We start from the raw sequence: 57,671 nt of genomic DNA, 5'->3' as shown, positions 1-57,671 counted from the left end.
ATCAGCCGATGTTTCTATTTTGACGCTCTCGGCCAAAACAGGCACTGCAGAGGACGTGGCAACAGGTGGTGCGCGCATGCTTTTCGGGGTGCCTGATGCCGGAACAGGTGCCGCGACCTGCTTGCCGCCACGGTAGCTTTCGACTGCCTCGCGCGCGACCTTCTGCATTGCGGCGGCCATGGCGGCATCCGGCCCGCCAAACGCCTTTCCATACCGGTCTTTGACACGGTACGGCAGGCCTTCTGGGCTCGTGTCAGTCAAAGCCGCATATTGAACCATCGAGACAAAGTAGTGACCCAATGGATTCAAGTGGATATCGTCGTCAAAAACGCCATTGATCGCACTCAGGCCCGGCACATTTCCAGCCGCGATGGCATCATCCAGCCGCGCCAATGCCTGCCCGGCCGGAATAAGCTGCACCCGCGCTTCGCCATTCTCAACTCCGGAGCGCAGAAGGGTCACGATACCCTCCCAATCCGCGAGATCTTCTTGCAGCCGAACGCGCCAAGGGGTCGCGGCCTTTTCGTCATGCTCAATCTGCACGCCCGTTCCACTGTTCAGGCTGTGCCACGTTTCTTGAACAAACACCCGCGCATCCGGATTGGCGCTGAGTGCCAGCCCACCGAACGCCTGAGCGTAAACGTCGGTTTCACTCCATTTCAGATGGTTGGAGAGCGGGATCGCTTCGGTGAGGATCAGATCGGTTGTCTCACCCTTTGGCAAAACACTACGCGCGTCGATGCCCTGTGCATCACGCGCATGCTCCCAGTTGTATTTCAACGGCGCACCGTTGATGATCTGGGCCTGCACTGTGACATCACTGCTTGTGGCCGCCAATGCGTCCTCAAGCATGTCGGGTCCCGTGGCGCCGAACAGACTATGGCCTACCATAACAATAGAAAAAACCGCGCTGGCAAGATCGCTCATACTGTTACTCCGCTATACCGAAAGGTAGTTACAACATCCCAGACCACATGTTGCATCAGGCTGCCAGCCTCACTGTCAGGCGCTTTTGCAACTGTGCCATCTGCACGCCGCAAGGACAGCGGCAGCCCAACCGGACTGCGGTGATACAAGACCGCGTAATGCGTTAGTGCAATGAGGTAGGCCCCCATATCCCCCAGATGAATGGTGTCTACACCGTCCTCGGGCGTGCGGGCAAAAAGTGCATCGCGCGATGGCACATTGCCGACCCCGCCTCGCGCCTCAACCTCACGCACGAACGCGGCCAGCACTTGCCCCCCGGGGATGACATAAATCGGCCCGCCCGCTTTGAGCGCCGCTGGCAATGTAAGCTTATCCAGCCATAGCGCTTCTAGGTCTACGTCGATCCGATTCAGCCAGCCAGCGGGATCATCGGTATTGTGCCATGTCTCATAGAGATAAAGCCGCACCTCAGGCCGCACGTCCCTTGCAAATTGCGCCCATCTGGCCAGATATTCCGGGCTGTCGTGATATGTGATCGCATCGGAAAGCTCGACCATCTCGGTCATCACCACAGCGTTGAAACCTCCACCTTCAATGGCCGCGCGTGCTGGCAAAAACTTGTCATGCGCGTTCTCGGTCTCAAACCCATTTATTTCTACATCCGGATCCCAATGCGCCCGCAAAGGCGTGCCCCAGCCCAGCTGGCTGGCATAGCCGTGGCCCTCCGGTGCAAACTGCGCCAGCATCGCAGGCATGTCGCGTCCTACAAGTGAGTGGCCCAAATGGAACACCTGCAACGGATTGTCCGGAGAATTCAGGCCGCTGGCATAAAGGTTTCGCGCCTTATCCAGTTGCAGCATGTTCCAGCCCACGCGCGCCGAAATGGCAGCGCCCAAGCCGGTTAATCCTGCTGCGCCCCATCGCAATATATTCCTCCGAGACACCATCCCCACTGCCCCCTATCTGCCAGTCAATTGCGCAACTTCAGTTTGCCGCACAGCCACGCCAGTGACAAGCAATCCAGCCGCATGAACATACATACCGCTCATAACTGCCCCTGCGATGATTGGCCCCTGATCTTCTTGAAAACAGGCCTCAAACCGGCTTGTATTGCGATCGATAGAAAGCTCCAGCGCATCAAATCCAAAGAGCGCACCACTGAGCGGATACTGCACCTTATAGGTGGCCTCTTTGGCCGAAAATATCAATTTGGCCAAAAGGCCACGATCAGCTGCTGGTTGCAGGCCAAGCCAGCGCTGTTCCGCCTTTGTGCAAATCTCGCCTATCAACAGCGGATCCAGCGCTGTAGCGTCTTCAAGATCAATGCCGACACCTGCCCAAACCTTGCGCACACCAACAGCAGCAACACATGTTGTGGCCGTGTGTGAAATACTGCCGGTCACGCCTTGGGGCCAAAGCGGTGCGCGGTCGGGGCCCATCGGTACAGGGCGCGGCGGCAAACCAAGCGTGACCATCGCGGCGCGCGCAGCAGCGCGACCAGCATGAAATTCGGCCAAACGACGCGGCACAGCATTGTGCAGGCCCTCTGCCTCAGTTGGGTCAGCGGCCGAGGGCATAAGACGCGGATCCCGCACAGCTATTGCCAAATCCGAAGGTAAAACAGATTCAGACAGCGCCTTAACGAGTACCGGATCCGGGTTCACGTGTCCGCCTTGGCCCGGCCCGCCCGCATTGCGCGGCGTTTTGACATGGTTTCGGCTTTAGCCGGAACATCCGACGCCTGCACTTCAGCTACGGGTGCGGTGTTTGTTTTACCCTTGTCCAGATGCGCCGCCAGCCCTTCAAGCGTGGGGAAACGGAAGATATCGGTTATGCCCAGCTTGTCAGCGCCCAGCGCCGCCTTGATATCGCGGTGCGCCTGAACGGCCAAAAGAGAATGCCCGCCCAATGCAAAGAAGTTGTCAGATGGTCTGATATTGGCCACGCCCAAGATGCCGCTCCAGACTTTGGCAATCGCGGCTTGCGTGCCACCTTCAGGCGCTGCATCTGCATTGGTATGTCCGCCTGTCGCCTTAGGGGTAGGTTCGGGCAAGGCTTTGCGGTCAATCTTTTTGTTTGGGGTCAACGGCATTTTCGCCACTTCGACAATCCGCGCAGGCACCATGATATCGGGTAAACGCGCCGATAGCGCGCGGCGCAGGGCATCTTCGTCAAAGGCAGTGGCTGTTACATATCCCACCAGCTGCGCGCCCCCTTTGGCTTCGCGCGCGACCACGACAGCCTGCGTGACACCCGCCTGCGCGGCCAAGGCGCTCTCGATCTCACCCAGCTCGATCCTGTGACCGCGGATTTTCACCTGATCATCGGCACGCCCCATAAAGCCAAGTGTGCCATCCGCCCGCCAAGCAGCCAGATCGCCTGTACGGTACATTTTGCCCCTGCCAAAGGGATTATTGACAAAGCGCTCTGCGGTCATTTCCGCGCGGTTGTGGTAACCTTTGGTCACACCGTCGCCCGCGATATAAAGCTCACCTGCAACACCGATCAGGCGTGGCGATAGCGCGTCGTCCAGCACATAGACCTGCGTGTTGGCGATGGGCGTGCCGATCGCGGCAGTCATCTCCGGTTTTTCAACCATCTGGGTCGTGGACCAGATCGTAGTTTCGGTCGGGCCATACATATTTTGCACGCGCCCACCGCAGGCCTTGATCAATTCTTCTGCCAAAGCACCCGGCAATGCTTCTCCGCCCACCATTAGTTCGCGCAGGCCAGAGAGGGCGTGACGCGTCTCATCGTTCATCACCAACATCTGTGCCATTGAAGGTGTGCATTGCAAATGGCTGACTTTGTGGCGCATCAATTGCGCAGCAAGCGAGAAGTCATCATCCGCCAGCGCCGCGCCTTCATTCGCGCGTGCCAAAACCTCTGCCAGCGGGGTCAGCCCCTGCATCACAGTGTCCACCGCGATGCCATAATCAATCAGGCAGGCAATCTCATCCACGCCGATCCGTTTAAGCTGCTCTGCCCGCGCGATACCGTCCGCGACCGTGCCGAACAAACCACTGTCGTTGAAATAGCGCTGGAAAGCGAACTCGAGGATCGCTTCCATTTCTTCTTCATCCAGTCCTTCAAGATCAACCTGAAACGGGCTGGTCGCCCCTTCGGGCTTTTTGAAAGCAGGAAACGCCCATGCGTATTGCTTGATCAGACCGGCGGCGGAACGCAGGTAGTCCTTCATCGGACCACGCGCGATTTCTTCGGCATCTGTGCGGGTGTCGGCCAGATAGGTATGCAGCATCACGGTCACGGTAAAATCTGCCGGATCATATCCTGCCTCGCGCAGGGCAGCGTGGTAGATTTTGATCTTGTCAGCGACTTCATCAACCGACTGTCCCAGCAGGTGCGTCAAAACATTCGCCCCGATCTGCCCGGCCTCTTTCCATGTCTCCGGATTGCCTGCCGTGGTCACCCAGATGGGCAGCTCTTTGGATACGGGCCGCGGCTGTGTCACAACTGCAAAGGGCGTGCCATCCTTTGTCGGAAACTCAACCGCGTCGCCCCGCCACAAAGCGCGCAACTGGTCGATGGCATCATACATTGCCGGCTTGTTGTCTGGCGGCGTATTTTCGGGGCGGAGGACGAAATCATCGGGCTGCCAGCCGCTCGCAATCGCCAGTCCGACACGCCCGTTCGTAAGATTATCGATAACCGCCCATTCCTCAGCGATACGGGCGGGATGGTGCAAAGGTGCCACGCACGAACCGGCACGCACGTCAAGGTTTTGCGTCACCGCAGCCACCGCAGCGCCGGTCACCGAAGGGTTGGGATAAGGCCCGCCAAAGGCGTGAAAGTGCCGCTCCGGCGTCCAGACCGCGTTAAAGCCATTGGCATCTGCAAACTTCGCACCCTCCAGCAGCAGGCGATATTTCTCTGGGCCGACACCATCATCATTGCCCCAGTAGAACAGATTGAATGCGATCTTACGGTCGGACACAGCAATCGGTCCTTTGGATAATTCTGTTCGGCTGTCATCGCCTGCCAACACCAGCTTGAACCCGCGCGACAGCGTCCAGAAAAGCTCTAACACCGAAATATCAAACGACAGGCTTGTCACGGCAAGCCAGGCGTCACCGTCCTGTCGCGTGATCCGCGCATCCATGCCAGCAAAGAAATTCGCAACATTTCCGTGACTGACCATTACCCCCTTGGGCGTTCCGGTAGAACCGGATGTATAGATAAGATAGGCAAGCGTGTCGGCACCCGCCCCCACATCAGGATTGGCATCTGACATGTCTTTTAGCTGCGGATCACCATCGAGCAGCAGCAAGTCGGAATCGCCCCTTGGCAAGCTGTCTGCCAGGGCCGATTGCGTGACAATCACCGGCGCCCCACTGTCCGCAATATAGTGTTTTATGCGGTCACCAGGATACGCAGGATCAAGCGGCACATAAGCGCCTCCCGCCTTCAGGATACCCAATGCCCCAACCAGCAAATCCGGTCCGCGCGACAAAGCAAGCCCGACCGGCGTGCCACTGTGCACCCCCATCGCGATCAAACGATGCGCCAGCTTGTTTGCTGCTGAATTAAGAGCGGCATAGCTGAGTAAATTATCTTCGAACACCAGCGCAGGCGCATCGGGGGTCCGCGCGACCTGTCGCTCAAAGGCCGTGTGCACGGGATCGGACGAATAGTCGGCCTGCGTCGCGTTCCATGTCTCCAGAAGGGTCTTGCGCTCTGCCTCGGACAATCCTTGCCCGCCCTCAAGGCTGTGGCCCAACCGTGCAGCCAACAGATCCATTGCCTCTGCCGAAAGCAGACCGCTATCGCCTTGCAAATCAATCTCACTCTCCGACACGGTTATTGTGAGTATGCTTCCCGCGACAGGATCATCGGCTAGCATGATAGAGGGCTGTGCCGTTGGAAGCTGGGTGTCGCGCAGTGCCAGATCAGTGGCAAAGCCACCCGTCTGCGCGATACGGTCCAGTTGCGCGACCAGCGGTGCGTCACTGCGCAGCGGCACCCATGCAGAAGCGTATCCTGCTGCAGCTGGTGTGATAGCCTGGCCGATATCCCCGGCCGTCTGTCCCGCGCTTTGCACTGATGTCTCAAGGACCGCCGCGATTGCAGCCTCTGGTGAGGTACCCTGCGGCATCGCCACTGTACGTTTGATCCACACGCCTGTGGCCTCACCCTGAGCTAAAGGTACAGGCAACATCTGCGCAGCCGTCAGTTTGGCGCGCCAGTATGTCTCATCCGCCAGCAGTGTTTCTTGCGCGGTCTCATGCGTCTTGCCGGTTACCTCCAGCACGGCACCCGTGGATGGCAGCGCCGCAGCATTGCCCAAAGCTGACACGCCAGTCAGTTTCACCGCACTGTCTGCCGTTGCGACCACCAGCGCATCACCGATAGTTTCAAGCACCGTGCCAGCGGCCCCTTCGCCAGTTGCAACAGGCTGTGCTCCGGCTACCGTGAAAACAGCGCCGTCATGCGCGATCTTTGTAACGCCAAGCGGGTTCCAATAACCCCCGAAATCCAGACCCCGCAACAGCGCACAAATCTGGTCTGTCGTCTGCGTGAAATCAATAATGCCAAGCGTTGTTGGACGTTGGTTGCGCGCGAAATAGCTACGCTGGCTGAGATCTTGTTTCCTCCGCTCAAGAGAGCCGCTCTCAAGCTGGGCCAGAACACGGCTGAAGCTTTCCATGCCCGCTGCGTAGCATTTTGAGTTGAGGCTAAAGGCCGTCTCGTCGGGGGCGATGTCGACCAGCTCTTGGGCAAGAATATCGCCTTCGTCCACGCCCCCTTCGATCATGTGCCAGCTCACGCCGTGCTGCGTTTCGCCGTTGATGACCGCCCAAGCCGGGGTATTCAGCCCCGCATACCGTGGCAGCGGACCGTCGTGAAAGTTCACTGCGCCTTTTGCAGCCCGTTTAAGAGCGGCGTCTGGAATTATACGCAGATTTGCGATGCTCAGCAGCCAGTCAAACGACGGTAGCTTCGTAGCAGCCACATCGGCAGGTTTGTCCAGAACTGGAATATCTTTCGCCTTCGCCCAGTCACGCACATCCGCATCCGTGCTGACAACCGCAGCTACCGTGTGACCCGCAGCAACAATCATGTCGGCGCAAGCGATGGTCAGCGATTGGTCCCCCAGAATCACACAGGAAAACGCAGCTGAATTAAAGGGAACAGTCATGGGCGGTCCTCCGGGGACGGTCGGTATGGTGTGAACGCGTGGGCAGCCATGTCACGCAGGAACCAGCGTGGGTCCTGCGGTTGGCGGCCGAAAAGCCCAACCCGTAAGCGGTGCAGAATACCGCCGAACAGATGTGCAGACAATGCGGCTGCCGCGTAGGCACGCCCGTGGTTCTTGATAAAATAATGGCGACGCGAGTCGTACCAGTAACCCGGCATCCGGCGCTTGGTCTTCATCCCTGTCGAAACCGAGCCGATATGCACCACACGGCTGTCAGGAATGTACCAGCAGGACCATCCCGCGCGAGCTGCGCGCAGACACAGATCCGTTTCTTCAAAATACAGGAAGAATGCCTCATCGAAGAGACCGATTTTCTCCAGCATGGTCCGGCGCAGCATCATGCTGGCACCAGCGCTCCAATCAACCTGAACAGTGGTGTCGGGTTGAGGCATGGGAACAAGGGCCTCGGGCAGAAGCCGGTCAATGAAACCAAGGCGCGCAGCACCGGCAAATTCCCCAGCAATGGAAGGAAACCGGAAGGCCGTGGTGTGCACCACATTGTCTTCGCCACGGATGTGCGAACAGGCGATACCTGCTTGCGGATGTGTTTCGAGATGATCCACCAAGGCGGCGGTGGCGCCAGTGTCAGGAAAGGCGTCGGAATTCAGGATATAGAAATAGTCCGGCGTGCGCCCGTCACTCAGCTTCTTCCTCAGGCCAATGTTATTGCCTGCACCAAAGCCGCCATTTTTCGATGATGCCACAACCCGCACCAATCCGCCCTCACCCCAGCCACGCGCGGCGACCTGTTCCATAAGCATTTCATACGAACCATCCCCGGAGGCATTGTCCACAATCACAAGCTCTCCGCCCAGACTGTGCAGATCAGCAATCGCAGCCTCGGCTGCGCGTAGGGTCATCGCAGACGTGCGGAAGTTCAGTAAAATGCATAGGATCGCAGGTCGGGACATCAGGTTACTCTGCCGCCGTTGCTTGACGTTGGGGGTCATCGGCCAGCGCATCACGGATGACTTCGCGCAATTCCGATGCCATAACCACCACGTTAGGTGACAGAACCATGCTGTCATGGTTGCCCGGCACTTCGATCACCTGAACCTGCGGTGCGTATTGCGTCCAGTCATTGTCCGCAAAGACATATTCCCGCTCACCGCTGACCCAGTTGCCCGCACTGACCTTGAACTTACGATCCAGAACTGGGCGCAAAAGTGTCATCGGCCCGTCCCACTGTGGCGTCTGATAGCGCGCCACAGCACCCAAGAAGGCTGCTTCGATCTTGGTGTTGTTGAACTGAGCTGCCTGCGCATGCTCTGGCTTGCCCGCGCGCTTGGTCTTTTCCCACGCGATGCGGTTTTGCGCCCACTCCAGCAAATAGCGTGGTCCCTTGCTGCGCAATTCAGCCAGCTTGATCAACGCCTTGTCGGGCTTGCTCAGGCTTGGGCGTACCGGCAAGGGCGTATCAAGCAGCGCAAGCACGGCCACTTCTTCGCCCGCCGCTTGCAGTTGATGCGCTATCTCATAGGCAGTGATACCACCGCCAGAGAAACCGGAAAGAAGATATGGTCCCTGCGCCTGAACCTGCCGGATTTCAGCGATGTAATCCGCAGCTGCGCTTTCTATGGTTTCATGCGGAGCACTGTCCCCGATCAGCCCGCGTGCTTGCAAGCCATAGACAGCCCGCTCATCCGCGAATTGCAGCGCCAGATGCCGCAGGTTCAGCACGTTGCCAAACATCCCTGCCACAACGAACAGCGGGGCTGCCTTGGTCGGTGCCACGCTGTTTAGCGGGACCAGATGAACAAATCCCGGTTTGGCCGCTTCTGCTTGGGGCGCATCTGCGCTGGCTATCTCTCCGGTTTGGTCGCTGATGCGCGCGGCGATCTGGGCGATGGTCGGTGCCTCGAACAGCACCGAAATCGGAAATTCCACCCCGAACTCGCGTTTGACGCTGGCGAACAGACGCACCGCAATCAACGAATGCCCTCCAAGATCGAAAAAACTGTCTTCGACCCCAACTGGTGAAACACCCAACAACGTGGACCACATCTGCGCCAGCGCAGTTTCGACACGTCCCTGCGGCGCAACAAAGCCTTCTAGATCGCTACGCTCGAAACTTTGACCTTTGGGAAGGTCGCGTGGCGGCACATCCGCCTGCGCGATGAGCGCCTGTAGTGGCAGCGAAGAGACATAGACCTGCGGCACATTCAGCGCCAAGGCTCGCGCCAAAGCTTGCGGCCCCTCAGAGGCAGTGATGCCTTGGGACACAAGATAGGCAAGCCGCTCTTCGGCCTCTGTCTGCGGGCGCGCATCGTTTCCGGACACATCGTCAAAGCTCACCTCCGGGGCGGACAAAGGCACGCTATGGGCAGCAAACCCACCTTTCAGTTGTGTCATGGCAAAATCACGTACTTCGACCAGAATAGCGCCGTCGGCGTTACAGATCGTCACATCGAAACGGACATCCTCTGCACTGGCAGAGGTTAACCGGACCCAGCTGTAAACCTCGCTTGGCAAGGCGCTGTAAATCAGGATTTCACCGTAGGACATCGGCACCCAAAGATCCGTGCCATCATAGCCCGGTGCCAGCGCAATCGCCCAGCCGGTCGCGATATCCAGCAAGCCAGGGTGCAGCAGCTGGTCTGCTGCCAAAGGCGTATCAAGCGTTAGCCGCGCAAGGCCCTCTTCGCCGCCCAGCTGGCGTGCCCGCAGGACCTGCCAGGCAGGACCAAAGCGCAAATGCTGTTCCTGCAAGGATGGCATATGCGCGCCTTCGGCCTCTTCCACAGCGCCTAATCGCGCTGAAACAGCTTCCAGATCGACGGGAGGAGGCACTAACTTCTCAAGCGCAACCAACTGGGATTCTGCGTGCATTTGCCAGCCTGCGCGCCCGTCCAGAACACAATCGCTGCGCAGAGCTGTAGCGTATCCCTGCGCTTGCGGCGCAACTGTCACGCGCATGTCCCGCGGCGTTCCCTCTGGTGCCTCGAACGGGCGCAGGAAATAGAGATCGCGCAGCGCAAAGGGCAGATCAAGCTCGGCACCCAGCGCGGCTTGCGCCATCGCCTCTACCATGCCCGTTCCGGGCATAACCGAGGTGCCATCCGCCATGCGGTGCTGGTCCAGCACCCAATCAGTGTCTGCGCTGAGCGTGCCGTTAAATCTGGTCTCGCCTTCCAGCGCCTCAACCGTTTCCAGCATCGGTGCATCAATGGCACGGGGCGGCATCACTGCAACAGTCGACTGCCCCACAGCTTCGGCAGCCATCCCGACATCAGCCCAAACGCCCCAGTTCACCGCAACCACACGGGTCTTAGCCCCTCTACGTGACTTCGCAAAGGCGTTGAGGTAATCATTGGCAGCCACGTAATCCACCTGCCCCGCCGCACGTGTGGCGGTTGAGGTGGAGGCAAACAGCACCATCAGATCGACACTGCCATCTGGTAACAGCTGGTCCAGCACCCGCAGGCCCAGCACTTTGGGCGCGAGTACCGCGTCAACCTGTGCCTGCGATTTGCCCAACAACGGTGCATCATCAAGAGCACCTGCCGCGTGGATTACGCCATCAATCGGGCCGCGTGCACGCAGCGCGTCAATCACCTTGCGCATTTGTGCCACGTTAACCACATCCGCTGCGGCCACTTCAACACGTCCGCTACCCGATGCCTCAAGCCGTTCAACCGCGCGTATGCGCCGGACAGTTGCGTCACCTGCCGGAGAGGTTTGCAGTAGCTTCGGCCAAGCTGCGCGTGCAGGCAGTGCAGTGCGGCTTAGCAAAACAACATGAGCGTCGTAGTTGGCCAGCAAATCGGCAGCAACAGTTAAGCCGATGCCGCCAAAACCGCCCGTAATCAGATAGGTACCGCCCTTTTTGAAAGCAGGTGCATCCGGCAGTGCCAGTCGCTGCACCCGCACGCCCTGAACAAATCGACGCGCGCCGCGCAACGCAACAACCGCGTTCACCGGTGTCGACAATAGCTCTTCTAGCAGACTGTCACTTACATCCTGCGTTGCAGTCTGAGCGCGGACAAACCATCCCTGCGCGGCCGGAGCATCAGGCAGTTCCACATCCACGGTCGAAACCGTCACCGCAGCGATTTCATGCGGTATCACACCAGCGGGACCACTGATCATCGCCTTTTCGGGATAGGGCATTTCCTCGCCCGCGACCTGCGCTGCGCCGTTTGTGAAGATACTTAAGTGTGTTTGCGGTGCGTCCTCGCGTTCGGCCAAAGCCTGTCCAAGCCACAACAGGCTATAGAAACCCTGCTCCATCATCAGGTCATAAAAGCTGCTGCCGGGGCGATGGTTTTCGTTGCGGGTCAGGCCCCAGAAATGGGCGATGCGCGTCGGTGTCTGGCCGTCAGCGGACAGCGCCGCCATCAACGCGTCATACCCTTCCCGCCCTTGCTCGGGCGCAAGGGTATAGCGCTGCTCACCCGGTTCGGCAAAGCTGTCGCCAGCTTCCACCACGCTCACTTTTGCGCCGGAACTACGCAGCTGCTCGATGACCGGCGCGGCAATGCCATCCTGATCCGCGAAAACCAACCATGTCTGATCTACCGCGGCGGCAAGCGCTGCCTGTAGGTCGGCATCCACATCGGCATATTGTGCCCGCCAACTTGGGACAGCGCCCCAATCGGCTATGTCATCAACGCGCGTCATGGCGGGCGAAGCAATCGCCGCTGTCTGCTTACCCGGTTCGATGAAATAGGGGCTGCGCTGGAACTGGTAGGTCGGCAGCGGCACACGGTTGCGCCGCGCTTCCCCCCAAATCTGGTCCCAATCCGCCTCAACGCCGCACGCCCAAAGCCTGCCGATGATGCCCATGAAGTACATATCATCGGCGATATCCTGATCGGGATGGCGCAGAGAGCTTAGCACTTGGGCCGGTTTCACCGCCGCGCACATCTGCGCGAGCGAAGACAGCGCCTTGCCCGGCCCTACCTCCAGGAAAACTCGGCCCTCTTGCGCGCTAAGCGTTTCGATACAATCCGCGAAATGCACTGTGCGGCGCAATTGCTCCACCCAATAGTCCGGGTCGGTGGCTTGTACTGCGGTGATTTCGATGCCCGTCCGGTTGGACATAAAGGGCAGTGTCGGCGCTTGCAGATCAAGACCTGCCAAAAAGGCGCGGTAATCTGCAAGAATAGGTTCCAACATGCGGCTGTGCGCCGCGATATCGATGGCAATGCGCTGGCTCTCCACCTCATCAGTCGCGAGCCGCTGTGCCAGCGACTTGAGTGCCAGATCGGGGCCTGAGATCGCCGTCAATTCAGGGCCGTTGACCGACGCGATATCCAGTTCTTCATCCAGATAGGGTTTGATCGCTTCTAGCGATAGGGGCACGCTGAGCATGCCGCCCGCAGGCACGGTATCAAACAACCGCCCCCGCAGCAGTACCAGATCAATCAGGTTCTCGAAGCTCATCACGCCCGCAAGACAGGCCGCAACATTCTCTCCCATAGAGTGCCCGACCATCGCCGCAGGCTTCACGCCCCAGCTTATCCACAGTTGGGCCAATGCGTATTCGACAATAGCGATCAACGGCAACTGGACGGACGGTTTTTTCAACATCTCGGCGGCGGTGGCGCTGTTCCCTTCAGGCAGCCAAAGCGCGCGAATATCGTAGTCAAGTTGCGGACCAAGGTGATCCAGCCCCCGATCCATCGCTTCGGCAAAGACCGGCTCTGTCTCATAAAGGTCGCGTGCCATGTCTGGGTATTGCGCCCCGCCGCCGGGGAACATGAACACCACTTCCGGGGACGTACCCAGCACCTCATGCGTGAACACGCGGCGCGTATCGCCCGCCTCTAGTAGCTCTGCCGCCTCTGCTTGGGTTTCGGCGACTACAACACGGCGCCGCTCAAACCCGCGGCGACCGTTCTTCAGCGTATAGGCGACATCGGCAAGCTCCTGGTCGGGATGCGCGCGCAGATGTTTAGCCAAAGCAGCAGCATTGGCGTCCAGCGCCGCCTTGGAGCGCGCCGAGATGCAAAGAACATGGAACGGAAAATCGCTTTCTTCCGAGGGCGCGCGCACAGGGGCCTCTGCAAGGATCGCATGGGCGTTTGTCCCGCCAACACCAAGCGCGTTGATCGCGGCATGGCGCGCAGTTTCGCGGCGCGGCCACGGTGTCAACGCCGCGTTTACAGAAAACGGGCTGCCTTCAAAGCCGATGGCAGGGTTCGGCGCTTCATACCCTAGGGAGGGCGGCATCTCTTCATGATGAAGCGCCAATGTGGCCTTCACCAAACCCGCCACACCCGCCGCAGTATCCAGATGGCCGATGTTCGTCTTGACCGACCCGATGCGCGCGAAATCCACCTTGTCGGTTTGGGCGCGATAAGCTTCTGTCAGCGCGGCCACCTCAATCGGGTCGCCAAGGTAGGTACCGGTGCCGTGACATTCGATCAGCTCAATCTGATCTGCAGGCACACCGGACGCGTCCAGCGCCAACCCGATTGCCGCCGCCTGACCGTCCACTGACGGCGCGAGATAGCCGGCTTTGGCTGCGCCATCGTTGTTAATGGCAGAGCCTTTGATAACAGCCCATACGTGATCGCCATCCGCCTGCGCATCACTGAGCCTTTTTAGCGCAACACAGCCCGCGCCCGAACCGAACACCGTGCCCTGGGCACGATGGTCAAAGGCATGACATTCCCCATCCGGTGAGAGGATCTCGTTTTCCTTGAACACATAGCCACGTCCCTGTGGCAGCTCGATTGTGACGCCACCGGCCAGTGCCATATCCACTTCGCCGGCGCGCAGTGCTGCGGCGGCATAATGGATCGCAACCAGCGATGTGGAGCAAGCAGTTTGCAGATTAACTGAAGGGCCCTTCAGGTCGAACACATGGCTTACACGGGTAGACAGGAAATCCTTGTCGTTGCCTGTGTGGCGCAGCAGGAACATGCCCACGTCCTCTACCAGATCGGGATTCGAGCAAATGTTGAAATAGAAGTAGCTGCCCATGCCGCAGCCTGCATAGACGCCAATCGGACCCGCCACATTTTCAGGTACATGTCCGGCTTGCTCCATCGCCTCCCAAGCGACCTCAAGGAATTTACGATGCTGAGGATCAAGGATCGCGGCGTCTTTCGGGGAAAACCCGAAAAAATCAGCGTCAAATGTCTCAAAACCTTTAAGGTCAGCGGCTGCGCGCACATAGTTCTTGCGGGCGATGTTTTCAGGGGTCTCACCCGCTGCCAGCAATTCTTCTTCGCTCAGCTTGCGTATTGAGGAAATGCCCCCGCGTAGATTATCCCAGAATGACGATACCGTATCGGCGCCCGGAACGTTCACTGCCATGCCCACAATAGCGATATCTTCGCCGGCCGGTGTAATTTTGCGGCTATGCTTAGTCATACAGTCTCACCTTTTGGGCCGCACGTTACACAGAGAGACTCTGAGTAATTTTATTAAAAACCGGACCACTCTTACGGACAGTTTCATCTGCCCAAATGTGCTACTACAATTCGATGTTGTTAATTTCATGGCATTTAGTCGATTTTCAAGCCGTCCTCAAAGGGGAGAGTAGCATAGGAACTCCCCACCGAAAAATGCTGATTAGTTCTAATTTGGAAACAATCGAAACCTATTGCGCGACATTCTTGGAAACGGCTCATGCAAAAAACCGGGCTAAAGCAGGCTGCGCCGTGAACGGATTGGGTTGCGCGACATCACGGGCGTTCTGCGCAGCGCATGGCGCGGCTTTGTGACCTGCCTTGGATTAAGACGTTCAACATACCCCAAGACCGCCCCCGCCGTAAGCCATGTGAAAGACGTCAGCGTTGCGTTCAGCAACATGTCCATCAAGGTGATCCCCAACACCAGCGCGACCGCGCCGATATAGGGTGAAAGCACCGCCTGCCGGTGGCGTAAAGCGTAAGCTCCAAGCAACAGCAAAGGCAAGGCAAGCAGCCCGAATTCTGCGATATAGCCCAACCAGCCAAAGCTTCCGAAGACAATAATCCAGCGACCGTCAGGGATGGTCAGAATCTCACCATTTTCACTATCGCGCACAAGGCTACGGCCCCAGCCGCTCCAGCCGAATGCCGGTTTTTCAGCGGCCCGGGCAAGCAATTGGGTCTCATTGTTGAAACGGTAGCCAAGCGATTGCGCACGATCCGGATTGAATTCTGCCACTTTGGCGACAATCGCGTCGGTGGGAATGGCGCCAATATTGCGTAGCATCGGATAGGTCACTGCCACCAAAGCAAAGACGACGGACAGCCAGATAAGCCAGCGACGCGGTGCAAAATAGATAAATGGCACCAGAAGCAAACCATATGCGATCGAGGCCGCACTTTTACAGGCCAACAGGAACAGGACCAGATAGACAGTCCACAGCACCGCTTTCCATCGCTCTATCTTTGGCTTGGTGCGCGCCAGAGCAGCCGCTGCCATCGCGCCCGTGCAGACAAAAACAGCAAGCCACAAGCCGTGCGGCAGAAACACGATTGGCCGGTAGCCCCCTGCACGTATGGTCTGTTCAAAACTGTGCTGGAAAAACCCGTAAACCCAAACGTTCATCTGCGGAGAGAACCGGATTTCAATCATCGACGGCACCGAATAGGCAATAGCCCCGAGCATAAGCGCCAGCAGAATTTCCCTTAAACCGGTATCAGAGCTGAGAAACTGCCGTGCCACCACAAACGGCACAATCGTCAGCACCTGCCCGATCAGGACAGAGCCGATGTCGCGGATCGACTGGCCTGGCAAGGCATCCACCAGAAACAGGATCGGGTCGGCGTCACTTAGTACTTCGAACAGGATCGGCTCGCGGTTTGTCAGCACTGTCGGGATCGCGCCAAAGATAAAAAGCGCCATTAAAACCCGCGGCAACCGGCCTTCGGGTAAAAGACGCATTTTATGTTCGGTTGCCAGAACCAGAATGGCCAGCACGCTCAGGTTCGGTATCGAGATTTTGTCCATGGCCGGAACAAGCGGCAGATTGAATTCCGCCAGCGGAGGCAAGAGCAAATAGCCGCCAAGGATCGACCAGATAATTGCCCGCTCGACCTTTTGCGTCCGGAACAGCATAAGGCAGACGACTGGCCAGACTAGCAGCATCAGATATGCGATTACGTTTGGCATCATGTTCCTTGGCAGGGCGTTTGGATATGGGCGTTGCAAATACACTCTAGGCAGCCCCGTGTCATCAAGCTAGTTTATGGTCTGATAAGTTCAGCCATCCCGGTCGAAACCAGTAAACCACTCAGACGGAAAGATATTTTGGGACTACCTGTTAACCAATACCCCGACGGATTGCGGCAACCCTACACAGGTGCCCCTTGAAGTTTGGCGCAGGTCGTTCTGCTGTTGAGGTTAATGTCCCTACCCGAGCCGCATTGTTTCAGGCCGTTCGCGGAAAATTGGCAGCGGGAAACGGATTCGCACTGGCCACGCTCAACCTTGATCACCTGACCAAACTGCCCGTCGATTCAGCCTTCGCCGAAGCTTACAACGCGCAGGATTTCGTTGTTGCGGACGGGCGTCCTGTGGTCTGGCTGTCACAGTTGGCCAAACAGCCTTTGGAGCTGATGCCGGGCTCTGATCTGGTGGTACCGCTCAGCAGCCTTGCTGCCGAAATGAATGTGCCCGTGGCGCTGGTTGGCAGTTCCGACGCGGCACTCTGCGGCGCAAAAGCAGCGCTGCAAGCACGCATTCCCGGGCTGAACATCGTTTTGACCCATGCACCAGCCTACGGGTTTGACCCAAAGGGTACCGAAGCCGCCGAAATTTGCGAGATGCTCAATACCTCTGGTGCAAAGTTGTGCTTCATCGCGCTTGGCGCCCCCAAACAAGAGCTTTTCGCGGCCTTCGCGCGCGGTTGCGCGCCTTCGGTGGGGTTTGCTTCCATCGGCGCAGGGCTCGACTTCTTGTCGGGCCATCAGGTGCGTGCGCCAAAAATGATGCGCGCGCTTGCGCTGGAATGGCTTTGGCGCGCCCTGCAAAGCCCGCGCCGGATGGTCCCGCGCTATGCCAAATGTTTTGCCATTCTGCCCGAATTGGCGCTGAATGCCGTTCGGCAACGATAGCTATTTGTATTCAATCAGCCGCTTTTGACCACTGGTCAGGCGGCGCCAGTAATACCCCAGCGCCCCCTGCGCTTCGGCGAACTTACCCAGAACGCTGAAAAACGCAGGCACCAGCCCATCACGCCGCGAGAGACGCAATACTTGCGCGGGATAAGCAAGGGCCGCCAACAAACCCAAGGGGCCCACAGCGGCCGTGAGAACCGCAATGGCAACTGGTCCAACGGCCCCCCAAAGAAGCGCGCGGCGCGTTTCTTTTACCCAGTGTCGTTCAGGTGCCGCACCATGCAAGCGCGCCCCTTCGGCAAATGCGTGACCTGCCCGTTTGCTTCGGTTCCACCACTGACCCAGCTTCGTGATCTGCGCATCATGCGCTGTCATCTCTTCGTCCAGTCGCCATATCTGCCAGCCAGCCTGACGCAGACGCAGGCAAAGCTCCGGCTCTTCCCCTGCGATCAGGTCTTCGCGGTAGCCGCCTATGGCCCGCAACGGCTTCACGCGCATCAACGCATCCCCGCCGCATGCCTTGGCTTGCCCTACAGGCGTGTTCCATTCCGTATCAATCAAGCTGTTATAAACCGATGCCTCAGGGTGCATTTCCCGCCGCCGACCGCAGACCACTGCCACATCCGTGTGTTTGGACAAAAACTTCTGTGCTGTAGAAATCCAGCCGTCCTGCATTACACAGTCCCCGTCCAGAAACTGTACAAGTTCTGTTCCTTCGGGCAAAGCCGCGAGCCCCGAATTGCGCGCACGCGCTGCTGTAAACGGGCGGGACATATCAAGGCTTACCACCTGCGTACCGCGCGCTTGCGCAGCAGCCACCGATCCGTCTGTTGAGCCACTATCGACGTAGATTACGTGAGCCACGCCTTGCAGCGCATCAAGACAGGCGATCAGCCGTGCGCCCTCGTTCCGGCCGATGACAATGGCGGCGATGCTCATAGGGGTGGCTCCGTTACTCAATCCGGAGGATTCCCGACACGGCCGGGGATCATCGTCGAAGGATGCTTGTTCATTTACCCGTCTTTACGCCAGCACCGCCGTCTGGTCCACTACTCGGCACGCGCGCGATGCTCTTTCCAGCGCAGATAGGCATTCGCACCCCATGTGGAAAAAGGCTTTGGCGGCAGTTTGCGCGGCGCAGCCTCTGCGTTGAAATAGGCCGTAATGTCAGAGCTCTGGCCCAGCGCCATTTCAGCAGCCGCGATACCCGTTAGCGTGCCACGGGCTGTTCCCAATCCGTTTTGCACAGTCGCCGCAAAAACGTTTGGAGCGATTTCACCGGTAACCGCGACACCATTAAGGCTGAGGCACAAGTGTCCGGCCCATTCATACTGCATCGCGGCACCCGAAAGCTGCGGAAAGCGCGCATCGAACTTTGCGCGCTGCACCGAAGTCGCACGCGCGATGTCGCGGGCTGACGCCTCCATTTCAGGTCGAAGGGTCGCACAGGTACGGGTGATGATCCGGTGACCGCCCTGTGCCGTATCAATCCGACGCACCGTCGTCCCCATCGGATCCGAAGGCGTAATCCCCCAACGCGGTTCACCCCCAAGGGCGCGCAGTTGTGTGGCATCCAGTTCGGGCGTCATTGACGCGTATAAGAACAGTTGCATCAGGCGCCCTTTAGCGAAGCCAAAGCTTTCGAGATGACCGTTCGTGGCAAGGATGATGCGCGGCGCTGAAATCTGCCCTTTGGCTGTGCGCACGCGCCAAATGCTCCCCTCTTGTTCAAAGTCCGTGACCGCGCTGCGGGCGAAAATCTTTACATCATCCCGCGCCAGCCCTGCTGCCAGCCCCCGAATATAACCCGCTGGCTGCAACATCAGAGTTCCTGGCGTGTACAGTCCGGACAGGTAATGCCTGCTTCCCGTTAAGGCATGCATGGCTTGGGCATCCAAGTGCTCTGACGCCTCTCCCAGTTGCGCAAGATGCGCCGCGTAGCTGCGGTTGTGCGCGTCAGCGGTAGGGGATGCGGCGCCGTTTACCTTACCCGCTGGATCTACAAACGCGGGGTCAATCCCGTAGGCCTGCGCCGCCCCTAAAGCAAAATCGATGGCCTTTCGGTTCAGCGCGATCAAAGCAGACTCATCCCCGCCGCCAGCGTAATTATCCGAAGACAGATCATGCGGTAGATCAATCATGAACCCCGAATTGCGTCCGGCAGACCCTTCGGCAATCTCGAGCGCGTCCAAAACAGCGACATTGAGCGCCGGGTCAAGCTGGAGCAACCGGCGCGCGGCAGACAGGCCCGCAAAGCCAGCCCCGACGATGACGACATCGGCGGTACGCTCCTCCTCCAAAGAAGGGTAGCGCACACCCTGCCCCAGAATTTCAGACCACGCAGCAGGTGAAGCAAAGCGAGGCGTGCGCGCGGCGGTGTAGCGCATAGTCTTAGCCAACTGCCTCATCCGCATCATCGCTCAGGTCCAGCCAGATCGTTTTAAGCTGGGTATACTGGTCGTGGGCATGTACCCCGTTATCGCGCCCGCCAAATCCGGATTGCTTGTAGCCCCCGAACGGCGTGCTGATATCGCCTTCGCCGTAGGCGTTCACGGTGACCGTCCCTGCGCGCAACATCCGTGCCCCGCGCACTGCGCGTTTGGCGTTGGCGGTGAACAGGCTGGCGCAGAGGCCATAATCGGTATCGTTTGCGATTGTGATAGCTTCATCAAACGACGCCACATCGATCACAACCAGCACGGGGCCAAAAATTTCCTCTCTGGCCATGCGGTGTGTGTTTGACGGCACCTCTACCACCGTCGCCTCGACAAAAACGCCGTCTTTTGTGCCACCGCCCACGCGCGCGGACGGCGCATCAGCCAGATAGCCGGCCACCTTCTCAAAATGCGCCTTTGAAACCATCGCCCCCAATCGCACCTCAGGGTCCAGCGGATCGCCCAAGGGCCATTCGCGCATATGTGCCTCGATGCGCTCCAACAGGTCAGCCTTCACATCGCGGTGCACAATCAAACGAGAGATCGCCGAACAGTTCTCACCCATATTCCAAAGCGCGCCTGCAACGATATGCGCCGCAACACGGTCAAGGTTTTCTGCATCATCCATAACGATGCAAGGGTTCTTGCCGCCCATCTCCAATACGATCTCTTTGGCGTTGCTTTCACCAGCATAACCCAGAAAGCGTTTACCGGTCGCGGTTGAGCCCGTGAAGCTTACCATATCGACGTCCATATGGCGCCCCAACGGCTCCCCCACATCCGGTCCGGAACCCGGAACCACATTCAGCACACCACGCGGCACCCCCGCCTCATGGGCAAGCTCTGCCACACGCAACGCTGTCAGCGACGTTTCTTCTGCCGGCTTCACAACCACTGAACAGCCAGCCGCCAAAGCAGGCCCGATTTTCCATGCAAGCATCAACAACGGGAAGTTCCACGGCAATACCAGCCCCACAACACCAATCGGTTCACGCACCACCATTGCAAGATGGTCATCAGACGCCGGAGCGACCTGATCATACATCTTATCAATCGCTTCAGCATGCCACTTGATGCAGTCAATCATTTCTGGAATGTCGACAGTCTCGCAATCATAGATTGTCTTTCCACTGTCGAGGCTCTCCATCACAGCCAGTTCGCGCGCATTGCGCGTCAGCAGCTTGGCAAAGCGAATGAGAATATCCTTGCGCGCAGAAGGATGTATGCGCGACCAGCGCCCATCCTCAAACGCTTCACGCGCTTTGGAGACAGCAAAATCCACATCATCCGAACCGCACGCAGCAACTTGCGCAAGCTCGGCACCCGTCGCAGGGTTCAGCGTGGCAAAGGTTTGACCCGACGCCGCAGGCCGATATCCACCGTCTATGAATGCCTGTGTGGCAAATGTCATTTCAGCCGCCAAGGCGCCGTATTCTTCCCGAGTGAGCAGTCCCATTATGCTGTCTCCTTCACAATTGCCGCCACGGTCGCTTTGAGCACACGCACGACTTGCCTCAATTCGCGTTTGTCATCTTTGTTGAGGGGCTTGAGCGGGGGCATCATGCCACCCGTATCAATGCCTGCCATGGTGACACCGTGTTTGACACAGGCGACAAACTTACCGCCCTGCTCCAGCACGCGCATCAGCGGCATCATCGCAGACATGATGCGGCGCCCCTTGTCGAAATTGCCTTCTACCGCGCAGGCTTGATACAGCGCGACGTGCTCTTCCGGCAGGAAGTTACTGCCCGCACAGACCCATGACCGCGCGCCCCAAGCGAAAAACTCAAGCGCCTGATCGTCCATACCGCAGGACATCTGGATGTGGGGATAATCCCGCGCCAGAAGATGCACGCGGTTGATATCACCCGAACTTTCCTTAATCGCACAGACATTGCGCGAGCGACCAACGCGGTCCAGGAATTCCTCGCCCATATTCACGCCCATCCGGCCCGGATAGTTGTACAACATGATCGGCAGGTTCGCGGCGCGATCAATGGCCAACGCATTCAAGGCATTTTCACGCTCTGTCGGGACGGCATAGGGCGGCGTCCCCAACAGGATTGCGTCTGCCCCCATTTCGCGCGCACCTGTAGCTAACGCGATACTATCATCCGTGCGCATGGTGCCCGTGCCGACGATCAACGGCAAACGCCCCTTGAGACGCTGCTTGGTGAATTCAGCCAGCTCCAAACGCTGCTCTACCGTTTGGGCATAGTTCTCTCCGGTTGAACCACCAGAAATCAGGCCATGCACGCCTGCCGTAACCAGATGTTCGATCTGGTCGGCCAAGGCATCCATGTTAAAGCCACCATCAGGCAAAAGGGGCGTAACAAGCGGGGTATAAATCCCCTCGAATTTGAAGATCGGTGTCATAAGCTCCTCACAGACGGGATGGAATCGCCAAGGCGGTTGGAAAGAGGGCTTGGCATTACGAATTGGGCGATCCTGTCACGCGAAAGCGCCCAGTGATCCTCGGCCAGCTGCGCCGCCGCGTCGGCGTCATGCGCCTCGATCGCCGCGATCATGGCGTCATGCTGATCAGCGGCTTGCCCCGGCTCATCGCGCTGGTCATCACCATAGAAGGTCATCGAAATACGGGCGTGGTCAATCAGCAACCTGTTGAAGCTGGGGCGCAGATAGATGTTGGCCGCCATATCACCCGTAATCGCGTGAAAGCGGTTGTTGGCGAGCGCCCGTTCAGCCACATCGCCGCGCGCCAAGGCTGCGCGAAACGCCTCTTGAGCCTGCTTCAGCTCAGATATCTGGAAAGGTTGCGCATGGGCCGCGGCAAGGCGCAGCACCGCACCATAAATCATCGGGGCCGCGAGAAAGAAATCACGCAGCGTGGTATGCCCCAACTCGGATACGCGCGCACCGCGGTTTTGCGTCAGCTCAACATAACCTTCACCAGCAAGTTCTCTCAGCGCTTCGCGCAGCGGCGTGCGCGAGATGCCAAATTCATCCGACAGCAGAACTTCATCCAGATCGGACCCCGGCGGAACGGCCTGCGTCAGAACCCGCACACGAAGCGCGTCGAGCAAAGCCGCTTTGCGGCTACGAGGCGTGTCTGCCATGTGAGAGTTCTCCTGATAGCTTTGAGCTACGGGTAGAGAACATCATATAATACAATTTGTACACAAAATAATTACGCTTGGCTTTTTATCCCGCCCCGGCCTTTAATCGGCGCAGCGCTATTGCCAGTTTTACGAAGCTCTGGCGAATAGAACGTCTGACGTGCGCGGCCCTCGTTTTTAGAAGCGTACAGCGCGATATCCGCATCCTCCATCACGGTCTCTCGGGTTGCGCTTTTGCTGTTCTGTATCCAGACGGTACCAATACTGGCAGATATTTCGCACTGATGCCCATTGAACGGAATAGGCACTTCGATCCGGTCGATGATCCTGCGACCTATCCGCTCCAACACGTCGATTTCACCGACTTCGGGCAGAATCACGGTAAATTCATCCCCCCCCACACGTGCAACAGTATCTGTAGCACGTGTTTCTTCGATCATTGCTTTTGCCACGACCCGCAGCACATGATCCCCAGCAGCGTGGCCCAAGCTGTCATTCACCGCCTTGAAGTAGTCGAGATCAATGTGCATCACGGCAAACCGCACATTTGCGGCGAGCAGCCGCTCCAATACCTGATCGAGCTCACGTCGGTTTTTCAAGCCAGTCAACGTATCAGTAAAGGCCTGCTCCTCTGCTGCAATTTTTGCACCTTGAAGTCGCAAGTTCAGCTTTCGGGAAGCTTCCATGGCTGCCGATTTTGCCTCAACAAGATAAAGCATTTCAATGGCCAGATCAGTGGCCGCAAAGTCAGCATTGGTGAGAGCATAGTCACGCACCCCATCTAGAATGGAGATACCGAAGGACAGGTTCACAATCGCAGTCCCTGTACTATTGGTAACAAGGATGCCTTTTAGACGCGCAGGCGGATTCCCCTTCATCTCTAGATGCAACTTGATGTGCCGCGTCTCCCATAGCTGGTCCAGTGTCATGATGCCTCTTGGCCGCATCACCTGAAAAGTCTCCAGAAACTCGCGCCCTACCAACGTTAGGTCGGGGCGGAGCTTTTGGGTCGTTGGGCCGACATGGGTAATGACCCCGCCAGCGTCCAGCGTTAGGTGCATCGGGCAAAGCACGTCCAGAACTGTAGGGCTAAACGCATATGTCACGACGCCCGAGCCCCAAGATCAAAGACCCGTCCGTTAGAGTAATCAGTCTCGATGAGCTGAATCTGCACTGTTTCGCGGCCCGTTTCGCTTTGTTCAAGGTCGAGCACGGCAAGTGTCCCATAGTCATCGGCCATTACGCGCAGAACGCCCATCATCAAGTGCCCGAAACCGGCAATAGGGCTTTCGCAGATCAGGCTGTAACGACCAGCTTCGTGGCTGTGCAATTCAATCGCCGGTAATCGGAGATCCGACACCGCCATACGGGCGCGATCGGGCAGATCATCCAGTGAATAGAGAAAATCCTCGAAGTTCATACCGCCAAAGCGCAACAGCCGACGCACAGCTTCTGTGTTTGGATGTGTAACCAGATATGTACCTATATCCTCCATCACTTCGTCGCTAGAACGGCGCAAGACCAGCGCCATCGCGTTCAACACAGCAGGTGTTATTGCGTCATCATAGCTTAGCATCGCCTCGAATGAGGGCGGTGTAATGCCCGCACGCGCGGCCACCTCCAACCACGCACGTTCCCCGTAACTGTCGCGCATGAAACTCTGGAAGCTGTGGTTGATAAGCCCGTGCATATTGGCCTCTTGTTGCTACATCCCCGGATGATGACCTGAGAGTGTTAACAAGCGGCTAATCGGACTCTGATTTTGTCCCGTTGGTTAAAAGTCGGTTGGCGCCCCGCCTTCGGATTTGCGCCGTTCAACAAAGGCGGCAAGTTCTTCGCGGATGGCCACGTCCATTGGTGGCTCTTCGAACGATCCGACGATCTCTTTGAACATGTGATGCGCGCGCTCTTGCGTCCAGATGCCACCCGCTACTTCCCAACCTTCGTAGTTGGTCCAGTCGCTCAGGAACGGCTGGTAAAAGGCCGTGGTGTAGCGATCTTGCGTGTGCTGAATACCAAAGAAATGTCCCTGATTGCCGACGGATTTGATCGCATCCAGCGCAATTTCATCCGGACCTGTCGCACAAATAGACGGGTCCATATAGCGTTGGATTTGCTGAAGAATCTCACAGTCCATAATGAACTTTTCGGGGCTCGCGATAAGCCCTCCTTCCAGCCAACCCGCCGCGTGATACACCATATTGGTGCCGGACTGCACCGCAGCCCAAAGACTGTTAGAGGTCTCCCACATGGCCTGCCCGTCAGGGACGTTGGCCCCACAGACACCGGATGAGCGCATGGGCAACCCGTAAAATCGGCACAACTGGCCGGTCATCTGGGTGGCCCGCATGTATTCCGGTGTGCCAAAGGCAGGCGCGCCAGTCTTCATATCAACATTCGAAGTGAAGGTGCCGATTGCCACACTTGCGCCTGGACGGATGATCTGCGCCAGCACGACAGCAATCAGCGCTTCGGCCAATGACTGAGCGACCGCACCCGACATCGTCACCGGTGCCATTGCCCCTGCCAGCGTGAACGGCGTCACGACCAGACCCTGATTGCGCCGCGCAATGCGCATCCAGCCGTCAAGCATCGGAATGTCATGTTTCAGCGGCGAGGTAGAGTTGATGTTGGTGTACATCTTCGGGCTCGCCTCGAACTCTTCATCCGTCCACCCCCCCGAGATGCGTACCATCTCCATCACGTCCTCGACCCGTTCCTTGCCAAGGCTGTAGGCGTGCATCGCTTTGTCAGTCAGTGTCAGCTTGTCATAAAGGACGTCCAGATGCCGAACCGAGGCGTGAATATCCACCGGCTCCACCGGATAGCCGCCTGCAAAATGTATACAGTTGAAATACTGGGTGAGCTTCAACAGATCACGGCACTGTTCGCGCGTGCCCGGCACCTTCCGGCCCAGCGACATATCCCAATAATTCGGAGGAGAGGAAACATTGCCGAAAACAAGGTTCTTGCCGCCAATCGTGATGGTGCGGTCCGGGTTGCGGGGGGTCAGCTTGAACTCGGACGGAGCCATGGCAACATATTCCATCACCATCTCACGCCCCAAGCGCACGTTTTCTCCGTCAACAGTGCAGCCTGCCTTGCGTAGAATTTCGAGCGCCTCGTGGTTCAGGATTTCAATCCCGATCTCTTCAAGGATTCGCATCGCGCCGTCATGGATGGCCGCAACCCCTTCGGGGCTTAGCGGCTCTGTCGGGCGATCAATGTTGACGGGCGGATTCCACGGCATCTGCTCAATCACCGACGTCCCGCGGCGCGTTTTTGCACCAGCCCGTCCACCTCCACGAGTTCTGCGTTTAGGCTCTTCGGTCATGGCAGTCTCCTGTGCTGTTTAACACCAGAAAGCCCCAACTCAGACCGCACGGCCTATCCGTTCACGACGATTACTGTCGTTTTTGACACCTCACTTGCCGGTCTGCCCAACCAGCCAAGCGGGAATTTCACCAATATCGCGCAAGACAACATGAGCGTGAGGCGCCAGGTCCTGCTCTGTTGCGGCGCCAGTCAGAACGGCGATCGTGCGCATGCCTGCAGCGCGCCCTGCCTCAAGATCATGCGTGCTGTCGCCCACCATCACAATCTGCTCGGGCGGCAGGTTCACAGCCTGCGCAAACCCAAGCAGTTGGCCCGGCGCAGGTTTCCCGCCATAGCCACTGTCATACCCCGCAATGAAGTCGAACAAGTCAGTGACGCCAACCGACGCCAGATGCGCGCGTGCAGGTCCTTCACTGTCATTCGTAGCCAAACCCAACGCGATACCTTGGGCGCGGAACCCTTCTAGCAAGGGGCGCAGTGGAACCGCAGGTTGTTGTGGCGCAATCGAGGCCTCTTCATTGATCATATCCAAAATACTTTGCGGCGACATATCCGTGAAATGTGGCATCAGGGCCTGTGTCACCTCATCCGGTGTTCCCGCAATCACCAGACTATCGCGGGCGAACGTACCACTTGGTAAATCAAATCCGATTGCTGTTCCGATAGCCACAGCACGGGTTTCGTCGCCCTTTGCGGCACGCCGGAGAAACGCCTTCGCCCATGCCTCCCATGTCGCGGCAAAGTCGAACAGCGTACCGTCTTTGTCAAAGCACAACCCTCTCACAGGGTTCGAATTTTCACTCATGTCCAATGTATCTGCTCCCCGCCTGGTAAGCTTTGACGCGCTTGGGCCAGCTGCTCATAAGCCAAGGTCTGCGCATCGCAACATTCGATGACCCAAGCGTCATCCATCAAGATGAAGTCCAGCACCGAACCCAAGAACTCCGGATCTTGGGCAGCCGCACGCATATCCCCTTCCGACACGCCGGAAGCCCCTAAGAACACAGGTAAAAGTTCTTCGTTTGCAACCAACCATGCAAGCGATTGGAGCGCGATCGTTTCGGCGGAATTCCGCGTAAAGCTCATAGGAGTGGGTCCACTTGAATCAAAATCTCAACGCTTTGTTAACCTATTCCTCACAAGACTAAAGGCCAACTAGGCGCGTGTTTTGGAGGTATCGAAAGTGCAGGGTAAAATCCTTATCATCGACGGCATTTCCACCAACCGTATCGTGCTCAAGGTCAAACTGACAGCCGCATTTTACGATGTTGTGCAGGCCGGAACGATGGCGGAAGCAATTGAATTAATCCACACGGAAAAGCCTGACATTGTGGTGACTGCGCTTGATCTTCCCGATGGATCGGCAGCCCAGCTTTGTGCAGCCTTACGCAGTTCCGGCCTCTCGGAAGCAGTACCAGTACTGGTCATTGCCTGCTCCGCGGAAAAGGATCAACGGCTACAAATTCTGCGCGCCGGTGCTTTTGACGTCATGAGCAAGCCGATCAACGAAACACTGTTGTTGGGTCGCGTGCGCAATATGATCCGCGCGCACAACAAACTCGCAGAATGGCAGATGCGTGAGGATACCAGCTGTGCGCTGGGCCTGGCAGAGGCTCCGTCGGATTTTGTGGTTCCGGGCAACGTGTTCATGGTCGGGCCGGATGCAGCCCCGCTGCAAGGTTGGACCCGCCAACTTTTGCCGCAACTAAGGGCCCACTATACAGTGACGCTTTTGCGTGATGCGATGGCGCGGCTACATACAGGCGCCCCCCCAGATGCTGTGATCCTTGCCCTTCCAGAGGTCGGCGATGAGATCGAGGAAAGCTTCCGGTTGATTTCAGCGATGCGTGCCAGCGCCCATTCACGCGACATTGCACTGATGATCGTACAGTCCTCGACCGACCCGCTGCGCGCGACTTCGGCATTGGACATGGGCGCGGATGACGTCATGACAAAGGGTTTCGAACCCGAGGAACTTGCTCAGCGTATGAAGTTATTGCTCAGCCGGAAACGTCGTGTAGCCCAGATGTTGCAAAGCGTGCGCACCGGACTGCGCGAGGTGGTCAATGACCCGCTTACCGGCCTCTATAACCGCCGCTATGCCATGCCCTATCTTACCCGTCTGATTGAGCGTAGCGCGGGCAATCGGACGCCTTTCGCGGTGATCATTGCCGATCTTGACCATTTCAAACAGATCAATGACCAGTACGGCCACATATCCGGCGACGCTGTGCTGGTGGAGACGGCCAAACGCTTGCGCCTTGCGGTCCGTGGTACGGACGTCGTCGCCCGTATAGGCGGTGAAGAATTCATGATTGCAATGCCGGCTACCGACCTGACTGCCGCACGCAATATTGCGAGCCGTATCTGCAAAGCAATAAGCGGCAGGCCGTTTGCAATTCCGGGTGCGGCGAAGCCCGTATCGGTAACAATCAGCCTCGGGTTGGCGTTGGGAAAAGACACCGCTCTGACCGATGCCCACGCCCCTGAAAAAGTAGATGCACTGCTGGATCGAGCGGACAAAGCCCTTTATGGCGCGAAGGTTCAGGGCCGTAACCGCGTCAGCCTTAGCAGGCCAGAATCACGCCCAGCAGCCTGATAGCATTTAGGTGCAGGCCCACCTGCAAATAAGACTACCGTTATTCAGGTCGTTTTCTAGACGGGCGCCTATCAAGCAGATCTTGCAACCGGTCGGCATAGACATTGCGCTCTGAAGCCGTCATCGACGTCACATAATCCAACCACAAAGCTGTTGCCGCATCCTGACGCGCAAGACCCGCATCACGTTCGGCGGCCAGAACGCGCGTTGCGGCGGACGGATCGAACGGCTCTTGCCGGAGTGCCGCGATCATGTTCCCGGTCTCCATCTGTCTGGGCTGCGCTGCGCGCAGCTCTTTGAACAGCGCGTGACGCGCCTCTCTCGGGAGAGCTTGCATATAGATGGCACCGCCCCGCGCCACCCGCGCTTCTCGGTGATCGCCGCCCTTGTGGCGCCATGAGGCCCCCACCACGGCAGCTGCAACGGCAAGGTTCACCGCCAGAGACAGCCCCAGTACCAAAGGCATCCAGCGGCGTTTTCTTTTCACTTCAGCCATTTGTTCAACCCTCTTCACTGTACCAGCCGAACCCTGACAAGTCCGCAATATCATCGTCTGACGTCTGCTCGGCCGCGCCCATAAGCACCAGAGGATCAAGCGTATCCACCGGGGGGGCCACGCCCAGCCAGAACCCCGCAACAGTCGCTGTCACCAACCCGCCAAGACCCGCAGGGCCGCCAATGGCTCCAAGAAGCCTACGCCAAATAGGAGCGGGCTGCTGCAGCGCCTGCGCGTCCGCCTCAATACGCGCAAGCAAGGCCGCAGGCATCTGCGGGGGCGCTGCGCGGGCGGCGTCGAACACCGCCTCCAGGTCAAAGCTGTCAGACTGTTTCATCATCATATCCCAATGCATCGCGCATGGAGGCCAAGTCAGCCGTAAGCGCCTTTTTACCACGGGCGGTCAGGCTTTCTACTGCCTCAACACCCACGTCTAATATCTCGGCGATTTGCGGGTTCGCCAACCCTTCAATGTGGCGCAAAACCACCGCCTGACGCTGCCTCTCAGGCAAACGCAACAAAGCTGCCTGAAGCGCGTCATGGCGCGCGCCTTCCTGCATACGCGCCTCTGCACCGGGGGACGGATCAGCGGGAGCGTCGATCTCGTCCAGCGTTTCGGTGCGGCGTTGGCGCAGCCGGTCAGTGCACAGATTGGCCACCACACGGTAAATCCAAGTGGCCGCCTGTGCGCGCCCGTCGTCCCAGTCAGCAGCTTGCTTCCAGAGCCTTAACATGGCTTCTTGCGTCACATCCTCGGCTTCTGCCCCGTCACCCAACACCCTGTATGCATGTGCATAGGCACGCGGCGACAGGCGGGCCGAAAGCAACCGCGCGGCTGCGCCATCACCAGCAGCATAGCGCGCCAAAAGGGCGGCATCCGCATCACGCGCGGCTGTATGGTCCTCGGTGTCTTTCAATGCTTCTTTCCGCTGTCCATCCGGCCCCCTTTCAGACCAAGGGGCCGGAGGTTGATTTAAGACTAGGTTAGTCTGCGTCACGCTTCATCTTGTGTTTGCCATGGCCACGGGCCTCTGCAAACTCCTCAATGCTCAGGCCACCGCTTTTGTCGGTGTCCAGCTTTGTGACCATCTTGGCGGGATCGCGACGGCTTTGCATTTCTTCCAAGGAGATATCGCCGCTTTTGTCAGCGTCCATCCGCTCGAAGTGCTTGGCTGCACGCTTTTCCATCTTGCCCTCTTTGCCTTTGTACTTGCCATCGGCTTTCGAGAGTTCTTCATCGCTCAGCGTGCCATCGCCGTTTGTGTCCAGACGGTTGAGCATGTGCTCTTTGTGGCGCTCTTTCATGCTGGCGCGGATTTCCTCAGCGGTCAAAGCACCGTTGCCGTCAGCATCCGCTGCAGTAAAACGTGCTGTGGCCTGCGCCTGCAATTCCTCGACGGTGATCTGACCATCGCTGTTCACATCGATCTGGCCAAAGCGTTCCTGCATACGGGCTTCGCCGCCGTCACGCGCCTGAGCGGATGTTGCGACAAGACCTGCTACGATTGCCATTGCGGTGAATGTTTCTTTAAACATGGTGTACTCCGTTTTTATCTCCTGCAACGATCTCTTTCGCCGTGCAGTTGGTATTAGTACGCCGCTCCGCCAAAGTTCCGTCGCAAAAAATGCAGAAAAGTTTCTCGTGCAGGAGTTGAGACAAATCGCCACCTTTCATTCCATGCCCGCATGGCCCATTTAAAAGTCACAACTCCTAGCAGGATTAAGTCATGCCAAATTCAGCCGCACAGACCAACGTCGCCACAAACGTGCAAGACACCACGCAAGAGCGGCCACGCCTGCCAGCCATGTTGCGCGGCTGGCGTAGAAAATGCCCGAACTGCGGTGCAGGGCCCCTGCTGTACGGCTATCTCAAAGTGCATGACCATTGCACCGTTTGCGAACAGGAATTCCAACATCACCGTGCGGATGACGGCCCTGCCTATCTGACAATTCTTATTGTCGGGCATCTGATGGCGCCGATGCTGCATGTCGTCTTTGTGCAGTTCAGGCCCGAACCTATTGTCCTGTTTACGATCTTTGCAGTTGGCACGGTCGGTTTGTCCCTCTACCTTCTTCCAAGATTGAAGGGCGCCTTGATCGGCTTCCAATGGGCAAAGGAAATGGGCGGCTTTGCACGCAGTTCCTGACCTGCCCCGCGACAGCATGAGGACCTATGAGCATCGATAAAACGGCGATCCGCAACGCGGCAACGGTCATTGTGATCCGAGACCGGATGACGACACCCTCCATTTTGATGGGCCAGCGCGGATCAAAAGCTGCCTTCATGCCAAACAAGTTTGTCTTTCCCGGTGGCGCCGTGGACGCGGGCGATGCCCACATTCCGCTTGGATCAGCCTTACCCCCACAATGTGCGGCACGGATTTCCGAAGACACCGATCCGGCCCTTGCACGCGCCATCCCCGTCGCCGCCGTACGTGAACTATGGGAAGAGACCGGACTGATCCTGGGAACAAAAGGCACATGGCCGGGGGAAATACCCGCTGACTGGGAAACCTTCGCTGCCAGCGGCCACCTGCCCCACGCAGAGCCACTGCAGTTTGTCTTTCGCGCGCTGACGCCTCCGGGCAGGCCGCGCCGCTTTGATGCACGCTTTTTTCTGGTCGATGTTGATGCGATTGCCAGCGATCCGGACAATTTCGACAACGCCTGTGATGAGCTTTCGCACCTGCAATGGGTGCCTTTGACCGAGGCACGCCGCTTTGACATGCCCTTCATCACCGAAGTTGTTCTGGCCGAGGTCGAAGCCCGCGCACGCGATCTGGAACCACCTGCATCAGTTCCCTATTTCAAGAACAGCGATGAAGAGAGCCTGTTCCTCCGGATGCGTGGTCACACCACGCCCTATGACGGACCGAACTAGATCGCGAGGATCAGCAACAGGATCGAGGCCACCAAAACAGCGATCCCGCAGGCTTCTCTTGCAGTGATTTTTTCACGAAAGAACAGCGTGGAGGCCAGCACGCTGAGGATCAGTTCAATCTGGCCCAGCGCTTTTACATAGGCGGCGTTCTGCAGCGTGAAGGCGATGAACCAGCATAGCGAGCCGCCCATCGACGTCAGCCCGATCCACAATGCCACGCGGCGCGCACGCCAGACGCGGGCCATCTCTCCGCTTTCGCGAAAATAGAGCCACACCGCCATGATGAGCGTTTGCATAAGCACGACAGCCATCAGGGTCACACCGGCGCGCAGCAGCGGATCATCGGTCGCCAGCGACAAGGTCGCCCCGCGGTAACTGACGGCTGAAAACGCAAACAGGACACCCGAAGCGATGCCAAGCCCCGCCGCCCGGTTTCGAAGGTCCGACAGGCGAAATCCTGACGCCTCCTTGCCGCCGGACAACAGCAGCAAGCCAACCAGCCCCAGTGCAATGGCAGCAAATCCGCCCCAGCTGACCAATTCACCCAACAGCAGCACACCGACCAACACAGTCTGGATCACTTCGGTTTTCTTGAACGTGATCCCCACGGCAAAATTACGCGCCTTGAACAGTGCGACGACACAGACCGTGGCAAGAATTTGTGTGGTGCCCCCTAATAGGCCAAAGCCCCAGAACCGCGCCCCAAGCGCAGGCAAGCTGGCCTGCGTCAAGGTCATGTAAAGCGCCAACAGCGCAGCTATGAAGGGTGCGGAGTAGATAAAGCGCGAAAACGTCGCCCCTGCTGGCGACAGGGTGGCAGTGGCCAATACTTTTTGCAGCATAAAGCGCACCGTCTGAAAAGCGGCGGCAAGCAGGGTAACAATGATCCAGAGGTCAGGCATGTTCATCCCGCTCTCCTGCATCAATCCGCGTCAGTGTGCCAGAGCGGATGTGCGACAGGGTCTTTGCTCTTCCACAGATATTGTCGAAATATGCTTGCATAGGACGGGAAGACATAACCGTGATTGCGGGTCAGGAAGCGGTCTCGGCGTTCACGGTAAAGTGGCCATAGCTGGTACCAAGCCGCCTTTGGGTGCATGTGATGAACCACATGCAGGTTGTTGTTGAGAAAGAGAAACCCCAGCAATCCACGATCTTCGATGATCACGGTCCGGCCAGATACACGCGCGTCCGCCTGATGCTCAAGGAAGGTTCTGATTTTCAGGACCGACAAAGCACCATAGCAAGCAGCGAAATACAGCCAGATATTTAGATCGGACAACATGACCGCCCATAGGGTCAACACAGTGCCCGGAATATGCAGCAACCAGTCCGTCACAATTTCGCGCTGTCCTGACCGCGCGGCGGCAATATCTTTGCGGATAAAGGTGATCAAGCCAATTGCCGGACCAATCGTGATGCGACCGGCAAGTGTGTTGTTGATCTGCAGCAAGACCCGTTGCCATTTCCAAAGGCGCCGCCAGACATCCGGATCAAGGTAATTACTTTCTGGATCGTCGTATGGGTCTGTCAGTCGGGCATCCCGGTGATGGGCAAGATGTGTCCGCTTGAACCGCAGATACGGCACAAACAGCCCCGGTTGCCACAGGCCAAGCAGAGTTTCAGCACGCTCTGAACCAAAGGGGTGACCATGCAGAAATTCATGACTAAGAGAGCTGTGCAAGGTCAGCGCCAGTACAAGCATCACCACAGCCAACACGCCCCAGCTTGTCGGCAGCAACAAAGCACTGCACCAAAGCCCTACAACACCTATAAACAACCAAAGCGTCGGCCAGTCCCACTGCGATATATTGCGCCGCTGCGGTGGGTAGGTCTGATTCTGCTTCATAAAGGGCGTGCGCTTGTGCTGTTGAGGATTGGCAGAACATACGCCCGCAGCAAAAGCGATGCTGTTCCGAAAACGACACAGCCTTGCAGCTAGACTTTCGGGTCCGGATTTTCTGTATGGCCATCTACGGCGATGACCTGACCCGACACCAATCGCGCAGCATCCGACCCCAAAAACACCGCCATATTCGCAATGTCCTGCGCTTCGACAAAGCGGCGCATCGAGGTGCCGGAAGCATATCCGTCATAGACCTGATCGCGAGTCATTCCTTTTGCCGCAGCTTCGCGCGCAAGAACACCTTCCATCCGCGCGCCCTCCACCGATCCGGGACAGATTGCGTTGACGCGAATGCCGAAAGGCCCCAGCTCCATCGCCAATGTTTTCATCAAGCCGATAATCGCCCATTTCGCCGCAGCATAGGGCGCACGGTTAGGGTAGCCATATAATCCGGCTGTCGATGAAGTGAGGATGATCGCGCCCTGCCCTGCGACCTTCATACGCGGCGCTGCGTGCTTTGCCGCCAAAAACGCACCTTCAAGATTTACGCTCACGCAGGTGCGCCAGTCTTCCAGCGCGATGTCCTCAACCAGCGCCGTGGGACCGGCTATTCCGGCATTGGCACAAAGCACGTCAATCTGGCCCATCTCGGCCATTACTTGCGCCATCGCGTTTTCGTCCACGGCATCCGCTTTGCGGGTTTGCCAGCCTTTCGGCAGGGTCGCCAAAGCTTTTCCATCCACGTCTGTGACCCAGACCTCCATTCCCACCGCCGCGAAGGCCTCGCCCATGGCGCGACCAATGCCTGATGCTCCGGCGGTGATCAGCACACGCTTCATCTTGGTGCGCCGATGGCCCTTCCCAAACCTTCTGGCAGTGGCAATTCCGCATGACCCTGGGCGAAACGCACCAGCGCCGCCTCAATATGAGGCGCGGGCGGCGTGGGCTTGCGCGTATCCAGACTCACGTGAAGCAGGAAATGCTCACCTGTGGCCAGAAGACGGTCAGCTTCATACATCTCGTGCCACAGATGCATTTTCTTACCCTCGCCCATCACCACACGGGTACGTATGGTGATACGGGCACCTGCATGAACTTCGTCTATATGGCGGATATGGGTCTCAGCGGTGAAATAGCTCCCGCCGGATGAAATATAGTCTGCATCACATCCGATAATCGCCATGAAGCGATCCGTCGCATCAGCAAAAGCCTGCAAATAACGCGACTCTGTCATGTGGCAGTTATAGTCCGTCCAATCGAGCGGCACAGTCCGGTGCGCTGTCTCTACCAGTTGGTCGGAGGGCAAGTCCGCCGCCACAGCGCCATGTACCGTTCCTGCGCGCATGTCACGTTCTTGCGCGTTCAACAGCGCACCTGCGCCCCAGTCTTGCGCCTTCAGCCCGCGCATCATCGTGACAAGATTGTTATCACGGATGCGTTCGAGTTCACGGATCGAATGCATGCCGGATTGCTCATCCGACTGGCCTGCGATCAGGTCCACCAGTTCGTCATTGAAATCAGGGACATCCATCAGCTTGGTCCACGGCCATTTCAACGCGGGTCCGAATTGCGCCATGAAGTGCTTCATGCCGGCCTCACCGCCCGCCACGCGGTACGTCTCGAACAGGCCCATCTGCGCCCAGCGAATGCCAAAGCCGTAGCGGATGGCATTGTCGATTTCTTCCGTTGTGGCGATACCGTCTTTGACCAGCCACAGCGCCTCACGCCACACCGCCTCAAGGAAACGGTCCGCGACATGGGCATCAATCTCTTTCTTGAGGTGGAGCGGGTACATCCCCAACGAACTGAGCATAGATTTTGCCGTCTCGACCAAGGCAGGCTCTGCGTTCGTTGTCACAAGCTCTACCAGCGGCAGCAAATAGACAGGATTGAACGGATGCGCGACCATGATCTGACCGGGCCGCGCAGCACCTTGCTGCAACTCGGATGGTTTAAATCCGGACGTCGAAGAACCAATCACCGCATCAGGCGCGCAAGCGGCCTGAATCTGTGCAAATGTCTTGTGCTTGATCTCCAACCGCTCTGGCACGCTTTCCTGAATCCAGTCTGCGCCGGTCACGGCCTCTTCTATTGTCTTGTGAAAGCTCAGCTTGCCCTCATCGGGCAGCGCCAGATCCGTCAACCCGGGCAAAGACCGCCGCGCGTTCGCCAGAACTTCGCTGATCTTGCGTTCGGCCTGAGGATCAGGATCAAAGACCTGCACATCCCAGCCATTAAGCATAAAGCGGGCGGCCCAGCCGCCACCGATTACACCGCCACCAATAATTGCTGCTGTCTTGCTCATTTCACTACTTTCAGTTGGCGGACATCATATCCGTTGAAATCCAGTATTTCGCGCGCCGCTTTGATCCGGTCTGCTCCACCCGTGGTGCTTCGATCCACGATCCAGCCGAAGTCGCCTGATTTATTACCCAGAACGGCTGTACGGAAGCCTTCGTCGACCCATAAAACCCAGAAGTCACGATTTTGCCCGTTCGGCATCTTTACCCGAAACTGACCTTTGCCTTGGCGGGTGAGCGGTAAATCTTCTGAGAAGTCGCCACAAACACCCGCAGGATCACACACGAATACGCCCAGCCGCATCACAGTCCCCTTGGGGCCGTCGATGATACGGAATGCCATGCGTCCGATATCGGGATCAAACCCCGCACGGATGTACCACACGCCCGCGAACTTTTGCGCGTCAAAGCGGGACGTGACCCCGATGAGTGCGCTTTGGTCGCGGTACACAGGGCCGATCGGCACGGGCGCAGGTAGCTCCGCAGTACAGCCGCCCAACGCAACCAGCGCGGAGATAATAAATCCTCGGATCACTTCGGCATCCGTTTTTGCAGGCCAAGCTGTTCGCGCACCTGCGCGGGCCCGATCAGCGTGGCCCCCATGCCTTCGATGATCCCGCGCGCGCGCGCCACCAATTCGTGGTTTTCGGCCAGCACGCCCTTATCGAGCCATAGGTTGTCTTCAAGCCCCACACGTACATTGCCGCCTGCAAGCACGCTTGCCGCAGCATAGGCCATCTGGTTACGCCCCAGTCCAAATGCCGAAAACGTCCAGTCATCCGGCACGTTGTTGACCATCGCCATGAAGGTATTGAGGTCATCCGGCGCGCCCCATTTCACCCCCATGCAAAGCTGAACCAGCGCCGGGCTGTCCAACACGCCTTGCTTGACCAGCTCTTTTGCATACCAAAGGTGGCCTGTATCAAAAGCTTCAATTTCGGGCTTCACGCCCAGATCGGTCATCATCTGCCCCATGGCCACCAACATCCCCGGGGTGTTGGTCATCACATAATCTGCCTCGGCAAAGTTCATGGTGCCGCAATCCAGCGTGCAAATTTCCGGCAGGCATTCGGTGATATGGGCCATCCGCTCTGTTGCGCCAGCCATATCGGTGCCAGCGGCATTCAGCTCCATCGGATTCTCCACATCGCCAAAGACGATGTCACCACCCATGCCGGCCGTGAGGTTCAGCACAACATCCGTTTCACTGTCCCGAATCCGTTCCGTCAGCTCGCGGTAAAGCGCTACATCGCGGCTAGGCGCGCCTGTCTCTGGGTCACGCACGTGGCAATGCACGACTGCGGCACCGGCTTTGGCCGCTGCAATCGCGCTGTCTGCGATCTGTTCCGGGCTACGTGGCACGTGATGACTGCGGTCTTGCGTGGCGCCCGATCCGGTTACGGCGCAGGTGATGAACACCTCACGGTTCATGGCAAGTGACATGACATTCTCCCTGTTGTTTTGTCGCAATACTGCGCGAGGGGATGGTGCTTTTCCATCCCCAAAAGCGGCAGGTTTTGTCGTGTTTGTAGTTTAGTATGGCATCGGATGCGCACGGTGAGCCGCATCAATATCCTTCATCACCTCGTCGTTCAGCACCAGTTCCGCACCTTCCAGAATGTGATCCAGCTGCGCCACAGAGGTTGCGCCGAAAATCACACTTGCCATGAACGGCCTGTCCCGGACAAAGGCCATCGCCATATGAACCGGATCAATCCCATGTTTATTCGCGACATCCAGATAGGCCTGCACAGCTTCGAAGGCGCGCGGCGTCTTGCGACCGCCCAATTCCGGGCTAAGGGACAGACGTGAACCGTCGGGCACTGCGCCGTTCTGATATTTACCCGTCAACAAACCCGTTGCCAAAGGCGAAAACGATAGCATGCCGATATCTTCGTTGTGGCATGTCTCTGCCACATCGGTATCGGCCAGACGGCACATGAGAGAGTATTCATTCTGCACTGTCGCCATCCGTGGCCCATCCGTCCGTTCGGCCGCGTTGGCCCATTGGGTCAGCCCCCAGGCGCTTTCGTTGCTCATACCGAAGGCACGGATACGGCCACGATCGACCTCGCGCTGAAGCGCGCCAAGGCAGTCTTCCATGTTCTGAAGCGTTTCGGCCCGCGACTGATTGGTGGGGTCATACAGCCAGTTCTTGCGGAACATGTAGCTGCCGCGATTAGGCCAGTGGAATTGGTAAAGATCGATATAGTCTGTCTTGAGCCGCGCCAAAGAGCCGTCAAGCGCTTGCGGTATCGACTCTGCCGTGATCATCGCGCCGTCCCGCACATAGGAAATCCCCTCGCCGGAGTGCTTTGTCGCCAAGACAACATCCTTGCGGCGCGCGCTGGCTGCGAACCACTCTCCAATGACTTCTTCGGTCCTGCCCTGGGTCTCGGCGCTGAGCGGATTGACAGGATACATTTCAGCGGTGTCGACAAAGTTGATGCCCGCGGAAAGCGCACGCTCAATCTGCGCATGGCCTTCCTCAAGGGTGTTCTGCGTGCCCCATGTCATTGAGCCCAGACAGAATTTAGACACTTCGATGCCTGTGCGTCCCAGTGTTGTCATATGCATGTGCGACTCCTCGTGTGTGAATTGCGGGCAAGGTACGCAGGCCACCGCCAGCCGCAAGCGGGATTCACGGCCATGCTTCCGGTATTGCAAAAGAATTCGCATCCCCTGTCGGTTTTCACTAGCCTTCGCCCACTTAAAACGCGCAAACAATAACCATGCGGTTGATGATTTCCTTTGCGGCGCTGTTTCTTTCGGTCGTCCTTTTGCAGCTATCCTCGGGCGGGGTTGGCCCGCTGGATGTGCTGTCAGGTTCGGCGCTAGGTTTCAGCAACCAAGAGATCGGGATGCTCGGGTCTGCGCATTTCTTCGGCTTTTTCATCGGATGTTGGTTTGCCCCGCGCCTGCTGGGGACCGTCGGTCACAGCCGCGCATTTGCGGCCTTCACCGCAGCTGGTAGCATCGGGTTGCTTGCGCACATGATGATCATCAACCCCTATGCGTGGGCGTTGATGCGTGTGGCGTCAGGCCTGTGTGTGGCGGGCTGTTATACGGTTGTCGAAGCATGGCTTCAATCAAAAGTCACCAACGAAACACGCGGCCGTGCCATGGGCACTTACCGCATGGTCGATATGACAGGCAGTCTTTGCGCCCAAGGCATCGTGGGAATTTTGGCACCCGCTGACTACATCTCTTACAACATTCTGGCGATCTTGTGCTGTGCCGCGCTGCTGCCCATCACCCTGACCACGGCCGAACAGCCCGAGACCCCCAAATCCCCCCGTTTGCGCCCGGGGCTGGCGTACACGCGCTCCCCTCTGGCGGTCGCAGGTGTGATTGCCGCAGCGCTGTCGAGCGCGTCCTTCCGCATGGTCGGGCCTATCTATGGACAGGAAGTTGGACTGAGTAAGGGGCAAATCGCGTGGTTTCTGGCCGCTTTTGTCATTGGCGGTGCGTTGGCGCAATTTCCTGTAGGCTGGATCGCGGATAAGTTCGACCGGCGCAAAGTGTTGATCTGGCTATCAGTCGCAGCCATCGGCAGTTGTGCTGTGACCATGTACACCGCAAGCTTTGGTGTGACCGGAATTCTGCTGTCTTCTGCCTTGTTCGGACTGACGACTTTCCCAATCTATTCGGTCGCTGCGGCCCACGCCCATGACTTCGCCAGCTCCCATGAACGGGTCGAACTTTCGGCCGCGCTGATGTTCTGGTTCGCCATGGGTGCGATTGCAGCCCCCTACGGCGCATCCATCCTGATCGACCTCTACGGCCCTCAGGCGCTGTTCATTATGCTGGCGGCGGGCCACGGGCTGCTCATTATCTTTGGCGTCATCCGCATGCGGTCCGGACGGACACCGCGCAAACGGACCGCTTACATCAACGCACTGCGCACCAGCTTTATCATTGGACGGCTGACCGGACGCACCCGTGAAAAATCTAGCGGCGAGTGACGACAGACCGCCTGCCTCTGGCAGGACCGCGCGTGCCCTGCTAAAGCACTCACAAGCACAGTAAGGGCCGCATTATGACACGTCATCTAATTACCTCCGCAATTCCCTATATCAACGGGATCAAGCACCTCGGCAATTTGGTCGGCAGTCAGCTGCCAGCCGATCTTTATGCGCGCTACCTACGCAGTCGCGGCAACGAGGTTCTGTTTCTCTGCGCCACCGATGAACATGGCACACCGGCTGAGCTGGCTGCTGCCAAAGCGGGCAAACCCGTCGAGGAATATTGCGCCGAAATGTACGCGGTGCAGGCCGAAATCGCCAAGGGCTTCAGGCTGAGCTTTGACCACTTCGGTCGCTCCTCCTCAGAGCAGAACAAACATCTAACCCAACACTTCGCTGGTGCGCTGGCTGATCAAGGGCTGATAGAGGAAGTCGAGCAGCGCCAGATCTATTCCGAGACTGACGGCCGCTTCCTTCCTGACCGCTATGTGGAAGGCACCTGCCCCAATTGCGGCTTCGAAGACGCGCGTGGCGACCAATGTGACAACTGTACCAAACAGCTTGATCCCGAAGACCTGATCAACCCACGCTCCACTGTATCTGGTGCCACCGATCTTGAAATGCGCCCGACCAAGCACCTATTTTTGAAGCAGTCACAGATGAAATACCGCCTGAACGACTGGATCGAAAGCAAGAATGACTGGCCCGTTCTGACGACATCTATCGCCAAGAAGTGGCTACATGACGGCGATGGTCTGCAAGACCGCGGCATTACACGCGACCTCAAATGGGGCGTCCCCGTTAAACGCGGTGACGAAGACTGGCCCGGTATGGAGGGCAAGGTTTTCTATGTCTGGTTCGATGCGCCCATCGAATACATCGCTTGTGCTCAGGAATGGGTGGACGCAGGCAAAGGCACAGATTGGGAGCGCTGGTGGCGCACCGATAAAGGCGCCGATGACGTCCGCTATACCCAGTTTATGGGTAAGGATAACGTCCCCTTCCATACACTCAGCTTCCCCGCCACGATCATGGGCAGCAACGAGCCATGGAAGCTGGTCGATTACATCAAGTCGTTCAACTACCTGAACTATGACGGCGGCCAGTTCTCGACCTCGCGCGGGCGCGGTGTATTTATGGATCAGGCGCTGGAAATCCTGCCAGCCGACTATTGGCGCTGGTGGCTGCTTAGCCACGCGCCAGAAACCTCAGACGCGGAATTCACGTGGGAGAATTTCCAGACGGCCGTGAACAAAGACCTTGCAGACGTGCTGGGTAACTTCGTCAGCCGGATCACAAAATTCTGCCGTGCGAAATTTGGCGAAGCGGTTCCGGAGGCAGGCGAATACGGCGAAGCCGAGAATGCCCTGATAGCCGATCTGACAGAGCGCGTCGGACGCTATGCCGAGCAGATGGACAAAATGGAAGTTCGCAAATCCGCCGCAGAGCTGCGCGCGATCTGGGCTGCGGGTAACGAATACCTACAGGCCCAAGCACCTTGGACCACGTTCAAGACCGATCCCGACAAAGCGGCGGCGCAGGTGCGTCTCGCGCTCAACCTGATCCCGCTATATGCGACGCTGGCTGCGCCCTTCATCCCTGACGCGGCGGAAAAAATGTTGGCAGGCATGAAAATCGCCGACGCCGGTTGGCCCGAAGATGTGCCTGCCGCCGTGTCGCAGCTTGCTCCCGGTCACGTCTTTGAAGTGCCGGAGGTTCTGTTCGCGAAGATAACGGATGAGCAACGCGAAGAGTGGGCCGAACGCTTTGCGGGTAAGCGCGACTGATATGGCACTGGTTCAGATCACGCGTGCGGGCCGCATTGCCACAGTGACCTTTGATCGGGGAAACAAGGCGAACGCCCTCTCGCTTGACCTAATGCAGGAGCTTACCCAAGCAGCCCGCAGTTTCGAGAATGATCACGAGACCGCCTGTGTCATCCTGCGCGGGCGGGACGACAATTTCTGTCTTGGCTTTGATCTGACCGACCCTGCGAGCCTTGCACTCAAAGACATGCCCTTGTCGCAACGCCGTGTTGCCTTTTCGCTGGGGTCACGGTTGTGCAAAGCGTGGGAGGACATCGCGCCGCTCACCATCTGCGCTATAGAAGGATGGTGCGTGGGCGGAGGTGTGGCGCTGGCAGCGGCTTGCGATCTGCGCATAGCCTCTGAAACCACGACATTCTACGTTCCAGAAATAGCGCGTGGTTTGAACATGTCTTGGGGGTCAGTGCCACGGATCACGAATCTGGTCGGCCCTGCCAAGTCAAAGCGCCTGATAATCTTGGCAGAAAAGCTGACCGCCACTGACGCCGTTTTGTGGGGGCTAGCGGACCGCATTGCGCCATCTGGCAGCACGCTCGCCGCTGCCACAAACTGGGCTGAAACCGCGGGCCAAATGCCCCCCGTTGCCTTACGTATGTGCAAACGGGACATCAACGCTTACGCAAATGCCCTCGCTGGTGTGGCAAGTCACAGCGATTATGACGATTTTACCCTTATGTACGGAAGCGACGACTCTGCGGAAGGCATCGCATCTTTTGTTGAAAAGAGACCGCCGGACTTTAAGGGCAACTAAAGGAATTTTGGTGCGGGCGGTGGGACTCGAACCCACACGGGGCTACGCCCCAACAGATTTTAAGTCTGGTATGTCTACCATTCCATCACGCCCGCAGTGCGCGCACCATACAACGCCTAAGCGCTGTGTAAATATGTCAAATGCCTTTCGCACAAACGCGCTTCGCCGTTCATCAAAGCAGCGGTCAGTCGCGGGTACGCATTAGGCGCCCTCCGACAACATCACTTCTTTTACGGCTTCCATGGCAACATAGGTTGAAGTGGAGGCAACATGCGGCAAAGCGGAAATCGTATCCCCCAAAAAAGCACGATAACTGGCCATGTCGCGGGTCCGTACCTTGAGCAGATAATCGAAATTACCGGCGATCATATGCGCCTGTTCGATCTGCGGCACCTTCGCCACGGCGCAATTAAACGCAGCCAACGCCTTTTCGCGCGTATCAGTCAGGCGCACCTCGACAAAGGCAACGTGATCCAGCCCCAAACGGATCGGATTCAGCATCGCTCGGTACCCCAGAATGACCCGGTTTTCCTCTAAACGGCGCAACCGTGCCTGCGTAGGAGACTTGGACAACCCGATCCTCTTTGCGAGGTCGGTAATGCTTATCCGCCCATCCTCTGCCAGAGTACTGAGAATCGCCTGATCAAACTGATCAAGTTCCGAAGTGTTTTGCACCATATTTCCAGCCTCAAATAAAGCAATTCGCCCTGATATTGAGCCAACTTCAGTTAATATGCCTGCAAATCATCTGATATACTACCTAAAATCATGCATGGAGCGACCAAATGGCACGTGATACCTACCCTTCTCTGCGCGCACGTATTGATACAGGCACGTATCGTGACGCCGATAGCGTTCTGGCGACCCTGATTCAAACCGCCGCGTTGAGCGATGCTGACCGCACCGCGATCAGCGCCACGGCGGCTGGTCTTGTCCGCGACATTCGCGGCACCACCGCGCCCGGCATGATGGAGGTCTTTCTGGCCGAATACGGTCTCTCCACGGACGAAGGCGTCGCCCTGATGTGTCTGGCCGAGGCCCTTTTGCGCGTGCCGGATGCTGATACAATGGACGCGCTGATCGAGGATAAAATCGCGCCGTCCGACTGGGGCCGCCACATGGGGCACTCCACCTCTACAATGGTGAATGCTTCGACGTGGGCGCTGATGTTGACGGGCCGTGTGCTGGATGACGAACAACCAGGTCCCGTGCGCCACCTGCGGGCCGCCATCAAGCGTCTGGGCGAGCCTGTGATTCGTACTGCCGTAGCCCGGGCCATGAAAGAAATGGGACGCCAGTTTGTGCTGGGTGAAGACATCAAGGGCGCCATGAAGCGCGCGGCCAGAATGGAGGCGAAAGGCTTTACCTATTCCTATGACATGTTGGGTGAGGCCGCGCGCACCGAAGCAGATGCACGCCGCTACCACCTGAGCTATTCAGATGCGATCTCTTCCATCGCCCGCGGTTGCACCCATGATGACATACGCAAAAACCCCGGTATCTCGGTTAAACTATCTGCCCTGCATCCGCGCTACGAAGTTGCACAGGAAGCGGCCGTTATGACCGATCTGGTGCCGCGCCTGCGCGCCCTGTGCCTGCTGGCAAAATCTGCGGGCATGGGCCTGAACGTGGACGCAGAAGAGGCCGACCGCCTTGGCCTGTCGCTTGATGTGATCAACGCTGTTATGGCCGAACCTGCGCTGTCGGGTTGGGACGGCTTCGGTATCGTGGTGCAAGCCTACGGTCCCCGCGCCGCCGATGTGATTGATGCGCTTTACGAGATGGCACAGACCCACGACCGCCGCATTATGGTGCGGCTGGTCAAAGGGGCCTATTGGGACACAGAAATCAAACGCGCCCAGGTCGAAGGCGTGGACGGCTTCCCCGTATTTACGCGCAAAGCGGCAACCGACGTCAGCTATATCTCGAATGCCCGTAAGTTGCTGGGCATGACTGATCGCATCTACCCCCAGTTTGCCACCCACAACGCCCACACGGTCGCTGCCGTGCTGCACATGGGTCAGGACAAAGAAACATATGAATTCCAGCGCCTTCATGGCATGGGCGAAACGCTGCACAACATTGTTCTCAAGAACCACGGCAGCCGCTGCCGTATCTACGCCCCTGTCGGCGCCCACAAAGACCTGCTGGCCTATCTGGTGCGCCGCTTGCTGGAAAACGGTGCCAACTCTAGCTTCGTCAACCAGATCGTGGACGAAGACGTGGCCCCCGAAGAAGTCGCCGCTGACCCCTTTGCCAAGCTGGAAGACAGCATTCCCTACATCCCCAAAGGGCCGGAAATTTTCCGACCCATGCGGGCCAATGCGCGGGGCTTTGACCTCAATCATACCCCCACCCTGACGGCGATCGAGGATGCCCGCGCGCCTTTCGCGGACCACACATGGACCGCCGCTCCGCTGGTGGCTGGCGGTGCCAAAGGCAAGTCGGAAGAGGCGGTGCAAAACCCTGCGGGCCTTACCAGCCCTGGCACGGTGCGCAACGCGACACCAGCCGATGTGGCTAAAGCGCTTGATGCAGCCGCGCAGTGGGACGTGTCTTTGGATGAACGTCGTGCCGCATTGTTGCGCGCTGCTGATATCTATGAAGAACGCTACGGAGAGATCTTTGCCCTGCTGACGCGCGAAGCGGGAAAAAGCCTACCGGACTGCGTAGCAGAGCTGCGTGAAGGTGTGGATTTCTTGCGCTATTATGCGGCTCAGGCGACCAATACGCCACCAGTAGGCGTGTTCACCTGTATCTCACCGTGGAACTTTCCCTTTGCTATTTTCCTTGGCCAGATAAGTGCCGCCCTTGCCGCAGGCAATGCCGTGCTGGCCAAACCGGCAGAACAAACGCCGCTGATCGCCTATCTGGCAATTCAGGTTTTGCATGAAGCTGGTGTGCCTGTGACCGCGCTCCAATTGCTGCCGGGTGGCGGTGATGTTGGTGCAGCAGTAACGTCGGACGCGCGCATCGGCGGCGTTGCCTTTACCGGCTCAACCGCAACCGCACAGCGCATCCGTAGTGCCATGGCAGATCACTGTGCCCCCGGTACACCGCTGATCGCAGAGACCGGTGGTCTCAACGCCATGATCGTCGACAGCACAGCTCTGCCGGAACAAGCTGTGCAGGCCATCATCGAAAGCGCTTTCCAATCTGCGGGCCAGCGCTGCTCCGCTTTGCGCTGCCTCTATGTTCAGGAAGACATTGCAGAGCCTTTCCTGAAGATGCTCACAGGGGCGATGCAGTCTCTGAAGATGGGAGATCCGTGGCAGCTGAGCACAGATGTCGGCCCCGTCATTGACGAGTTGGCGCGCAAGAATATCGCTGCTCATATCGACGCGGCCCGTGCTGCAGGTAACCTCATTGCGGAACTGCCCACCCCCAGCAATGGCACCTACATCGCGCCCACCATTCTGCGCGTCACCGGCATCGCCGATCTGGAGCGTGAGATTTTCGGCCCCGTGCTTCACGTTGCGACCTTTAAGTCCAAGAAACTCGACAAGGTGATCGATGCAATCAACGCCACGGGCTATGGTCTGACATTTGGCCTGCATACCCGAATCGATGACAGGGTACAGCATGTTTCCGAGCGGATCGAAGCAGGCAACATCTACATCAACCGCAACCAGATCGGCGCGATCGTCGGCTCCCAACCCTTTGGCGGAGAAGGCTTATCCGGAACTGGCCCGAAGGCGGGCGGACCAAACTACCTACCGCGTTTCTCGGCCCCTGATCTGGCTGAAGTTTCCCCTGCTTGGGACAAGAAGGGAAGCCTGCCCGCCCTGCCCGACCAAAAGGAAGGCTTCATCGATACACTGTCGCTGCCCGGTCCGACCGGCGAAAGCAACCGGCTTTCGACGCTGCCTCGGCCCGCGATCCTGTGCCTCGGACCAACAGCCGACACAGCCGATGCACAAAAGCGCGCTGTTGAGGCACTGGGCGGCGTAGCTGTTACTGTTGCTGGCGCAATCACACCAGAGGCTTTGACCACTGGCCCCGACTACGGCGGCGTGCTTTGGTGGGGTGATGTCGATACCGCACGCAGCTATGAACAAGCGCTGGCACAACGGACCGGCCCGATCATTCCGTTGCTGCGCGGTTTGCCCGATACGGCGCGCGTCCGTCAAGAACGTCACGTCTGCGTCGACACCACAGCTTCGGGCGGCAACGCGGCCCTTCTCGGCGCTGCCGCCTGAGTTATTGCCGCGCGCGGTTTTACCCCGCGCGCGGCCTCACAATCCGCCCCGGACATCCACCATAAATTGATCCCTGTCCTGTAGATCAAGCGGCCCTTGACGCTCCATCCGGAATGGCAGAACGTAGCCTTTGATGTTCCCGATCCGTGATCATAACCCCTCTGGCCGCGTTCCTTACGTGACTTACGCGCTCATGGCCGCGAACATCGGGATTTTCCTGAGCATGTTGCCTATTGCGGGCGACGAATACGCAATGTCCCAGTTCTATTATGACTGGGCTCTCTTGCCGCGTCGCGTGACAGAGGCCGATGGCTATAGCGCGCTTCTTACCTCACAGTTTTTGCACGGCGGCTGGATGCACATCGTCGGTAATATGCTGTTTTTGTGGATATTCGGCGATAACGTTGAAGACGAGATGGGCCACCTGCCGTTTCTCGGTTTTTATCTGGGGACCGGCGCCCTGTCCGGATTGGCCCATGTCGTCGCCGATCCCACCTCTCTTGTGCCAACTGTGGGCGCCTCGGGCGCCATTGCGGGTGTTATGGGCAGTTATCTGCTCCTGTTCCCCAAGGCAAAAGTCGACATCCTGCTAATATTTATCATTATCTTCCGCATCATCTCTATCCCGTCATGGATCATGCTGATGGTATGGTTTGCCATGCAATTCGTTGGCGGCATGGGGGCAACACCCGGCACAGGCGGCGTGGCCTACTGGGCGCATGCAGGCGGTTTCGTTGCCGGTGTGATATTTACCCTGCCACTTTGGCTGCGCCGCGGCGGTCCCGCCTTCTGGCGCGCGACCCATGGACAGCCACCGCACCCGGAGGCGCAGTACCCGGTGCCTAGTTCAATCCCGAAGGTGAAACGCAAATGAGCCTTGAGATCACAGCAAGCTGTCATTGTGGGGCGACTGCCCTGCGTGCCAGCCTGCCTTATGGATTGTCGGATGCAGCACGCTGCACCTGTTCATTTTGCAAAAGGCGGCAGGCAGCAGCGGTCACCGCGACCACCAGCAGCGTTGTGGTCACCAAAGGCGCAGATCATCTACAGCTTTACAGCTGGGGCACCCATACCGCGAAACATTATTTCTGTAAGACCTGTGGTATCTACCTCTACCACCAGCGCCGCGCAAACCCCGCGCAATGCGGGATCAACCTTGGCTGTATAGAAGACGTCAAAACGTGGGAGCATGAGCCGGTTCGCTGGACGGACGGCGTCAACCACCCCTCTGACAGGTCAGATACCTAGCCGCGGACGACCTTGGAGAATCCGGTAAAGATCGCCTCGTTAGATGCGATGATCTCACCGTCTGCCAGAATATTGCCTTGCGGATTGACCGGTTCAACCAGACCACCCGCCTCACGCACAATGATCACACCAGCAGCAAGATCCCAAACGTTCAGGCGACGTTCCCAAAAACCATCGTAGCGCCCTGCGGCCACATAGGCGAGGTCAAGCGCGGCAGAACCCCAGCGCCGGATACCCGCACAGGCCGGAGCCAGACGCGCCAGATCCTGCAATGTGGCTGGCAGATCGGAACGGCCACCGAAAGGGATACCGGTCGCAAAGATCGATTCGATCATTTTGTTCCGGCCAGACACCCGCAGGCGGCTTTCGTTCAGCCATGCGCCTGCGCCTTTTTCAGCAAAGAACATCTCGTCCTTGGCTGCATCAAAAACCACACCGGCGACAATCTGCCCTTTATGCTCCAGCGCAATGGAAACAGCCCAATGCGGCAGGCCGTGCAAAAAGTTCGTGGTGCCATCCAGCGGATCAACAATCCAGCGACGTGTGGGATCTTCGCCCTCTTCTGCGCCACCTTCTTCGGCTATCCAGCCGTATGTCGGGCGTGCAGCGCGCAATTCATCTTTCAGCAGCTTCTCGGCGTTGATGTCGGCACGGCTCACAAAGTCGCCGGCACCTTTCATCGAAACCTGAAGGTTCTCGACTTCGCGGAAGTCCTTCACCAGAGCGCGGCCAGCTTTACGCGCGGCCTTGATCATAATGTTGAGATTTGCACTGCCTACCATGTCATCGCGGCCTTTTCTGAGTGGATCAGCGCCCTCTTAGGACGTGACAGGCAGAAAGCCAATAGGCCGTGACGCAGCGTGTCGCTTGTGCCTTTATCGACGCAGAGTACCGTGGCACGAATCCAATGGAGGACCTTATGACTGAAATGATGAAACAGATTGTACTTGCCAGCCGCCCCACAGGCGCGCCGACGCCTGAAAACTTCCGCATGGAAGAGGCCCCTGTTCCAACGCCGGGCGATGGCGAAGTACTGGTCCGCGTACACTACATGTCCCTTGATCCCTATATGCGCGGTCGGATGGATGACGCAAAATCCTATGCCGCCAACATCCCGGTTGACGGCAAAATGGAAGGTGGCTCTGTCGGTGAGATCATTGCCTCCAACGCAAAGGGCTTTGAGGTTGGCGATTTTGTGATGGGCGGCTTTGGCTGGGCCACGCATTCGGTCGCACCTGCCGCTGGTCTGGCAAAGATCGACCCGAATGCAGCCCCCATCACTTACGCGCTGGGTGTGCTGGGCATGCCGGGCCTGACAGGCTGGTATGGCCTGACCGAACTGGGCAAACCAAAAGCAGGTGAAACACTGGTTGTCGCGGCTGCGACAGGGCCGGTCGGCTCAATGGTTGGCCAAATCGCCAAATCCATGGGTCTGCGGACCGTCGGCATCGCCGGTGGCCCAGAGAAATGCAAAATGGCGAAAGAGCATTTTGGCTTTGACGAATGCATCGACCACTATGCCTTTGATACCGCTGAAGCCCTGCGCGCAGAGATCAAGGCCGCCTGCCCCAAAGGCATCGACATCTACTTTGAAAATGTTGGCGGTAAAGTGCTTGAGGCAGTCATTCCGCTGATGAACCCCTTCGGCCGCATCCCGATTTGCGGGATGATCGCATGGTATAACGAAGGTGGCCTTGGTGCCGACGCAATCGAAAAGGGCCTTACGGCTCCAAAGCTGTGGCGCACGATCCTCGTCAACTTCCTAAGCGTGAACGGTTTCATCATCTCGAACCACTGGGATCGCATGGGTGACTTCCACAAAGCGGTCGGCCCGATGATCGCTGATGGCTCTGTCAAAGTTCAAGAAGACATCACAGAAGGCCTTGAGAATGCGCCAGAAGCGTTCATCAAACTGCTGACCGGTGGCAACACTGGCAAAGCAATCGTGAAGGTTATCTAACCGCCCGCGCGTCGCCCTCACCGGCGGCGCGCACACTTGTTTCGCCCATTGTGAAACTCAAAACCACCCTCCTCCCCGACCCGCTCTGACGTTCCAAACCACTTTGCCTGTTGGGCAAATCAACCCGAATGTTTGAACACGTCGCTGCCTTTTTGCACCGCCATAACAAGCGTACCTAAGACAGTTGATAATAGAATATTTCCAATCAGACTAATTCGGTAAGTTCTGTTCCACTTTCCCGAACATCCAGTCTCGGAATTGTTTTGCAGTGGAATTCGCTTCATTTATTCGCAGGTAATAGCCCTCCGTGCAGGGCGCGATCGCCTCATGCGCCATGACAAGTTGCCCTGTCTCCAAGGCATGGTGGGCCAGCACATCTGTAACAAGTGCGACACCGGCTCCATGCATCGCAAAGTTCAGAGCCGCTCCGTAGGTGTCTACGAAAACATCAGGCTTTGGCTCTCCTCCGACGACTTCGGCCCACGTCTTCCAGCCGTCAGACGTGCCGACGGATTCTATAAGTGGCAGTGTGTCGACTGAGCCCTCCAAGGCCGGCGACTTCAGTGCAACCAGCCCCCTGCTTTTCAGTTTTGTCGCGTTACGGCCCACTTGTTTTTCCGAACCGAAGGGGATTTCAATGTCTGCCCTGACCGTATTGAAATCGTCTGGCCAGATGGTGCTGAGAAACCGCAACCGGATGCCAGGATTGTGCCGCGCAAAATCTGCAAGCTGTGGTGCGATGATCCATTGCGCCACACTGACCGAGGAAGCGATGGTCAAGATGTTGTCTGATGGCACCTGATCAAATGCCCGCGTCGCCGCGGTAAGCGCCTCTAATGCGGAGCCGACCTTGGGCAACAATTTGCGCCCGTCATCAGTCAGCGATAATCCACGTGCACGACGGATAAACAGAGCCGCACCAAGCGATGTTTCCAGTGATCTGACATGCTGACTGACAGCAGATTGCGTCATACCGATTTCTGCGGCCGCAGCGGTAAAGCTCAGATGGCGGGCGGCCGCCTCGAAGGCGCGGAACCACGCAAGCGGCGGCAAAGCTTTCACCATGATAAAGTCACCCATAAGAAATACTAATGGCTAAGCCTCATAATTCTTCATTTGTCAATTAGCGGTCCCGCCCACGATATTCAGATCAGACACGGCAGGGAGATGACGATGCGTCCGGAAATCAGAAAACTTGTTACCTATGATGAAGAAATCCTTATTGAGGGTTTTCGCGTAGCAGAGCAGCCGTGGCGCATGTTTGCCGTGGCGGCGGTCCTTTCCAATCCTTGGGCGGGGCGATTTGTCGAAGATCTTAAACCGGAAATTCATGCATACGGTCCGGTTCTCGGCGAAATGATGACAGAGCGTATGATCAAGCTCGCAGGTTCGGGCGACACAATCGAAGCTTACGGAAAAGCAGCGGTGGTCGGGCTGAACGGCGAAATCGAACACGCATCCGGGCTGATCCACACACTGCGATTTGGCAATTTCTACCGCGAGGCCGTTGGCGCGAAATCCTATCTGGCGTTCACAAACACCCGCGGGGGGGCAAATGCACCGATCATGGTGCCGTTGATGGACAAGAATGACGCGGGCCGCCGGTCACATTACCTCACGATCCAGTTTTCGATCCCGGATGCCCCGCGCGATGACGAAATTGTCGTGGTGCTGGGCGCGGCGACAAGTGGCCGCCCACATCACCGTATTGGCGACAGATACCAGGATTTGAAGGATTTGGGTCATGACCTGGACAATCCGGCCGCGGTCTAAATTCGGGGCGCTAAGTGCGATCTGTGCCGGAGACGGACCCAGCGTCCTGTTGATCCACGGCGTTGGACTGCGTGCAGAGGCTTGGGGTGGGCAACTGGACGCGCTGGCACAGACCTGCCGTGTTGTGGCCGTTGACATGCCGGGACACGGGCACAGTGCGCGGCTGAAAGATGATCCCTGTCTGGCGGATTTCACCGATGCGATTGTCGCTCTTCTATCAGGGCCAACGGTGGTGATCGGGCATTCTTTTGCCGCGATGATCGCCTTGGACATCGCAAAAAGGCATCCAGCGCTTGTCCAAGGGGTCGCTGCGCTGAACGGCATCTTCCAGAGGGATTCATCAGCAAAGCAGGCAGTTATGGCACGTGCGGCGGGTTTGGACGGGAAAACGGCCGCTGATCCCTCGGCGCCTCTGGACCGCTGGTTCGGCGAAGTGCCGTCAGCCGCACGCGATGCCTGTCTGGCGTGGCTGTGCGATGTTGATCCCGCAGGCTACCGTGATGCCTACCGTGTGTTTGCAGCTGGGGATGGGCCGTCCGAGCAGTCCCTTTCGGGGCTGCAGTGCCCTGCCCTCTTTCTGACGGGGCGGGATGAACCGAACTCAACCCCTGAAATGTCACAGCGCATGGCAGACCTGACCCCCTTGGGCAGGGCGGTCATCCTGGACGGAGCCGCACATATGCTGCCGATGACCCATGCCTCACAGGTCAACACTTTGCTGACGCAGTTCATAAAGGAAACGCAACGATGACGCAGGTTGATCCACGCCTTCTGCGCAATGCTTTCGGCAGCTTCATGACGGGTGTGACTGTGGTGACAGCAGTGCGTGCGGACGGCGCACCGGTCGGATTTACCGCAAATTCCTTTTCTTCGGTGTCACTTGACCCGCCACTTTTGCTTGTCTGTCCGGGAAAGTTTCTGTCGAGCTATGAGACATTCGCCAATTGCACAAATTTCGCGGTCAATGTTCTGTCGGAGGGGCAAGAAGGTATCTCCAATATCTTTGCAAGCTCGAAGGATGATCGTTTTGCGCAGGTGCCGCACCACCTTGACGCGCATGGCGTGCCGCTAATTACCGGGGCAGCCGTGCAGTTTTCCTGCACCACGAACCGGATCGTTCCGGCGGGTGACCATTGCATTTTGATCGGTCAGGTTGATGCCTTTTCTCATGCAGATGCAGCGGGGCTGGGCTATGTGAACGGGCATTATTTCAGCCTCGGATTGGAGCGCGCCCCTTTTGTCGAGAAGAGCGGCCCGGCTGTGTGCGGCGCAATTGTTGAGAGTGGCGACAGCGTTCTGATGGTTGTGACCAAGGATGGTTTGCGGCCGCCTCACTGCACGCATACCGACCGGGGTCGTTTGATAAATGACCTTCGTGACACGCTTATCGCGAAGGGAATCGACGCAGACCTTGGCCAAGCCTATTCGGTCTTCGAGAGCGTCGCTCCGCGTGCCCACAACACATATTTTTTAGCAACCGGCCACATAAAGACGACCAACAGCGGCATTGTCGCCGTGCCGATTGCCGACCTTGCGCAGCAAAGTTTCGCCAGTGCGCCCATCGCGCGGATGATGTCGCGTTTCGCGCTTGAACAACAGACACGCACCTTCGGCCTCTACCTCGGTGACACCGAAGAGGGCGCGACCCACCATTCCACATTAAGGACGTAGCACATGGATTTCTCGCTTTTTGCTCATATGGAGCGGACCCGTCCTGATCAAGATCAGCGCGTGCTACGCAGCGATCTTATTGAGTTGGCCAAGATGGCGGACGAAGGTGGCATGCGGGCGATCTGGACTGGAGAACATCACGGGATGGACTTTACCATCGCACCGAACCCGTTCATGAGCCTTGTCGATCTAAGCTATCATACCAAAAACCTGAGACTGGGTACGGGCACAGTGATCGCGCCATTCTGGCACCCGATCGCCCTTGCGGGGGAAGCAGCGGCAGCAGACCTGATCACGGACGGGCGCATCGAATTAGGTATCGCGCGCGGCGCATATTCCTATGAATATGAACGCCTGCGCCCAGGCATGGACGCGTGGGATGCAGGCCAGCGGATGCGGGAAATCACACCGTTGTTGCGACAGCTTTGGGCAGGCGACTGCGCCCATGAGGGAACCTTTTACCAGTTTCCCGCCACCACAGCTGCGCCCAAACCGGTGCAGGCGGACGGCCCTCCCATCTGGATCGCTGCGCGTGACATCAACAGCCATGCATTTGGTGTCGACAACGGTTTCAATATTCAGGTTACACCGCTCTGGCAGGGCATTGAAGAAATCCAAAGCTTGATGACAAAGTTCAACGATGCCTGTGCAGCCTCTAGCAGGCCGCGCCCGAAGATCATGTTGCTTCACCACACATATGTGGGGTCCGACAAGGATGATGTTGCGCTGGCAGCAAAGGAACTGTCAGAGTTCTATTGCTACTTCGGCGCTTGGTTTCAAAACAAGCGACCTGTCACTCAGGGGTTGATCGAGACACTGAGCGAAGAAGAGATGAAAGCGAATAAGATGATGTCGCCCGAAAACATGCTGCGCGACCTCACCATCGGCACCAAACAACAGGTCATCGACCAGATCAAACGCTATGAAGATCTGGGCTATGACGAATACGCATTCTGGATTGATAGCGGTATGAGCTCCGAGCGCAAACGCGCCTCGCTTGAACGGTTTATTGATGACGTGATGCCGGCATTTACATGAGGACCACGATGACACAGCTTCCACATTTTCAGATGTATATTGACGGCGCGTGGACGGAAGGCGGCACAGCGCAAACGATGACGTCACAGAACCCAGCCACGGGTGAGGCCTGGGCGACATTTGCCTGCGCGGCACCGGCAGATGTGGACCGCGCGATCACCGCAGCCCGCCGCGCGCTGAATGATCCGATCTGGCGTGATATGACCCAAACACAGCGGGGAAAGCTGCTGTATCGTTTGGCAGAGCTTATCGAAGAGAACGCTCAGGACCTAGGCCGCCTCGAGACAACGGATAGTGGCAAGTTGCTGGCTGAAACATCGACACAGACGGCCTATGTCGGTGACTACTATCGCTACTACGCGGGTCTTGCGGATAAGATTGAGGGCGCGGTGCTGCCGATCGACAAGCCTGACATGCATGTCTTTACCCGCCGTGAACCTATTGGCGTTGTCGCGGCTATCGTGCCATGGAACGCGCAGATGTTTCTGACAGCGACCAAGCTTGGCCCAGCCCTTGCCGCTGGTTGCACAGTTGTATTGAAGGCTTCCGAAATTGCCCCCGCACCAATGCTTGCTTTTGCAGAACTGATTGAACAGGCGGGTTTTCCCGCGGGCGTGGTGTCGGTTATTACCGGTGATGCCGAAAACTGCGCAATTCCCCTGACTCGGCACGCGGATGTTGACAGGATTGCTTTTACAGGAGGGCCTGAGACTGCCCGTCATGTGGTGCGCAACTCCGCCGAGAATTTCGCCGTAACATCTCTTGAGTTGGGGGGGAAATCCCCCATCCTCGTCTTTGATGATGCTGATCTGGAGGGGGCGGCCAATGGCCTGATCGCGGGCAACTTTGGTGCATCAGGGCAAAGCTGTGTCGCGGGATCACGCGGCTTGATCCACCGTCCGATCATGAACGCGCTCATTGCGAAAATAGCCGAGAAGGCTGCCGGGATTATTGTCGGCGATCCAATGGAAGCGAAATCCCATCTTGGCCCGGTTTGCACGTCGGCACAAATCGAGAAGATCATGACAACTCTGTCAAAGGCTGAAACGCAGGGGGCCAAGATACACTTTGGTGGCAAGCCCCTTGCGCAGGCAGGCAATTACATGGCCCCGACACTTGTCGAATGCACCACAACTGACACAGAGACCCTGAAGGTTGAAATGTTTGGCCCTGTCATGTCGTTGATCCCGTTCGATACCGAAGAAGATGCGATTGCGATGGCCAATGACACACCATTTGGCTTGGGCTCTGGTGTGTTTACGCAGAACCTCGCACGGGCGCATCGCGTGTCTGCCCGGCTGAAAGCGGGGATTTGCTGGGTGAATACCTACCGCGCCATATCTCCCATCGCGCCATTTGGCGGTTACAACCAGTCAGGATACGGACGCGAAGCAGGGATTGACGCAATCCATGACTATACGCGGACCAAAACCACATGGATCAACACGTCGGACAGCCCAATGGCAAATCCGTTTGTGATGCGCTGAGCACAGGAATTACCCAATAGAGGCGACGTTACCTCTTCAATAGGCCATGATCATCAAAAGGGCAGGATCAGCTTTTTCCGCAAAACGAACGATCAAGCCCCCTCCCCTAAGCCGATTGCAACTTACGCGCTTCTTTGCCTGCCAGCCCCAGCAGCTCTTGCATAAACGGCTTTTCGCGGTCCTCTGACCGGATCGCGGCATAGAGCCTGCGGGTGATGCCATTTTGGGTCAGGGGCCGCGTGACGTAGTCAGAGGAATATTTCACCTCTCGTACGACCCAGTCGGGCAATACCGAAACCCCGCGATTGGAGGCAACCAATAGCAAGATCACGGCAGTTAGTTCCACCTGCCGGATCGCCGCAGGCTCTACCTTGGCCGGAATCAAAAGCTGGCTGAACACATCCAGACGCGACCGCTCCACCGGATAGGTAATCAGAGTTTGACCGCGAAAATCCTCAGCTTCGATATAGGGCTTTTGCGCCAATGGATGCGTGCTGGCAGCGACGAAGACCGCCTTGTAATCGAACAGCTCGATGAACTCGACGCCTGCGATCTCTTCGGGATCGGAAGAGACCACCAGATCGACTTCTTCGCGCAGCAGCGCTGGCAATGCGTCAAAGGCCAGACCGGGACGGATATCCACGTCCACCTCGCCAAAGCTGCGGCGAAACTGCTCAAGCACGGGAAACAGCCATTCAAAACAAGCGTGACATTCAATTGCGATGTGCATCCGTCCGGTGCTGCCATCGCGCAAGCCGCTGAATTCGTCCTGCAAGGCCGCAACCTGAGGCAGCACCTGCTCTGCCAGTTTCAACAGACGCTGGCCTGCGGGTGACAGCTTTAAAGGCTTGGAGCGGCGCACAAACAGCTCAACCCCTGCCTGATCCTCCAGCCCTTTGACCTGATGGCTCAGCGCTGATTGGGTGATGTTCATCATCTCGGCGGCCCGCGCCAGACCACCTGCACGGTGGATGGCTTGAATGGTGCGCAGGTGGCGAAACTCGATATGCATGAAAATTCTCTCCTATGAGGCGGAACTCATGTTGATGATGAAAGTTATGAATTTGTCTCATACGTATACCTATGCGACAAGAGATGAAATCAATAAGGATGCCGATCATGACAACCCCAGCCGTTTCTTTCGAGGTTTTCCCACCGAAATCTGTCGATGCCGCATTCAAGCTCTGGGATACGGCTCAGGCGCTTGCGCCGTTGGCTCCACGCTTTTTCTCTGTGACCTATGGCGCAGGAGGCACCACCCGTGACCTGACGCATGATTCCGCAGCGGTGCTGCACCGCACCTCCGGCCTGCCCGTCTCAGCGCACCTGACCTGCGTGGGCGCCAGTGTGGCTGAAACCATGGAAGTGGCCGAGAAATTCCACGCCGCCGGTGTCACAGATATTGTTGCCCTGCGCGGTGATCCGCAACAAGGCGACAGCCATTTTTCCCCTCACCCCGAAGGCTTTGCCAACTCTGTAGAGCTGGTAGAGGCGCTGGCATTGCTGGACAAATTCACCATCCGCGTGGGCGCATACCCTGAATCACATCCAGACGCCGTGAGCCAGCACGCCAATATCCAGTACCTGAAGCGTAAATTCGATGCCGGCGCGGATGAGGCGATCACACAGTTCTTCTTC

49 protein-coding genes and 1 tRNA gene (2 of these 50 running past the window's edge) are annotated in these 57,671 nt (G+C 57.8%); 17 read left to right on the top strand and 33 right to left on the bottom strand.

Features of this window, described 5'->3' with window-relative positions; all coding sequences use genetic code 11:
- The 7 genes from K3757_RS05755 to K3757_RS05725 form a co-directional block, all read right to left on the bottom strand.
- Positions 1-927, bottom strand: partial view of a hypothetical protein gene (locus K3757_RS05755; protein ID WP_260000031.1) — the start only. Its footprint begins 1,599 nt before the window's first position; the window shows 927 of its 2,526 coding nt (coding positions 1-927); it begins with the start codon at positions 925-927; its stop codon lies off the left edge, out of view.
- Positions 924-1,823 (bottom strand): hypothetical protein, encoded by a 900-nt coding sequence (locus K3757_RS05750; RefSeq protein ID WP_260000029.1) that lies wholly within the window; start codon positions 1,821-1,823, stop codon positions 924-926. The genes K3757_RS05755 and K3757_RS05750 overlap by 4 nt, the downstream gene beginning before the upstream one ends.
- A gap of 63 nt (positions 1,824-1,886) precedes the next feature.
- On the bottom strand, positions 1,887-2,504 hold the full coding sequence (locus tag K3757_RS05745) for a 4'-phosphopantetheinyl transferase (RefSeq protein WP_260000027.1): 618 nt from the start codon (positions 2,502-2,504) through the stop codon (positions 1,887-1,889).
- An 83-nt stretch (positions 2,505-2,587) separates the two neighbouring features.
- On the bottom strand, positions 2,588-7,084 hold the full coding sequence (locus K3757_RS05740; RefSeq protein WP_260000025.1) for a MupA/Atu3671 family FMN-dependent luciferase-like monooxygenase: 4,497 nt from the start codon (positions 7,082-7,084) through the stop codon (positions 2,588-2,590).
- On the bottom strand, positions 7,081-8,055 hold the full coding sequence (locus K3757_RS05735) for a glycosyltransferase family 2 protein (RefSeq protein ID WP_260000023.1): 975 nt from the start codon (positions 8,053-8,055) through the stop codon (positions 7,081-7,083). Before K3757_RS05735 ends, K3757_RS05740 begins: the two co-directional genes overlap by 4 nt.
- Before the next feature lie 4 nt (positions 8,056-8,059).
- On the bottom strand, positions 8,060-14,467 hold the full coding sequence (locus K3757_RS05730; RefSeq protein WP_260000020.1) for a type I polyketide synthase: 6,408 nt from the start codon (positions 14,465-14,467) through the stop codon (positions 8,060-8,062).
- 273 nt (positions 14,468-14,740) lie between these two features.
- Positions 14,741-16,201 (bottom strand): hypothetical protein, encoded by a 1,461-nt coding sequence (locus K3757_RS05725; RefSeq protein WP_260000018.1) that lies wholly within the window; start codon positions 16,199-16,201, stop codon positions 14,741-14,743.
- A gap of 194 nt (positions 16,202-16,395) precedes the next feature.
- On the opposite strand from K3757_RS05725, the gene K3757_RS05720 reads away from it, so the two are divergent.
- Entirely contained in the window at positions 16,396-17,142 is a 747-nt protein-coding gene (locus K3757_RS05720) for a WecB/TagA/CpsF family glycosyltransferase (RefSeq protein ID WP_260000016.1), read from the top strand.
- On the opposite strand, the gene K3757_RS05715 is transcribed toward K3757_RS05720, so the two are convergent.
- The 10 genes from K3757_RS05715 to K3757_RS05670 form a co-directional block, all read right to left on the bottom strand.
- Positions 17,143-18,084, bottom strand: coding sequence for a glycosyltransferase family 2 protein (locus tag K3757_RS05715; RefSeq protein ID WP_260000014.1), 942 nt, complete (start codon positions 18,082-18,084; stop codon positions 17,143-17,145).
- Between the two features lie 110 nt (positions 18,085-18,194).
- The gene (locus K3757_RS05710; protein ID WP_260000012.1) at positions 18,195-19,532 is read right to left on the bottom strand and encodes an FAD-binding oxidoreductase; all 1,338 of its coding nucleotides are present in this window, start codon (positions 19,530-19,532) and stop codon (positions 18,195-18,197) included.
- Between the two features lie 4 nt (positions 19,533-19,536).
- The gene (locus K3757_RS05705) at positions 19,537-21,036 is read right to left on the bottom strand and encodes an aldehyde dehydrogenase (protein ID WP_260000010.1); all 1,500 of its coding nucleotides are present in this window, start codon (positions 21,034-21,036) and stop codon (positions 19,537-19,539) included.
- Complete coding sequence (locus tag K3757_RS05700; RefSeq protein ID WP_260000008.1) at positions 21,036-21,956, bottom strand: dihydrodipicolinate synthase family protein; 921 nt, start codon at positions 21,954-21,956, stop codon at positions 21,036-21,038. The genes K3757_RS05705 and K3757_RS05700 overlap by 1 nt, the downstream gene beginning before the upstream one ends.
- Entirely contained in the window at positions 21,953-22,657 is a 705-nt protein-coding gene (locus K3757_RS05695; RefSeq protein WP_260000006.1) for a GntR family transcriptional regulator, read from the bottom strand. Before K3757_RS05695 ends, K3757_RS05700 begins: the two co-directional genes overlap by 4 nt.
- 71 nt (positions 22,658-22,728) lie before the next feature.
- Positions 22,729-23,763 carry a GGDEF domain-containing protein gene (locus K3757_RS05690; RefSeq protein ID WP_311201747.1) on the bottom strand — a complete coding sequence of 345 codons (1,035 nt, stop codon included), beginning with the start codon at positions 23,761-23,763 and terminating at the stop codon, positions 22,729-22,731.
- Positions 23,760-24,347, bottom strand: a complete 588-nt coding sequence (locus tag K3757_RS05685) for a heme NO-binding domain-containing protein (RefSeq protein WP_260000004.1) — start codon at positions 24,345-24,347, stop codon at positions 23,760-23,762. Before K3757_RS05685 ends, K3757_RS05690 begins: the two co-directional genes overlap by 4 nt.
- An 84-nt stretch (positions 24,348-24,431) precedes the next feature.
- Positions 24,432-25,991: a trimethylamine methyltransferase family protein gene (locus tag K3757_RS05680; RefSeq protein WP_260000002.1), complete on the bottom strand. Its 1,560-nt coding sequence runs from the start codon at positions 25,989-25,991 to the stop codon at positions 24,432-24,434.
- 90 nt (positions 25,992-26,081) lie between these two features.
- Entirely contained in the window at positions 26,082-26,798 is a 717-nt protein-coding gene (locus tag K3757_RS05675; RefSeq protein ID WP_260000000.1) for an HAD family hydrolase, read from the bottom strand.
- Positions 26,795-27,079 (bottom strand): DUF3572 domain-containing protein, encoded by a 285-nt coding sequence (locus K3757_RS05670; protein ID WP_259999998.1) that lies wholly within the window; start codon positions 27,077-27,079, stop codon positions 26,795-26,797. The genes K3757_RS05675 and K3757_RS05670 overlap by 4 nt, the downstream gene beginning before the upstream one ends.
- A gap of 82 nt (positions 27,080-27,161) precedes the next feature.
- Here K3757_RS05670 and K3757_RS05665 point away from each other — a divergent pair, with 82 nt between their 5' ends.
- Entirely contained in the window at positions 27,162-28,592 is a 1,431-nt protein-coding gene (locus K3757_RS05665; RefSeq protein WP_259999996.1) for a diguanylate cyclase, read from the top strand.
- Positions 28,593-28,632: 40 nt separating this feature from the next.
- On the opposite strand, the gene K3757_RS05660 is transcribed toward K3757_RS05665, so the two are convergent.
- The 4 genes from K3757_RS05660 to K3757_RS05645 all read right to left on the bottom strand — a co-directional run bounded on the left by K3757_RS05660 (position 28,633) and on the right by K3757_RS05645 (position 30,624).
- Positions 28,633-29,088, bottom strand: a complete 456-nt coding sequence (locus tag K3757_RS05660; RefSeq protein ID WP_259999994.1) for a periplasmic heavy metal sensor — start codon at positions 29,086-29,088, stop codon at positions 28,633-28,635.
- A 4-nt stretch (positions 29,089-29,092) separates the two neighbouring features.
- The gene (locus K3757_RS05655) at positions 29,093-29,425 is read right to left on the bottom strand and encodes a hypothetical protein (RefSeq protein WP_259999992.1); all 333 of its coding nucleotides are present in this window, start codon (positions 29,423-29,425) and stop codon (positions 29,093-29,095) included.
- Positions 29,412-30,005: an RNA polymerase sigma factor gene (locus K3757_RS05650; RefSeq protein ID WP_259999990.1), complete on the bottom strand. Its 594-nt coding sequence runs from the start codon at positions 30,003-30,005 to the stop codon at positions 29,412-29,414. Before K3757_RS05650 ends, K3757_RS05655 begins: the two co-directional genes overlap by 14 nt.
- A gap of 67 nt (positions 30,006-30,072) precedes the next feature.
- Positions 30,073-30,624: an EF-hand domain-containing protein gene (locus K3757_RS05645; RefSeq protein ID WP_259999988.1), complete on the bottom strand. Its 552-nt coding sequence runs from the start codon at positions 30,622-30,624 to the stop codon at positions 30,073-30,075.
- 269 nt (positions 30,625-30,893) lie between these two features.
- Between K3757_RS05645 and K3757_RS05640 the strand changes: the two genes are divergently transcribed.
- Together K3757_RS05640 and K3757_RS05635 are read left to right on the top strand one after the other, a co-directional pair.
- Positions 30,894-31,235, top strand: coding sequence for a DUF983 domain-containing protein (locus K3757_RS05640; RefSeq protein WP_260001193.1), 342 nt, complete (start codon positions 30,894-30,896; stop codon positions 31,233-31,235).
- Between the two features lie 26 nt (positions 31,236-31,261).
- Positions 31,262-31,969 (top strand): NUDIX hydrolase, encoded by a 708-nt coding sequence (locus tag K3757_RS05635; RefSeq protein WP_259999986.1) that lies wholly within the window; start codon positions 31,262-31,264, stop codon positions 31,967-31,969.
- Here K3757_RS05635 and K3757_RS05630 read toward each other — a convergent pair.
- The 7 genes from K3757_RS05630 to K3757_RS05600 all read right to left on the bottom strand — a co-directional run bounded on the left by K3757_RS05630 (position 31,966) and on the right by K3757_RS05600 (position 38,692).
- A complete protein-coding gene (locus tag K3757_RS05630) occupies positions 31,966-32,871 on the bottom strand; it encodes a DMT family transporter (protein ID WP_260001192.1) in 906 nt (301 codons plus the stop codon). The two genes, K3757_RS05635 and K3757_RS05630, sit on opposite strands and share 4 nt — an antisense overlap.
- Positions 32,872-32,891: 20 nt before the next feature.
- Complete coding sequence (locus K3757_RS05625) at positions 32,892-33,818, bottom strand: fatty acid desaturase (protein WP_259999984.1); 927 nt, start codon at positions 33,816-33,818, stop codon at positions 32,892-32,894.
- A gap of 89 nt (positions 33,819-33,907) precedes the next feature.
- Positions 33,908-34,654 (bottom strand): SDR family oxidoreductase, encoded by a 747-nt coding sequence (locus K3757_RS05620; RefSeq protein ID WP_259999982.1) that lies wholly within the window; start codon positions 34,652-34,654, stop codon positions 33,908-33,910.
- Positions 34,651-36,120 (bottom strand): carnitine 3-dehydrogenase, encoded by a 1,470-nt coding sequence (locus K3757_RS05615; protein WP_259999981.1) that lies wholly within the window; start codon positions 36,118-36,120, stop codon positions 34,651-34,653. Before K3757_RS05615 ends, K3757_RS05620 begins: the two co-directional genes overlap by 4 nt.
- Complete coding sequence (locus K3757_RS05610) at positions 36,117-36,650, bottom strand: lipocalin family protein (protein WP_259999980.1); 534 nt, start codon at positions 36,648-36,650, stop codon at positions 36,117-36,119. The genes K3757_RS05615 and K3757_RS05610 overlap by 4 nt, the downstream gene beginning before the upstream one ends.
- On the bottom strand, positions 36,647-37,558 hold the full coding sequence (locus K3757_RS05605) for a 3-keto-5-aminohexanoate cleavage protein (RefSeq protein ID WP_259999979.1): 912 nt from the start codon (positions 37,556-37,558) through the stop codon (positions 36,647-36,649). The genes K3757_RS05610 and K3757_RS05605 overlap by 4 nt, the downstream gene beginning before the upstream one ends.
- 90 nt (positions 37,559-37,648) lie before the next feature.
- Complete coding sequence (locus K3757_RS05600) at positions 37,649-38,692, bottom strand: aldo/keto reductase (protein WP_259999978.1); 1,044 nt, start codon at positions 38,690-38,692, stop codon at positions 37,649-37,651.
- A 155-nt stretch (positions 38,693-38,847) separates the two neighbouring features.
- Between K3757_RS05600 and K3757_RS05595 the strand changes: the two genes are divergently transcribed.
- The 3 genes from K3757_RS05595 (at position 38,848) to K3757_RS05585 (ending at position 42,657) form a co-directional block, all read left to right on the top strand.
- Positions 38,848-40,080 carry an MFS transporter gene (locus K3757_RS05595; RefSeq protein WP_259999977.1) on the top strand — a complete coding sequence of 411 codons (1,233 nt, stop codon included), beginning with the start codon at positions 38,848-38,850 and terminating at the stop codon, positions 40,078-40,080.
- 74 nt (positions 40,081-40,154) lie between these two features.
- A complete protein-coding gene (gene metG, locus K3757_RS05590) occupies positions 40,155-41,867 on the top strand; it encodes a methionine--tRNA ligase (RefSeq protein ID WP_259999976.1) in 1,713 nt (570 codons plus the stop codon).
- On the top strand, positions 41,818-42,657 hold the full coding sequence (locus K3757_RS05585) for an enoyl-CoA hydratase/isomerase family protein (RefSeq protein WP_259999975.1): 840 nt from the start codon (positions 41,818-41,820) through the stop codon (positions 42,655-42,657). Before metG ends, K3757_RS05585 begins: the two co-directional genes overlap by 50 nt.
- A gap of 8 nt (positions 42,658-42,665) precedes the next feature.
- Here K3757_RS05585 and K3757_RS05580 read toward each other — a convergent pair.
- Positions 42,666-42,752 (bottom strand) — tRNA-Leu (locus K3757_RS05580).
- A 106-nt stretch (positions 42,753-42,858) separates the two neighbouring features.
- A complete protein-coding gene (locus K3757_RS05575; protein WP_259999974.1) occupies positions 42,859-43,335 on the bottom strand; it encodes an Lrp/AsnC family transcriptional regulator in 477 nt (158 codons plus the stop codon).
- A 107-nt stretch (positions 43,336-43,442) separates the two neighbouring features.
- On the opposite strand from K3757_RS05575, the gene putA reads away from it, so the two are divergent.
- From putA to K3757_RS05560, 3 genes are all read left to right on the top strand, one after another.
- On the top strand, positions 43,443-46,856 hold the full coding sequence (gene putA / locus K3757_RS05570; RefSeq protein WP_259999973.1) for a bifunctional proline dehydrogenase/L-glutamate gamma-semialdehyde dehydrogenase PutA: 3,414 nt from the start codon (positions 43,443-43,445) through the stop codon (positions 46,854-46,856).
- Between the two features lie 133 nt (positions 46,857-46,989).
- Entirely contained in the window at positions 46,990-47,730 is a 741-nt protein-coding gene (locus K3757_RS05565; RefSeq protein ID WP_259999972.1) for a rhomboid family intramembrane serine protease, read from the top strand.
- Positions 47,727-48,104: a GFA family protein gene (locus K3757_RS05560; protein ID WP_259999971.1), complete on the top strand. Its 378-nt coding sequence runs from the start codon at positions 47,727-47,729 to the stop codon at positions 48,102-48,104. Before K3757_RS05565 ends, K3757_RS05560 begins: the two co-directional genes overlap by 4 nt.
- On the opposite strand, the gene K3757_RS05555 is transcribed toward K3757_RS05560, so the two are convergent.
- Entirely contained in the window at positions 48,101-48,886 is a 786-nt protein-coding gene (locus tag K3757_RS05555) for an inositol monophosphatase family protein (RefSeq protein WP_259999970.1), read from the bottom strand. The genes K3757_RS05560 and K3757_RS05555 overlap by 4 nt on opposite strands.
- 137 nt (positions 48,887-49,023) lie before the next feature.
- Here K3757_RS05555 and K3757_RS05550 point away from each other — a divergent pair, with 137 nt between their 5' ends.
- Positions 49,024-50,064 (top strand): NADP-dependent oxidoreductase, encoded by a 1,041-nt coding sequence (locus K3757_RS05550; protein ID WP_259999969.1) that lies wholly within the window; start codon positions 49,024-49,026, stop codon positions 50,062-50,064.
- 210 nt (positions 50,065-50,274) lie between these two features.
- Here the strand turns inward: K3757_RS05550 and K3757_RS05545 are convergent, their stop codons facing one another.
- On the bottom strand, positions 50,275-51,144 hold the full coding sequence (locus tag K3757_RS05545; protein ID WP_259999968.1) for a LysR family transcriptional regulator: 870 nt from the start codon (positions 51,142-51,144) through the stop codon (positions 50,275-50,277).
- 93 nt (positions 51,145-51,237) lie between these two features.
- Between K3757_RS05545 and K3757_RS05540 the strand changes: the two genes are divergently transcribed.
- From K3757_RS05540 to K3757_RS05520, 5 genes are read left to right on the top strand one after another with little or no spacing between them, the layout of a single operon-like run.
- The gene (locus tag K3757_RS05540) at positions 51,238-51,837 is read left to right on the top strand and encodes an amino acid synthesis family protein (protein WP_259999967.1); all 600 of its coding nucleotides are present in this window, start codon (positions 51,238-51,240) and stop codon (positions 51,835-51,837) included.
- Positions 51,809-52,588 carry an alpha/beta fold hydrolase gene (locus K3757_RS05535; RefSeq protein WP_259999966.1) on the top strand — a complete coding sequence of 260 codons (780 nt, stop codon included), beginning with the start codon at positions 51,809-51,811 and terminating at the stop codon, positions 52,586-52,588. Before K3757_RS05540 ends, K3757_RS05535 begins: the two co-directional genes overlap by 29 nt.
- Positions 52,585-53,508 (top strand): flavin reductase family protein, encoded by a 924-nt coding sequence (locus K3757_RS05530; protein ID WP_259999965.1) that lies wholly within the window; start codon positions 52,585-52,587, stop codon positions 53,506-53,508. Before K3757_RS05535 ends, K3757_RS05530 begins: the two co-directional genes overlap by 4 nt.
- Positions 53,509-53,511: 3 nt before the next feature.
- Positions 53,512-54,546, top strand: a complete 1,035-nt coding sequence (locus K3757_RS05525; RefSeq protein ID WP_259999964.1) for an LLM class flavin-dependent oxidoreductase — start codon at positions 53,512-53,514, stop codon at positions 54,544-54,546.
- Positions 54,547-54,554: 8 nt separating this feature from the next.
- Positions 54,555-56,033: an aldehyde dehydrogenase gene (locus K3757_RS05520; protein WP_259999963.1), complete on the top strand. Its 1,479-nt coding sequence runs from the start codon at positions 54,555-54,557 to the stop codon at positions 56,031-56,033.
- A gap of 106 nt (positions 56,034-56,139) precedes the next feature.
- Here K3757_RS05520 and K3757_RS05515 read toward each other — a convergent pair whose 3' ends face one another.
- The gene (locus K3757_RS05515) at positions 56,140-57,045 is read right to left on the bottom strand and encodes a LysR family transcriptional regulator (protein ID WP_259999962.1); all 906 of its coding nucleotides are present in this window, start codon (positions 57,043-57,045) and stop codon (positions 56,140-56,142) included.
- 107 nt (positions 57,046-57,152) lie between these two features.
- Between K3757_RS05515 and metF the strand changes: the two genes are divergently transcribed.
- A protein-coding gene (gene metF, locus K3757_RS05510; protein WP_259999961.1) for a methylenetetrahydrofolate reductase [NAD(P)H] crosses the window boundary here: on the top strand, positions 57,153-57,671 show its 5' portion. It continues 348 nt past the right edge of the window; the window shows 519 of its 867 coding nt (coding positions 1-519); the start codon lies at positions 57,153-57,155; its stop codon lies beyond the right edge, outside the window.

The sequence above is a fragment of the Sulfitobacter sp. S223 genome (genome assembly GCF_025143825.1).
Lineage (GTDB): Bacteria > Pseudomonadota > Alphaproteobacteria > Rhodobacterales > Rhodobacteraceae > Sulfitobacter.
The sequence above is the reverse complement of the archived record's forward strand: the minus strand, read 5'-3'. Positions and strand labels throughout refer to the sequence as shown.

Bases quoted from the DNA above. Each gene is read 5' to 3' on its own strand.
- K3757_RS05555 (WP_259999970.1), bottom strand. From the start codon at position 48,886: ATGGTAGGCAGTGCAAATCTCAACATTATGATCAAGGCCGCGCGTAAA.
- K3757_RS05710 (WP_260000012.1), bottom strand. From the start codon at position 19,532: ATGCGCTACACCGCCGCGCGCACGCCTCGCTTTGCTTCACCTGCTGCG.
- K3757_RS05625 (WP_259999984.1), bottom strand. From the start codon at position 33,818: ATGAAGCAGAATCAGACCTACCCACCGCAGCGGCGCAATATATCGCAG.
- metG (WP_259999976.1), top strand. From the start codon at position 40,155: ATGACACGTCATCTAATTACCTCCGCAATTCCCTATATCAACGGGATC.
- K3757_RS05670 (WP_259999998.1), bottom strand. From the start codon at position 27,079: ATGAGCTTTACGCGGAATTCCGCCGAAACGATCGCGCTCCAATCGCTT.
- K3757_RS05565 (WP_259999972.1), top strand. From the start codon at position 46,990: ATGTTCCCGATCCGTGATCATAACCCCTCTGGCCGCGTTCCTTACGTG.
- K3757_RS05655 (WP_259999992.1), bottom strand. From the start codon at position 29,425: ATGAAACAGTCTGACAGCTTTGACCTGGAGGCGGTGTTCGACGCCGCC.
- K3757_RS05660 (WP_259999994.1), bottom strand. From the start codon at position 29,088: ATGGCTGAAGTGAAAAGAAAACGCCGCTGGATGCCTTTGGTACTGGGG.
- K3757_RS05630 (WP_260001192.1), bottom strand. From the start codon at position 32,871: ATGCCTGACCTCTGGATCATTGTTACCCTGCTTGCCGCCGCTTTTCAG.
- K3757_RS05550 (WP_259999969.1), top strand. From the start codon at position 49,024: ATGACTGAAATGATGAAACAGATTGTACTTGCCAGCCGCCCCACAGGC.
- K3757_RS05735 (WP_260000023.1), bottom strand. From the start codon at position 8,055: ATGTCCCGACCTGCGATCCTATGCATTTTACTGAACTTCCGCACGTCT.
- K3757_RS05680 (WP_260000002.1), bottom strand. From the start codon at position 25,991: ATGACCGAAGAGCCTAAACGCAGAACTCGTGGAGGTGGACGGGCTGGT.
- K3757_RS05700 (WP_260000008.1), bottom strand. From the start codon at position 21,956: ATGACACCGATCTTCAAATTCGAGGGGATTTATACCCCGCTTGTTACG.
- K3757_RS05600 (WP_259999978.1), bottom strand. From the start codon at position 38,692: ATGCATATGACAACACTGGGACGCACAGGCATCGAAGTGTCTAAATTC.
- K3757_RS05520 (WP_259999963.1), top strand. From the start codon at position 54,555: ATGACACAGCTTCCACATTTTCAGATGTATATTGACGGCGCGTGGACG.
- K3757_RS05640 (WP_260001193.1), top strand. From the start codon at position 30,894: ATGTTGCGCGGCTGGCGTAGAAAATGCCCGAACTGCGGTGCAGGGCCC.
- K3757_RS05730 (WP_260000020.1), bottom strand. From the start codon at position 14,467: ATGACTAAGCATAGCCGCAAAATTACACCGGCCGGCGAAGATATCGCT.
- K3757_RS05715 (WP_260000014.1), bottom strand. From the start codon at position 18,084: ATGAGCATCGCCGCCATTGTCATCGGCCGGAACGAGGGCGCACGGCTG.
- K3757_RS05605 (WP_259999979.1), bottom strand. From the start codon at position 37,558: ATGTCACTTGCCATGAACCGTGAGGTGTTCATCACCTGCGCCGTAACC.
- K3757_RS05585 (WP_259999975.1), top strand. From the start codon at position 41,818: ATGAGCAACGCGAAGAGTGGGCCGAACGCTTTGCGGGTAAGCGCGACT.
- K3757_RS05575 (WP_259999974.1), bottom strand. From the start codon at position 43,335: ATGGTGCAAAACACTTCGGAACTTGATCAGTTTGATCAGGCGATTCTC.
- K3757_RS05635 (WP_259999986.1), top strand. From the start codon at position 31,262: ATGAGCATCGATAAAACGGCGATCCGCAACGCGGCAACGGTCATTGTG.
- K3757_RS05545 (WP_259999968.1), bottom strand. From the start codon at position 51,144: ATGGGTGACTTTATCATGGTGAAAGCTTTGCCGCCGCTTGCGTGGTTC.
- K3757_RS05595 (WP_259999977.1), top strand. From the start codon at position 38,848: ATGCGGTTGATGATTTCCTTTGCGGCGCTGTTTCTTTCGGTCGTCCTT.
- K3757_RS05615 (WP_259999981.1), bottom strand. From the start codon at position 36,120: ATGAGCAAGACAGCAGCAATTATTGGTGGCGGTGTAATCGGTGGCGGC.
- K3757_RS05535 (WP_259999966.1), top strand. From the start codon at position 51,809: ATGACCTGGACAATCCGGCCGCGGTCTAAATTCGGGGCGCTAAGTGCG.
- K3757_RS05620 (WP_259999982.1), bottom strand. From the start codon at position 34,654: ATGAAGCGTGTGCTGATCACCGCCGGAGCATCAGGCATTGGTCGCGCC.
- K3757_RS05705 (WP_260000010.1), bottom strand. From the start codon at position 21,036: ATGGGACTGCTCACTCGGGAAGAATACGGCGCCTTGGCGGCTGAAATG.
- K3757_RS05515 (WP_259999962.1), bottom strand. From the start codon at position 57,045: ATGCATATCGAGTTTCGCCACCTGCGCACCATTCAAGCCATCCACCGT.
- K3757_RS05525 (WP_259999964.1), top strand. From the start codon at position 53,512: ATGGATTTCTCGCTTTTTGCTCATATGGAGCGGACCCGTCCTGATCAA.
- K3757_RS05740 (WP_260000025.1), bottom strand. From the start codon at position 7,084: ATGACTGTTCCCTTTAATTCAGCTGCGTTTTCCTGTGTGATTCTGGGG.
- K3757_RS05695 (WP_260000006.1), bottom strand. From the start codon at position 22,657: ATGGCAGACACGCCTCGTAGCCGCAAAGCGGCTTTGCTCGACGCGCTT.
- K3757_RS05745 (WP_260000027.1), bottom strand. From the start codon at position 2,504: ATGCCCTCGGCCGCTGACCCAACTGAGGCAGAGGGCCTGCACAATGCT.
- K3757_RS05685 (WP_260000004.1), bottom strand. From the start codon at position 24,347: ATGCACGGGCTTATCAACCACAGCTTCCAGAGTTTCATGCGCGACAGT.
- putA (WP_259999973.1), top strand. From the start codon at position 43,443: ATGGCACGTGATACCTACCCTTCTCTGCGCGCACGTATTGATACAGGC.
- K3757_RS05645 (WP_259999988.1), bottom strand. From the start codon at position 30,624: ATGTTTAAAGAAACATTCACCGCAATGGCAATCGTAGCAGGTCTTGTC.
- K3757_RS05725 (WP_260000018.1), bottom strand. From the start codon at position 16,201: ATGATGCCAAACGTAATCGCATATCTGATGCTGCTAGTCTGGCCAGTC.
- K3757_RS05675 (WP_260000000.1), bottom strand. From the start codon at position 26,798: ATGAGTGAAAATTCGAACCCTGTGAGAGGGTTGTGCTTTGACAAAGAC.
- K3757_RS05540 (WP_259999967.1), top strand. From the start codon at position 51,238: ATGCGTCCGGAAATCAGAAAACTTGTTACCTATGATGAAGAAATCCTT.
- K3757_RS05530 (WP_259999965.1), top strand. From the start codon at position 52,585: ATGACGCAGGTTGATCCACGCCTTCTGCGCAATGCTTTCGGCAGCTTC.
- K3757_RS05560 (WP_259999971.1), top strand. From the start codon at position 47,727: ATGAGCCTTGAGATCACAGCAAGCTGTCATTGTGGGGCGACTGCCCTG.